This window comes from Caballeronia sp. BR00000012568055, assembly GCF_029439455.1.
Taxonomy (GTDB): domain Bacteria; phylum Pseudomonadota; class Gammaproteobacteria; order Burkholderiales; family Burkholderiaceae; genus Caballeronia.
The window spans coordinates 37,916-95,586 of record NZ_JAQFVG010000315.1 but is presented as its reverse complement, the minus strand read 5'-3'; the positions used below and the strand labels follow the sequence as shown (position 1 = coordinate 95,586).

Below are 57,671 nucleotides of genomic sequence, written 5' to 3'. Positions count from 1 at the left end.
CCGCCGTCGATGCGGCGGGCGAGTTCATCGGCCAGCAAATGGGCCTCGGTTTCGCGATGCTTTACGATCCGCGCGCGGGTGGCAATGCGGTGGTGGTATCGAGTTATCTGAACGCGTTGGCGACGCTCGCCTTTCTCGTGCTCGACGGGCATTTGCAGTTGATCAGCGCGTTGATCACCACGTTTCAGAGCGTGCCGATCAGCACGAACGTGGTGGCGGCGGCATCGCATGCGCAGGGGTGGAAGACGCTGGTCGGCTACGGCGCGAGCGTGTTTTCGACCGGTTTGCTGCTGTCGCTGCCGATTGTCGCGGCGCTTTTGATTACCAATATCGCGCTCGGTATTTTGAATCGCGCGGCACCGCAGATCGGTATTTTCCAGATCGGCTTTCCCGTCACGATGCTGGTCGGCATGTTGCTGCTGCAATTGATGATTCCCAATCTGATGCCATTTTTCCAGCGTACTTTCGATTCGGGGATTGCGCAGGTCGGGCGGGTTGCGGGGGCGATGTATTGAGTTGTGTTTGCTTGCCGTGATTGCTAAAAGTCAGCGAAACACGATATTGCGCCATGTACCACAATCATATTCTGACAGAAGTCATTATTCAAAATCACTCGCCACGAAAATTCCTAATTTTCAGTTTTTGATTAACGCGCACTTTCAATAAAAATCTAATTGAAATACTCTTAACTTGCATCGCATCATGTGATGCCCGATTAATTCGGCAAGCTAAATCTAAGTTGGAGTTAAAAATGCAAAACGCATCTGCAATCAAAGTTACGGCTCCCGACTTCGAAGTTGTTCATGTTGAAGGTTGTCTGAGCAGCAGTAACGCCTAAAGGAAAGGGCGGACCATTTGGTCCGCCCTTTTTTAATATGGTTTGATTCCGCTGAGTCTCGTTCAGTGAGGGTTTGCATTTATGCGTCCAATCATCGATCTGGATTTTCCGCTTTTTATCAAGTGGTACATCACGAGCCGATGCAATCTTCGATGCAGTCATTGTTATCTGAAGGACTATAAGCAAACCGCTGCTCTCGACAGGATCCTTCCCATAGTTGACTTTCTTGGGAATAACGGTGTGCAGGGCGTTGTGCTCATTGGCGGTGAGCCGCTGACGCGTCCCGATCTGGAACAGATCGTCGAACATCTGACGCATTACGGGATAAATGTAAAGATTGCCACAAATGCACTTCTCGCTACCCCTGAACGCGCGCAAACGCTGGTCAAAAGTGGCGCGACCCGCTTTCAAGTGAGTATCGAAGGCGCATCAGCCCAAGATAACGACCCGATTCGCGGCACGGGTACGTTTGTTCAGATACTCCAAGGCGCGCGCAATCTACAGGCTGCGGGGGCGAGTGTCGCGCTGGCTGTGACGGTGACAAGACAAAATTATCTCAGCATTCCAGATATTTTCCGAATGACAGATGAACTCGGCCTGAAGCGAATCAAGTTCAATGCTTTTATTCCCATTGGAACCGGCTCGTGCCTTGTTCAAGGGCATGCGTTGACGCCAGCGATCAGCGCGGAAGTGAGTCGAGTTATTGCTGCTGAAAGCAAGCGATTTAGCGATATCACGGTCGAAGCCGGCGCTTTTCATCAGATTATCGAATTCTCATCACCAAAAGAGAAGACGGGGCCCACGCTTGGGTGCGGCGCAGGGACATCGTCCTTGATTATTAACAGTGATTTCACCCTGTCCGCGTGCGACATGCTCGTGGAGCAAGATAGAACATCGAAGGAAGTCGAAAATCCGGCGGATATTGGCGTGTTTTGGAGAGAGCATCAACTCTTCAAGAAATGGAGAGGACAACTCCGCCCGGACGAGAGTCCTGATGCTGCTTCTTTCTCAGACGTTCATCAACACGGGTGTCACGTCGCTTATCGGGCTTACGGCAAGAACATTTTCAGATATGGATGCAAATAGAGATATTGAAAAATGGAAATGGCTCTCCTATCTGCAGTCGCTGTTTGCGTTGGAGACGTTCATCGCGCCTGTCCTGGTTATTTTCTACACGCAATACGCAGGCTTTACATTCGCCCAATATGCGATGCTGATGTCGTGCATCTTCGTTCTTTCATGGGCGTTTCAATTGCCGACCGGCGCGATTGCCGACAAATACGGCGCGAAGCGCGCATTGATCGCCGGGAATCTAATCTATATCTCTGCGATGTTGTCGCTGGTCGTTTTCGGCACGCGCACGCCCATGCTGCTTACCGCCACGATGTTTTCATTGGGCGGAGCGCTGTCGACCGGTGCTTTTCAGTCGATGATGTTTTCGGTCTTCGCGTCGGCCAACCGCGAACGTGAGTTCAACGCCGTCTGCGCACGAAGCAACGGCTTCGCCTTGCTCGGCGGCGCAGCGGGCGCGGCCCTCGGAGGCTGGTTTGCATCCGTCTCGCTAGCGCTGCCGATGATCGTCGACATAGTCGTACTTTCAGTAACCACGATCGCACTCGGCATCCTGATAAATGCGCCTACTGCCGAGCCGAACGTGCGGCAAGTCTCGCTTAATGCCATTGCACTAGACGCCTGCAAAGCCGCCTTTGAATCTCCCAAGCTGTTCGTTTCCATCCTCGTTTCTGCGGTGGCCTTTGCAGGCGTAAGAACAGGATTCAATCTTTATCAGCCGCTCCTCATGAGTGCCGGCCTGAGTTTGCGCGAACTAGGTCTAGTCTTTGGCGCGTTTTCTCTGCTTTCGGCCGTATTCGCGTACGCGTACAGCAAAGTGAGTTCGCGTGTCGACGGGCCCGTCGTGCTGGTAGTGATCGCACTGATTTTCGCAGCCTCTGCAGCGGTGCTTACGGAGTTCATGGCAGTACCGGGGATTATCTGCGCGATCTTGTGCCACCAACTCGTGCGCGCAGTGTACCCATCGCTTTCCGCCTACATGATCAACATGAATATCGCAGCGGGGAGCAAGTCCAGAACCACCATTCTTTCTCTTGCAGCCCTGCTTCGGTCGATGACCGCCGCGCTTTTTTCATACGGCCTGGCTCAGGCCTCCGGTTTTACTTCCGACAAGGCCATGTTTGGTGTCGTCAGTCTGGTCTCGGCAGTGTTGATTTTGGCTCTTGGACTTTGGAGCGTTTATGCAGCTCGTTCAAAAGATTCGGCCCCGGCTTCCTCAGGCGGTTAATCTGTACATCACGTATCGGTGCCGGAGCCGGTGCGCGCACTGCTTTCTCGTACAGAGCGATTTGCTCAATCGTCACGAGTTGAGCAAGGAAACCGCTTTTTCAATCATCGATCAGCTGAGCGAACAGCGGGTGTACCTGCTCATCATCTCGGGCGGTGAGCCGCTATTGCATCCGCATTTTTTCGATATCGTGACTTACGCGGATCAGAAAAACATGCTGCCTCTGGTGGCCATCACGGGTACCCGCGTGTCGGACGATGAAGTGTCGAAATATGCGGCAGCCGGCATTCCCACGATTCAAATGAGTCTGGACGGTGCGACGGCCGAATCAAACGACACGATTCGCGGCCCTGGAAACTTCGACGATGTCATGTCTTCGATTCGTCGCTTTCAAGCGGTCGGCGTAAAGGTGAATCTGGCCATATGCCTTCATCGGGACAACTGGGTCGATCTCCCCCGCTTTTTGACGCTGTGTCGGGAGGTCGGCATTTTTCGGGTGAAGCTGGCTTTCTACCGGGCGTTCGAAAGCAGCGCGACGCTGCGCGCGTTGACTCAATCGGAAATCGAACGGGCGCTTACAGAGGCGCGGGATTTCATCGACTCACACGGCCTCGAGCGCGACTGGATCGCTAGTCCCACGATCGACTTGTGGACCGGGCAGAAGATTCTCCCGCGCGCTGGAATGCCGCCACTCACTATCGGCGCAGATGGCGTGCTCGCGGCCGGCGACGGCGGAGCATTGATCGGCAAGCTTGGCGCAGTGTCGATCGCAGAACAATACGCTACGTACGTGGATCAAAAGCTCCAGCACTTTTACGAGAAGGTGTTATGGGACGCATGCGCCGAATATGGCGTGGCCGAAGTTGTCGAGTCAGACTCTCTGGATGCCAATGCCTTGATCTTCAGGCGCGATGCCGAATACATCGCGTACATCGAAAACGGGCTGCCGCGTCCGATCAAGTTTTTCTCTTTGATGCACGAAATCGGTCATATCGCGACGGACACCCTGCACGCTTCTCCGCGCGCGTCTCACCTGGACGAACGCGAACGGGCAGCAAATCTATGGGCTCTGAATCGAATCAGAGCGTATCTGAAACCCGATAGTTATGCTCACTACGAGCAACTGACAACGCACTCGGAAGCGATGCTTTACCAAGCTCTCGCCGAGAGACTCGAAAACGACCTGACAGGATATTACTGATGGAACAGTTCTGTGTTGCAGCAGATTTGATCGTGCGTGAATCCGAACGCAGCTTCTTCGACAAGAAGCAATTTCGAATACTTCGCTTTAATCATTCCGGATTTGACATCCTGCACCAGAAGCTTGACAAGGCATTCAGTAACACTGAATTGGTCGATGCGTGCGAGCAAGCCGGCATCGCTTCAGACGACGCCCACGCATTTTGGCAAAAGTGCCTCGACAATGGCGTGATTGTTCCGGCTTGAGTTCGCAAAAAAACAGCGTCCGAGGACGCTGTTTTCTTTTCAGCACAACATGATCAACTCAAATAATTAAACAACGACATCTTCTGAATCTGCGAAAACGCCATCTGCGCGGCCTGTAACGAGTTCTGCGTCAGCTCATACGACGAGATCGACGAAACCAGATCGATGCTCGTCAGATTCGCCAGATCCGATTTGTTCTGGGTCTGGCTCGTCGTCAACGCGGTCTGCGCGGCCTGAACTTGCTGCTCGCGTCCGCCGACCGATGTCTGCATCGCCAGCACGTTGTTCAGCGAATTGCCGATCTGCGTGCCCGCCGTCGCCAGCGCGTTGCTGAGCGTGGCCTGCGCCGTGCTCGAACCTGTCAGCGGCTGCTTGAGCGCGGAAATCAGGTTATCGAGCGTGGTGAATACATCCGTATTGCCCGATGCCGCCGGCTGCACGTTGAAGCTGTCGCCATTGGCGGGCGCGCCGCTGATCTGCACCGACTGTCCGCCCAGCGTGATCTTCGATCCCGCCGTGAACGCCTGCGCCGCCGATGTCGTGCCCGGCGGCGTGGTCGTCACCGTGTACGTGGTCGCTCCGCCCGATACCGCGAAGTTGATCTTGAACGTGCTCGAATTGCTGGTGTTGGTCGAGTCGTTCATGCTCACGGCGCTGATCACGCCCGTGCCCGCATTGCCCGTCGTGGCGCTCGGCACCGAACTGCTTTCCGTCGCCGACACGCTCTGGAAAATGGATGCCGCCGTATCGCCGACAGAAACCGTGCGGCTCGAATTGATCTGCACGGTGCGCTGTCCGAGATCGCCGTCATAGCTCGCGCCGACGCCCGATGCGTTGTTCGTTAGCGCCGCGCTGCCGCCCTTCGTGCCCGAGAAAATGTAGTTGCCGTTGGTGTCCTGCGTGTTGCCGAGGTTCATCAACTGATCGCGGTAGCCTTGCAGCACCGTGGCAATCGAAGAACGGTCGGCGTCGGTCAGCGAACCGTCGCCTGCGTGGATGATCTGCGTCTGCACGCTCTGCATCACGTTGCTGACATCGCTCAACGTCGAATCTTCCTGCTGCAACGACGACAACGCCTGCGTCTGATTGGTGCCGTACTGCGAAAGCGCGCCGCTTTGCATGGTCAGCGTGACGGCCTGCGCCGCGCCGAGCGGATCGTCGGAAGCGCTGGAAATGCGCTTGCCCGACGAGATCTGCTGATACATCGTCGCGAGCGTGCTCTGCTGATCGCTCATCGACGAGACGTTCAGATTGAAATACTGGGAACTGGAAATTCGCATCGCTGGAAACCTCAGTTGAGCGCGCCGAGTATCGTCTGGAACAGCGTCGAGGCAATCTGGATCACCTTGCTGTTGGCCTGGTAAAGCTGCTGATACTGCATCAGATTCGCCGCTTCTTCGTTCAGGTTCACGCCCTGCACCGACTGCTGTGCGGAGGTCGCCTGAGTCAGCAGCGCAGTCTGCGACGTGCTCGTGGCTTTGAGCTGGTTGGTCTGGTTGCCGATATCGTTGACGTAGTTCGCGTACGCGCCCGTCAGCGTGTCGGTGTTACTGTTGAGTGACTTAGCCGTGACGAGGTTCGACATGGCGAGCGCGTTGCTGCCATCGCTCGTGCCGCCCTTGTTCGCGGCGACGTTGAACACGTCACCGTTCGATGGCTTGCCGCTGATCGTCGCGCTCACGCCGTTCGCGCTGACCGTGAGGCCGGTGGACGAGCTGTACGGAATCGTCGTGTTGGCGGGATACGTCGTGGTACCGACCGTCAACGCCACGTTCGATGTGAAACCGCCTGCGGTCGAGTTGTAGGTGAGCTTGATATCGGTCGGAATGCTGTAGCCCGATGTCACCGTCGCCGATGTAATCGCGCCCGTGCCCGTATTCGCCGTCGCCGCCGATGTGATCGCCGGTGAACCTGCTGCAATCGCTGACGGGCTGGTGGTGGCGAGCGAGAAGTTATCGAGCGATGAGCGCGTCGGTTGGATGGTGAAGGAATCGCCCTTCTGCATCGTGCCGGACACGGAGATGTTCATGCCCGCGACCGTGCTCGACGGCGGCGTGATCGTGCCCATCGACTTGCCGGTCGAATCGGTCAGGTTGTAGTTGGTGCCGTCGTACGAGAGCGTGTAGTCGCTGGTGGGCGGCGTCGTCGAGTTTGCGAGCGTGACCGAGACCGTGCCGCTGCCCTGATTGCGCGCGTTCGAATACACCGAAGGCGTGCCCGTGGAAAACAGCGCGCCGCCTGCCTGACCGTTCAGATCGACACCCAGCGCGTTCTGGCCGTTCAGTTGCGCGGCGAAGCTCGTGGCGATCGCGCCGAGCTTGGCCTGCGCGGGATCGAGCGTCTGCGTGCGGAAGTCGATCAAACCGCCGACCACGCCGCCCGACAGCGAGTCTTCGCTCAGGTATTGCGTGTTCGCGGCGGTCTGCGTGGTGCCGCTGGTGTTGGTGTACGCGAGCGTCATTTCGCTCGGATCGGACGGCGAATTGACCGTCTGCAAGGTGTAGTTCGTATTGCCGACGACCAGCGGCTGGCCATTGCCGACGAACACGTTGTAATTCCCGTTCGACTGCTGCACCACCGATACACCGACCAGCGAACTGAGGCTTGCGACAGCCTGATCGCGCTGATCCATCAACTGATTCGGCGACTGGCCGCCAGCGGTCTGCGCGCCGATCTGCTGATTGAGATCGGCAATCTGCTTGGTGTACGTGTTGATCTGCGTCGCGGCGTTGGTGAGCTGCGTGTTCACGCTCTGGCGCAACTGATCGTAGTTCTGGCCGGCGGTGTTGATCTGATCGGCGAGCGTCTGCGCGCTGCTGATGAGCGACTGACGCGCCGACGTGCTGCTCGGCGAATTCGCCACCGACTGCAAGCCGGAGAAGTAATTGCTGATGCCCGTCGCAATACCCGTGGTCGGATCGCCGACGAGATTGTTGAGCTGCGAGAGCATCGAATAGTTCGTGCTGGCGGCGCTGCTCGATGCGGTCGTGTTGTTGACCTGCGTAGTCAGATACTGGCTGTACTGGCGCGTGACGTTGGCCGTCTGCACGCCATTGCCGAGATATCCCGACGCGGTGTATTGGCCGGACGCTTCTGTGTACGTGACTTTTTCGAGCGTATAGCCCGGCGTCGCCGCGTTGCTGATGTTGTTGCCGGTCGTGGTCAGCCCCCACTGGGCCGCGTTCAGACCGGACAATCCGATGCTGAGGAGGTTGTTCGACATGCGTTTGGGTCCTGAATTTGGGCGGCGTGACGGCGGGCGTTTGACGCCTTACTTCACCTGTTATCGGCGGAAGTTTCGGAAAGTTGAGCAAACGTTTTTATCGGGCAAAAATCGGGCAGAACCGGCGGGCGGTTCTTGCCACGTTTGCATTATGTTTTCCTTTTTGCGCGGACCATCTGCGGAACTGGCGACGATTTACCGCTTATTTCCGGGCCTGAAATGCAAACGAGTCCCGAAGCGTTAAAAGCATTCGGGACTCGTTCGATAAAGCCGATTCGGAAACTTACTTCGCCAGCGAACGGCGCTTCATCTCGAGCTGCGTAATCAGACGTTGCAGCGTGTTTTCAGCCGATCCGGGCATCGACAGGAATTTGAAGCCGAGCGTAAAGCGACGATCGCCCTTCGCCGTAGTTGCTTCGCGATGCGAAACAAGTTTCAGGTCCAGCGTGACCTTGCCGGTGGTCGTGAAGTGCAACTCGGCGTCCTGAATTTCCAGACCGAGTTCGAGATCGGCGACGCGTTCATCGGAGGTGCGCAGCGCGACGCCACCGAGCGACAAATCATGCACTTCGAAGCGGAAGCGCTCGCCGTCCGGCAGCGAGCCGCTGCAAATATACGGATCGAGTACCGGCGCTTCGACGCGGAAATACTCGCGGCGCTGCATGTAGTAGAGCACCGGCGGAAAGTCCACTTCGAACGCGGGACGCCCTTCGAAGGTGGTTTCGCGCGCCGCGCCCGTGGTGAACTCCACGCGCACGCCATCCGGCGATGCGTGGAAAATCAGCTTCTGCGCCGCGAGAACGTGACGGTTCTGCTCAGACACGCCGCCCCAGTCGATAACGAAGGTGTTCTTCGTCGCATCGACATCGAGCACGCGTGTGACGATCTGCCCGTCGCCGTACTGCGCCGTGAGGAAGTCGCCGCGATTTCCCAGATTGCGCAGGGAAACACCGATTTCGAGCGGATTGCGCCGCCCGAAATCGACGATCGGGGCAATGTCGTCATCCTCAACGTCATGCATGTGATTGGTATTCATGGTGCTGGCCAGGTTCATTGTGCTCGCGCGCCGCTTTTTATCCAGAACATTGCTTTGCCGCCGGGACTTTCGCCAGCCCGGCGCTGTGGTGTTCGGAATAGCGGCAAACCTTATAAAAAGTTTAGGGTCGTCCGGGAAATATTTATGTGGTCCGCCGTCCCTTCCGGCGTAAAACGTTTGCAGATGCTTAAGGTCCGAACAATGTCGTCACCTTCTAAGGCATCGTTTCGAAATTTCCTGCCTTCTTGTTGTATGTCGGTATTTACGGGCGAATACTTGATCTTTTCACCGATATTTTTTGTCCGCGATTCGAATCGGTTGATTGTTCCGCTTTCAAATGCTCCATAAAGAAACAGCGGCCACGTGGCCGCTGTCGTATTTACTGCATCATTCTCGCATCGGTCGATCAGACGATCTGCCGCATGATCGAGATGAGTTTCTTTGCGTATTGCGGATCGGTTGCGTAACCCGCTTTCTGCATGCCGTGCGCGAAACCCGCCACATCACGCGATGCCCCCACGACCGGCGCGTAACGCGGATTGTTCTTGATGACGCTGGCGTAATCGGTGAGCGCGTCTTCGTACGAATCGTAGGCGCGGAATTTTTCGACCACTTTCTTCGGCGCGCCGTTGACGTATTCGGTCGTGACGGAATCGACAGTCTTGCCGGTCCAGTCCTTGGTCGCCTTGACGCCGAAAATATTGTGGCTGGTGGTGCCGTTCGCGTTCTTGATTTCGCGCTTGCCCCAGCCCGACTCCAGCGCCGCCTGTCCGATGATAAAGCGCGCCGGAATGCCCGTCGCCGCGCTCGCGGCTTGCGCGGGCACGGCGAGTCTATCGACGAATGCGTTGACCTTGTCGGATCCGCTGCCGCGCGCGGGCGCTTCGAGCGCGTCCGCCGCCGTGTAGCCGCGTCCGTTACCCAGATTCGCCGATGCGCCGTTCTTGTTCGCCTGCGCCGCCGCGTAGGCTTTCGCCATCGCGTTCATCGCGGCGATATTGCCCGCGTTCGAATCGAGGTCGCCGCCGCCTGCCTTGTTGACCATGCCGGACAGCGTGTTCATCGCGCTGTTGCCGTTGGCGGCGTCGGTTTTTGCGCCGGAGTTGCGCATCAACTGCTTCAGCATCATGTCCGCCACGCCGATGCCCTTCGATGACATCTGCTGCGACAACTGCTGATCCAGCATGCCGGTGAAGGACTTCGAATCGTTCGAATCGAACGGGCTCTCGGAGGGCGTCGCGTCGCGCATGCTCTTGAGCATCATCTGCGTGAACACGACGTCGAATTGTTTGGCCGCTTCTTTCAGGCCGGCTTGCGGGTTGCTGCCGGCTTGCGCACGCAGCGCGTCGAAGCCCTGCGTGTCGAGTGCAAAACGGTTGGACAGCTTGGAGAATCCATCGCTCGTATCGGTCGATGCCAACGCGGAGTTGGCGATACCGCTCGTCGTATTCGAGTTCATGAGCCTGGGTCCTTAGATGATTTCGAGGTCGGCGCGAAGTGCACCTGCCGCCTTCATCGACTGAAGGATCGAGATCAGATCGGCAGGCGTTGCGCCGAGCGCATTGAGCGCCTTGACGACATCCGCGAGATTCGCGCCTGCGCTCAGCATCTTGAGCGCGCCGCTATCCTGCTTCAACTGAATATTCGATTGCGGCGCGGCGACTGTCTGGCCATTCGAGAACGCGCCCGGCTGACTCACCGCCGTTTTCGTATTGATCACGACGGACAAGTTGCCATGTGCGACCGCGCAGTTCTGCAACGTGACCATCTGATTCATCACGATCGAACCTGTGCGCGCGTTGAGAATGACCTTCGCCGCAGCCTGCGCCGGACGCACGTCGATATTCTGCAACTGCGCCATGAAGGACACTTGCTCGCCGGCATCGGCGGGGGCGCGAAGCTGGATGGTGCGGCCATCGAGTGCGAGCGCGGTGCCCATACCGAACTGATTGTTCACCGCCGCCACGATGCGCTGCGTGGTGTCGAAATCCATTTCGCGCAGTTCCATCTGCATGGTGCCGCCGGGTTGCGTAACCGCATTCGGCACCGCGCGTTCGACGATCGCGCCACCGGAAATGCGGCCGACCGCAAGTTGATTCACCTGTACCTTGCTGCCGTTCGCGCTTGCGCCTGCACCGCCGACCACGAGATTGCCCTGCGCCATCGCGTAGACCGCGCCGTCCGCGCCTTTGAGCGGCGACATCAGCAGCGTGCCGCCACGCAGACTCTTCGCATTACCGAGCGATGAAACCGTCACGTCGATCGCCTCGCCCGGACGCGCAAACGGCGGCAGCGTGGCCGTAACCATCACGGCGGCGACGTTCTTCAACTGCATGTTCGATGTCGTCGCCGAGTTCACCGTGATACCCAGATTGCCGAGCATGTTGGTGAGCGACTGCGTGGTGAACGGCGTCTGCATCGTCTGGTCGCCGGTGCCGTCGAGACCGACCACGAGACCGTAACCGATCAGCGGATTGTCCCGCACACCCTGAAACGAGACGAGATCCTTGAGACGCTCGGCGTGCGCGCGCGGCGGATGCGTGACCACCATGACGGCGGCCGCGAGCGAAAACAGGAAGAGGCGTTTGATTCTGCGATTCATGATGGTCAGAACGGCGCGACGTTGAGGAAGAAGCGTTGGAGCCAGCCCATGTTTTCCGCTTCGTCGATATAACCCTTCGCCGAATATTCGATCTTCGCGTCGGCGATCTGCGTGGAGTACACGGTGTTGCTGCCCGAGATCGTCACCGGATTGACGACGCCCGAGAAGCGCACGAATTCGTTGCCCTGGTTGATGAGCATTTGCTTCTCGCCGCTCACCATCAGATTGCCGTTCGGCAGCACTTCAGTGACGGTCACCGTCAGCGTGCCGCTGAAGGTGTTGGCCGCGCTCGCGCCGCCTGCCGCCGTGAACTTGTTCGCGCCGGTCGCGGACAGATTCGTGTTGTTGAACAGCCCGCCGAAGATGCCCGGCGTGGTCGGCACCGAGAACGATCCCGTGCCGCCCCGATTCGTATTCGCCGCCGACGACTTGGTCGCGTTGACGTTTTCCGAAATCACGATGGTCAGGATGTCACCGACATTACGCGGACGCTGATCTTCGAACAGCGGACGGCCTGCATAGCCCGCGTTGTAGATCGCGCCGGGCGTAAGGCCACCGACGGCCGGCTGCGGCGGACGCGCGGTCATCGGCTGCTGGATGATCGGCTCTCTCGGCACGAGACCGCAGGCGGCCATCGCGGCTGTGAGAGCCGCGACCGAAGCCACGCGCGTGATGATTTGAAGTGACGACATCGTGATAACTCGAGTGAAGCTGGATTAGGCGTAAGTGTGCCGCGATCCTTTCCGTTTCTATCGGTGGAATAGAGGGTTAAACCTGCATCTGCGAGAGCGTTTGAAGCATCTGGTCGGACGTGGTCACGGCCTTGCTGTTGATTTCGTAGGCGCGCTGGGTCTGGATCATGTTGACCAGTTCCTGCACCACGTTCACGTTCGATGCTTCCACGTAGCCCTGTTGCAGCGTGCCCGCGCCGTTCAGACCCGGCTGCGAGACGTTCGGCGCGCCCGAGCTGCCCGTTTCGGAGAACAGGTTTTCGCCGCGTGCATCGAGACCGGCCGGGTTGATGAAGGTTGCAATCGTGATCTGGCCGACCGTCGTGCTGGTCGTCGCGTTCGCCTGCGTGACCGACACCGTGCCGTCCGAACCGACCGTAATCGCCGTCGCGTTCTGCGGAATGGTGATCGCCGGATTCAGTTGATAGCCGCTCGACGTGACGAGCTGGCCTTGCGCGTTGGTCTGGAACGAACCGTCGCGCGTGTAAGCGGTGCTGCCATCGGGCATCGTGACCTGAAAAAAGCCCTGGCCGTTGATGGCGATGTCCTTCGAGTTGCCCGTCTGCTGCAAATTGCCCTGCGTGTACAGACGTTCCGTTGCAACCTGCTGCACACCGGTGCCGAGCTGATTGCCCGAGGCAAGTTCGGTTTGCTGCGTCGAATTCGCGCCCGGCTGGCGGGTCGTTTGATACAGCAAGTCTTCGAACACGGCGCGCGAGCCCTTGAAGCCGTTGGTGCTCACGTTGGCCAGGTTGTTCGAAATGACGTCCATCTGCGCTTGCTGCGCATTCATGCCGGTCGCGGCGATATAGAGAGAGCGATTCATGTTGTCTGTGTCCTGTGTGTCGTATGCCGCGACGCTTTACGAGAAGCTCAGCAGCTTGTTGGCCGATTGATCGTTTTGGTCCGCGGATTCCATCAGCTTGGTCTGCATCTGGAACTGGCGCGCGTTGGCGATCATCGAGACCATCGCGGAGACTGCGTTCACGTTGCTGCCTTCGAGTGCGCCGCCGGCAACGACCACGTTCGGATCCGCTTCGGCGGGATCGCCGTCTGCGGTGCGGAACAGGCCGTCGTCGCCGCGCGTAAGCGTCGCGGGATCCGGATTCACGAGCTTGAGCTGATCTACCGTTGCGATGGCCGTCGGCGGGTCGCCGGGGACCAGCGCGGAGATCGTGCCGTCCTTTCCGATCGATACCTGCGCGCCCGGCGGAATCGACAGCGGTCCGCTGTTGCCCAACACCGGCAGGTTATTCGCGGTGACGAGCTGGCCGTTGGCATCGACATGCAGGTTGCCGGCGCGCGTGTACGCCTCGCCGCCATCCTGCGTCTGCACCGAGAGCCAGCCCGGACCTTGAATGGCGACATCGGTCGGGTTGCCGGTCTGCGTGATCGGGCCGGCCGAGTAATCCGCGGTCGGCGTGGACGACAGCACGAAGGTGCGCGTCGTGCCATCGGCGGACTGGTCCTCGAACGACATCGGCACCTGACGGAACGCCGAAAGCTGGGCCTTGAAACCCGTAGTCGATGCGTTCGCCAGGTTGTTCGCCACGGTGGCTTGCTGCTCCAACGCCTGGCTTGCGCCGGTCATCGCGGTGTAGATCAGACGGTCCATGAATCGCTTCCCTTCGTGCTGCTATTACAGGTTGATGATGGTCTGATCGACCGCCTGCTGCGTCTTGACCGTCTGCGCGTTCGCCTGATAGTTGCGCTGCGCCGTGATCAGATTCACCAGTTCGCTGGTCAGATCGACGTTCGAGTCTTCCACCGCGCCGCCTTGCAGCGTGCCGTGGTTGGTCGAGCCGGGCACCGATACCTGCGGCGCGCCCGATGCCGCCGTCTGGCCGTACACGTTGCCGCCCAGATCCTGCAAACCGTTCTGGTTATTGAAGTTGGCGAGCACGATCTGGCCGAGCGAACGCGTGTTGCCGTTCGAGTAGTTGCCGGTGAGCGTACCGTCGCTGCCGACCGTGAAGCCGGTCAGTTCGCCCGTCGTATTGCCGTCCTGAACGATATTCGTGACGCCGTCTTTCGCGCCGTACTGCGTGGTGCCGTTCAGGTTGATGGTCAGCGCCTGCTTGGTTGCGCCGCCGTCCGCGCCGTTCGGAATCGAGAAGCTGAACTGGCCCGATGCCGGCGACGAAGACGTGGTCGAACCGGTCGGCGCGGTGGTCGATGTCAGCGTGCCCGACGAGTTGAACGTCATGGCGCCGAGGTTGATCGGGGAGCTGGCCGGATTGCCGTAAGTTGCATACGCTTCCCACTGGTTCGCCGTGCTGCTCTTGGCGAAATACACCGAAACCTGCTGCGTGCCGCCGAGCGAGTCGTACACATTCACCGAAGTCGATGTGTTGAACGTGGTCGAATCGCTCGGATTGAACGGCGTGGCCGTCGGTGCGGTGTCTTGCGAATTCAGGTTGAACGACGCGGTGATGTTCTTGGTGGCGATCGGCGCGACGTTCGATGTCGGCACCGTCAGCGGCACCGTGCTGGCGCTGTTGACCACGCCGTTCGAGTTCGCGGCATAGCCCATCAGTTGCAGACCCGACGAATTGACGATGCGGCCTTGGTTGTCGAGGTGGAACACGCCGTTACGCGAGTACACCGTCGAGCCGTTGTTCGACAACTGATAGAACCCGTTGCCGTTGATGGCCACGTCCAGCGCCTGATTGGTCGTGGTGATCGTGCCTTGCGAGAACTGCTGCTGCACTTCCGCCAGACGCGTACCGATACCGACCTGGTTGTTCACGGCGGTGGACATCGAATTCGCGTACATATCGGCGAATTGCGCCTGACCCGACTTGAAGCCGACCGTGTTCGAGTTGGCGATGTTGTTGCCGATCACGTCGAGATCGCTCGATGCAGCGCCCAGACCGCTCAGTGCTTGTTGATAACTCATGTGTTGCTCCGGTGCGGGACGCCGCCCGCGTCAAAAAAGTGTTAGAGGACGGACGCCACGCCGGTCAGCGCGACTGTCTTGCCATTGGCGAGCTTGAGACCCGGCGTGCCATCGGTCATCTGCACCACGCTCTGCACCTGCGATGCCGCCAGCGTGGTCGCCGTGGCTTGCTGGCCATTGATCGTGCCCTGCGCGGTGATGGTGTATGTGCCGTCGGCGGGCGTCTTGCCGCTCGAATCCGTCGGTGTCCAGCCCGATACCGGCACCACGCCCGCGCTCTGTGCGCCGAGGTCGAGCGTGTTGACGATCTGACCGGCCGAGTTCTTCACCAGCACTTGCAGATCGCTCACGGCGTTGTCCAGCTTCACGCCGAACGCCGATGCTGCGCCGCTGGAAACCGTCACGTTGCTGCCCGCAGCCAGCACGTTCGAGCCGATCAACAACGCCGCCTGCGACGTCTGGCCCGCAGCCAGTTGCGTCGCCAGCGAACTGAGCGACGTGTTCAGATTCGAGATGCCCTGCACCGTATTGATCTGCGCAAGCTGCGAAGTCATCTGCGAGCTATCGGCGGGATTGGTCGGGTCCTGGTTCTTCAGCTGCGTGACGAGCAGCGTCAGAAACGTGTTCTGCAGATCCGATGCGGACGTCGTGCCGCTGGAACTGGACGAACCGGACGCGCTCGACGTCCCGTTCATGGTGTCGAGCAGGGTTTGCGAGACGGTTGTCCCGCTGCTGCCGATGGTGGTGCCGGAGGCGCTCATGTGTCGTGTTTCCTTTACGTTCTCTGTCAGGTGCCGATGGTCAGGGTCTTGAGCATCAAAGTCTTGGCGGTATTGAGCGTCTCGACGTTCGCCTGATAGGAACGGGACGCGGAAATCATGTTGACCATCTCCTGCACGGGATCGACGTTCGGAAGCGTCACGTAGCCGTCCGAATTCGCGGCCGGATTGCTCGGGTCGTAGCTGGTTTTCATCGGGCTCGGGTCATCGACCACGCTGGTCACCTGCACGCCGCCGACCTGCTGGCCGGAGCCGCTGCGCGCGCCGCCCAGCGGATCGACGGCGAACACGACCTGCTTGGCCTTGTACGGCTGGCCGTCCGGGCCGGTGGTGCTGTCCGCGTTGGCGAGATTCGATGCAGTGACGTTCAGGCGCTGCGCCTGAGCGGACATCGCCGAGCCGGCGACGTTGAAAATGTTCATCAGGTTGGACATGGCCGTTCTTCCTTTAGCCGTTCGACGTAATGGCGGACAACATCGATTTGATCTGCGACGACAACACCGTCATGCCCGCTTCCATATGCACGGTGTTATCGGCGAACTGCACGCGCTCGGCGTCGAGATCGACCGTGTTGCCGTCGAGCGATGGCTGGCTCGGATTGCGATACGCCAGCTTGCCGTAGTCCTCGCTCGAACCGCCCGATGCCGCGAGCGTCGAGGTGCCGGACATATGACCTTGCGCCGCCACCGCCATGCCGCCGCTGAAACTCACGCTCACCGTCTGCGCCATCTTCAGCGTGCTGGTGTTGGATGCGGTGGCCGCGCCGCCCTGCTGCTTGAGCGCACCGGCCAGCGCGCTCGAAAAATCGACGTCGCGTGCTTTGTAGCCGGGCGTATCCGCATTGGCGATATTCGACGACAGCAATTCCTGCCGATACGCGCGTACATCGAGCGCTTCTCGGCCGAACGCGAATTCCTTATCGAGTTTGTCCAGCATTCCGGTTTCTCCTTGACTCTGGCGACTTCGGGCAACGCCGTGGCATCGCCAAGGCCTTTTTGCATGACACGCATCTTAGGATCGCCATGCAATAACTAATCCGACGAATAACCGGGGAACTCAGCTTCTATTCGACGCTTGGCTACGGCGGCCAATATCTAGAATCTGGTTCAGTCGCCGGTCTCTCAATTCCTTTCGTGGATGAGCCGGCAAAGTCGAATCAGGTGCGATGCCGCTTTCTAACGAACGCGGTTCGCGAGGGAGAGCAGTGATGAGCAGGTCCGCCAGACGTCCGTTTCAACGCACGAAGCGCATCGAACCGCGCGGTTTCGGTGCGACGGCGTCGTTCGTGCGCCGCTCGCTTGCTTACTCGATTGGCGCGGCGTTGATGTTCGGCGTCGCGATGCACGCTACACACGCAGCGGCGCAGGAAGACGGGCCGATCGCGATTGCGGGGAATGCGGAGACGAATCCGGCTGCTGTTGCTGAGATGGCCCAGCGTCTTGCGGCTCCGTCCAAGGCATCGGCTCCCGTTGCTCAGCCTGCCGTTCAATACACCCCGCCCAGCGGTTATCGCGCCGCCACGCAAGCCGCCGATGCCGCCATGCGTAACGCCGCGCGCGCACTCGAAGCCCGCGCCGAAGCCGCCGACCAGTCAATGGACGCGGCAGATGACGCGAGCGGGATGATCGTGATTCCGGGTCCGGGGCAGCAGCAGCCGAAGCCTGCTATTGCGGCGGCTCCGGTTGTTCGTCCGCAGCCTGTCGCGTCGGGAATGATGAAGACGTCGTTTTCCCCGGCTGCATCGCGCGATGTGGTGCCGGTTGTTATCACACGTGACTCTGGCGCGACAGCCGCCACTAAGCCGATTGCCGCAGCCGCTGCTAACCCGGTCGTCAATCGCGCAGTCGTGGCCCAACCGCAACCTCAGTCCGGCGCGTTTCAAGACGGCGAATCGATCCGCGCCACTGCGCTTGCCTTCCTCCAGCAGCAAGCCGCCGGCTTGCCCGGCAAAGTCGATATCACCGTGACGCAGGTTTTCCCGCGCGGCCTCGCGCCCTGCTCATCGCTCGATCCGTTTATGCCGACCGGCGCGCGCCTGTGGGGCCGCGTGACCGTCGGCGTACGATGCGTCGGCGAGAAGCCGTGGACGATGTACGTGCAGGCGCGCGTATCGATCAACGCCACTTACTACCTGGCCGCCCGCGCGCTCGCCCCCGGCGATGTGCTGACGAACGCCGATCTCGTCGCCCACGACGGCGATCTGACGATGATGCCGCAAGCCGTTATCACCGATCCGTCGCAGGCCGTGGGCGCGACCGCGCTTGGTCGCGTCGCTGCTGGTTTGCCGCTGCGTTCGGACATGCTGCGCGCATCGAGCGCCGTGTCGGTCGGGCAAGCCGTGCATGTGGTCGCGGACGGCACGGGCTTCGCCATCTCCGCCGAAGGCAGCGTGATGAACAACGCATCGCCCGGTCAGCAAGTGCGCGTGAAAACGGCGGGGGGACAGATCATTACCGGCATCGTGCGCGATAGTCAGACGGTAGAAATCCGCATGTAAAACCGTTGTGTGCGGAAGCCCACACTTTGTTTCAATTTGTTGCAAATGGGCTTGAGGCCCGCCAGATAAGGCTTTGAGGGTGATGGACCGGTCCGGCGTGAAAGTGGGTTCGGGTGGCAGGGTAAAGTTTTCAAACCCCGTCGCCGTTAAAGGACTCAACACGTCAGGGAAGGGCCATCATGAAGATCGATTCCAGCAACAACAACGCTTTGGCAGGCCTGCAAGGTCTGCAACGCGCATCGAACAGTACCGATGCGAAGAGTGCCGGCAGCGCGCAGCAATCCAGCGCCAACGGCACAAAGAACTCGACGGTGAGCCTGTCGGCTTTGTCGTCGGATTTGCGCACGTCGGACGGCTCGGACATCGATACGGCGAAAGTCGATTCGATCAAGGCCGCGCTGCGTGACGGCAGCTACACGATCGATTCGAGCAAGATCGCCGATGGTCTGCTCAGCAACGCTCGCGATTTGCTGCAATCGAGAACCGCGCCGGCTGGCGTCTGAATGCTGTAACCCTGCGCTTTGGCTTACGCCAATTGCGCGATGGCGGAAGGCATCGGGCTCCGGACGGCTTTGTAAAACCCATGTTTTAAGCGAGCCGCCATGCGAGACGCCCTGCTTGCCACTGTCATCGAAGAAGTCACTGCCGTAACGGACTTCGAAACGCTCCTCGAACAAGAGGAAAAAGCGCTGATCGCCGCGCAGCCGCTGGACGCGCTGCCTGGAATCATCGAGCACAAGACCGCGTTGACCGAGCGCATCGCCGCACTCGAAAAGCAGCGCGATGTGCAATTGGAAGCGCTGGGCCTGCCTGTCGGCGCAGTCGGCATGGACGCCGCCTCCGATGGCGATGCGGCTATCGCCGAGCAATGGTCCTTGCTGCGCGCCGCTGCCCGCCGCGCGAAGCAGAACAATAACAACAACGGCGTGCTGATCCGCACCCGTATGGAATTCAATCGAAAAGCGCTGCTCGCCTTGCAGATTCCGCCCGCGAAATCCGGCTTTTATGGTCCGGACGGACGCGTTCCGGGCACCTGAAATACTTGCCGGGGAGCCGTCGCGCTCCCCTTTGCATTGCGCGTCATTGCTCGCTCATTGCCCGAATAACCCCCTTTTCTCCAGCTTTATCCGCCGATGGTGGCTTGCCGCCTTCCGCAATAATCGTTTGCATCAGAAAGCGGCTTTTCCAGCCGTTTTGCACACCGATCAGCGGTAGGTCATGGCAGAAGAAAGCGATCTCGAAAAAACCGAATCAGCCACTCCCAAGCGCCTGGAAAAGGCGCGGGAGGAAGGCCAGGTTGCGCGCTCACGCGAACTTGCATCGTTCGCGCTGGTGGCGGCGGGATTTTTCGGCGTCTGGGGCTTGTCGGGATCGATCAACGCGCATTTGCAATCGATTTTGCGCGGCGCGTTCACCTTCGACCACGCGATGGTCCTCGATTCCCATCAGATGATGATCGGCGCAGCCAATGCCAGCAAGGAAGGCATGCTGACCATTTTCCCGGTTCTGGCGATGACCGCGTTCGCCGCGCTCGCCGCGCCGATGGCGCTCGGCGGCTGGCTCCTGACCACGAAAACGCTCGCGCCGAAGTTCGATCGCCTGAATCCGATGACCGGCCTCGGCCGCATCTTCTCGTCGCAAGGTCCGATACAGCTCGGCATGTCGCTGCTGAAGACCATCGTTGTGGGCGGCATGGCGGGCTGGACGATCTGGAGTCACAAGGCCGACGTGCTAGGCCTGCTGACCAAGCCGATCGAACTCGCACTCGCCGATGCAATGCACTTGCTCGCCGTGACCTGCGGCATGGCGATCGGCGGACTGTTTCTGGTCGCCGCCGCCGATGTGCCGTATCAAATGTGGTCGCATGCGAAGAAGCTGCGCATGAGCAAGGAAGAAGTGAAGCGCGAACACAAGGAAAGCGAAGGCGATCCGCATATCAAGGGCAAGATCCGCCAGCAGCAGCGTGCCGCCGCGCGTCGCCGAATGATGCAGCAAGTGCCGACCGCCGACGTGATCGTGACCAACCCGACGCACTTTGCCGTCGCGCTGAAATACACCGATGGCGAGATGCGCGCGCCGAAGGTCGTCGCCAAGGGCGTCGATCTGGTTGCGGCGCGTATCCGCGAACTCGGCCGCGAAGCCAACGTACCGATGCTCGAAGCGCCGCCGCTGGCGCGTGCGCTGTATCACAACGTCGATCTGAACCGTGAGATTCCGGGCGCGCTGTACGGCGCGGTCGCGCAGGTGCTGGCGTGGGTCTACCAGCTCAAGCGCTACAAGGAAGACGGCGGCGACAAGCCGGACGATCCGACCGATCTCGACGTACCCAAGGAACTGGACAAAGGCATGGTGTCCGATGCCGACGCAGATCAGGAAGCCGCCGATACCCTGACCGGCGATGACAACAGCAACACTTCGAATGGAGCCGCAGCATGAACGCGCGCGCTGGATTTTTCGCCAAACGCCCCGACGCGCTGGGCACGCAGAATTTGCGCGCCTTAGCCGGCCCGATTCTGATCTGCATGATCTTGGGCATGATGGTTCTGCCCTTGCCGGCGTTCCTGCTGGACTTGCTGTTCACCTTCAATATCGCGCTGGCGGTGATGGTGCTGCTCGTCAGCATGTACACGCAAAAGCCGCTCGATTTCGCGGCCTTCCCGAGCGTGCTGCTGTTCTCCACGCTGCTGCGCCTGTCGCTGAACGTGGCGTCGACGCGGATCGTGCTGCTGCAAGGCCACACGGGACCGGACGCGGCGGGGCAGGTGATCGAATCGTTCGGGCACTTCCTGGTTGGCGGGAACTTCGCGGTCGGTATCGTCGTGTTCGTGATCCTGATGATCATCAACTTCATGGTGATTACGAAGGGCGCGGGACGGATTGCGGAAGTGGGCGCGCGCTTCACGTTGGACGCGATGCCCGGCAAGCAGATGGCCATCGACGCCGATTTGAACGCCGGCCTCATCAATGAGGAAACCGCCAAGAAGCGCCGTCAGGCGGTGGCGCAGGAATCCGAGTTTTACGGTTCGATGGACGGTGCGTCGAAGTTCGTGCGCGGCGATGCGATTGCGGGCTTGCTGATCATGGTGATCAACATCGTCGGCGGGCTGATCGTCGGGATGCTTCAGCACGACATGGACTTCGCGCACGCGGCGACCAACTACACGCTGCTGACCATCGGTGATGGACTCGTTGCGCAGATTCCGTCGCTGATCATTTCGACGGCAGCGGGCGTGATCGTCTCGCGCGTGGCCACCGATGAAGACATCGGCACGCAGCTGACGGGCCAGTTGTTCCAGAACCCGCGCGTGTTAATGATTACGGGCGTGATTATCGGCATCATGGGTTTGATTCCGGGCATGCCGCACTTCGCGTTTCTGCTGCTCGGCGGCGGCCTGATCTACGGCGCGCGCACGATGAACAAGCGCGCCGAAGCGAAAAAGAAAGAAGGCACCGTCACCGATGTCACGCCGGTCGTCACCGCGCCCGCCGAAAACACCGAAGCAAGCTGGGACGATGTCGCACTGATCGATCCGCTCGGGCTGGAAGTAGGTTATCGCCTGATTCCGCTCGTCGATCGCAACGCGGATGGCGAACTGCTCAAGCGTATCAAGGGCATCCGCAAGAAGTTCGCGCAGGAAATCGGCTTTTTGCCGCCGGTCATTCATATTCGCGACAATCTGGAACTGCGGCCGAATGGGTATCGGATTGCGTTGAAGGGTGTGGAAGTGGGCGTGGGCGAAGCGTTTCCGGGACAATGGCTCGCGATCAATCCGGGTCAGGTTTCGGCGACGCTGCCGGGTCCGCAGACGCAAGATCCGGCGTTCGGCCTGCCTGCCGTGTGGATCGATACGAACATGCGCGAACAGGCGCAGGTCTACGGTTACACCGTGGTCGATGCCGGCACGGTCGTGGCGACACATTTGAACCACCTCGTCGTCACGCACGCGGCGGAACTGCTCGGCCGACAGGAAGTGCAGGCCTTGTTGGAGCGTATCGGCAAGGACACGCCTTCGCTGACGGACGATCTCGTGCCGAAGACGATTGCGCTCACAACGCTGCAAAAGGTGCTGCAAAACCTGCTCGACGAAAGCGTGCCGATCCGCGATATGCGCACGATTCTCGACGCGATTCAGGAGCACGCCCCGCGCATTTCCGATGCGTACGAACTCACCGCCGCCGTGCGTCTCGCACTGGGCCGCGCGATCACGCAGCAGTGGTATCCGGGCAGCGACGATTTGCAGGTGATGGGCCTCGATCCGACGCTGGAGCGCGTGCTCTCGCAGGCGCTTTCGACGGGATCGAATCCCGGCCTGGAACCGGGGCTCGCGCAGACGCTGATGAACTCGACGCAGAACGCGATCATGCGTCAACAGAATCTCGGCTTGCCGCCGGTGCTGCTCGTACAACATGCGCTGCGCGCGATGCTCGCGCGGTTCTTGCGCCGGAGCCTGCCGCAGTTGAAGGTGCTGTCGTATGCGGAAGTGCCGGATACGCGGAATGTGCGGGTGGTGAATCTGATTGGCGGTTAATCAGTTTATGGTCACGCGAACTCCGGTGCGTGTTCCGATGTGTCGGAGATATAGAGCTTGATCGGCTGGCCATCCGCGTCCAGTTCCGCCTTGGCGAGAAAGCGCAACGGAAACGCCGATGCCATCGCGCCGACATAGATGTTGTTGGGGCGATTGAAGATGGGATCGAGCACGAGCGCAGGCGTGCGCAGCGCGTCGCCTTCCAGCGTGACCATGCAGGTGCCCGAGGTCATGTCGAACTCCGAAATGACGCCGGTGAAGGGCGTGAGGTGATCGGAAACGATGGCGTCGGCATCGGCGAATGCGCGCTTGTGGGCGGTGGTGATCGAGATGAACCGCTCGCCGTTCGCGTGAAGGTCGATGCGGTCGCATGAGCGGTCGATGGGCGTGAGTGCTTGCCGGGCTGCGGGGCGCAAAGCGTGAGCGAGCTTGTCGATTGCGCTCAGCACTTTTTCTACCGCTCCCGAAAGTTGCCTTACATCTATTTGATGCTGGCGTTCCTGCGCGAGCAGCGCTGCCTGAACGGCCATGCCCTCCTTGAGCTCTTCCGCCATTCGAATAGTTTCTTTGAGATATCTCATATCGTCCTGATCCCTTCGAGACAACACATACTGAACGACGGCCGCGAGCACTGCACCGAACGCGCCCGACCACAACTCCTTGCTCGTCGCCATGCTCTTCACCATCGCTATAACTTCAAAACAGTGATGTTCTTCAACGGGCATCGACACCACGTGAACATCGAGCTGCGTGCTCAATCTGCCCGTCAACAGCAGATTCGCGGATGAAGCGAAAATGCGCGCGAAACCCTGCATCGATTGACCAAGCTGGTTCAAATCGATTTGATGCGATGCGGCGTCTCTGCCCTCATAGCGCACGCTGAAGACGCAGAGACAGTTTGCTTGTGCAGTTTCGATGATTTCTTCCATTGCCCGTTCCGGTGAATGACTTTGTCGTCATCCTAAGCAATGGAATGATGGATGAAAATCTATCGGATGGCTAACTTGCGGCGGAAGAATTTGAATGCTATACGCGCCCTCAACACTCCACAATATTCACCGCCAACCCACCGCGCGACGTCTCTTTATATTTAGTCTTCATATCCGCACCAGTCTCGCGCATCGTCTTGATCACGGAGTCCAGCGAAACATAATGCGATCCATCTCCGCGCATCGCCATACGCGCGGCGTTGACGGCCTTCACCGATCCCATCGCATTACGTTCGATACACGGAATCTGCACCATCCCGCCGACGGGATCGCAGGTCAATCCAAGGTTATGCTCCATGCCGATTTCCGCAGCATTCTCGACCTGCGCAGGCGTCCCACCCAAAACTGCAGCCAACGCACCCGCCGCCATCGAACACGCCACGCCGACTTCGCCCTGACATCCCACTTCCGCGCCCGAGATGGAAGCGTTCATCTTGTACAGAATGCCAATTGCCGCCGCCGTCAGCAGAAAGTCGATCACACCTTGCGCATTCGATCCCGGCACGAACCGATCGTAGTAATGCAGCACCGCCGGAATGATGCCCGCCGCGCCGTTGGTCGGCGCGGTCACCACACGCCCGCCGATCGCGTTCTCTTCGTTCACGGCGATCGCGTAGAGATTGATCCAGTCGATCATCGACAAGGGATCGCGCAGCGCCTGCTCCGGCTTGCTCGCCAGCGCGCGATACAACTGCGGCGCACGCCGCTTCACCTGAAACGGCCCCGGCAAGCACCCTTCCGCCTCCGGATTGCCGATACCGCAGCCCCGCGCGACACAATCCTGCATCACGTCCCAGATGCGCAGCAGGCCCGCGCGAATCTCATCGTCGCTGCGCCAGACGCGCTCGTTGTCCCACATCAATTGCGCGATGGACTTGCCCGACTCCGCGCACATCTTCATCAGTTCATCGCCGGTCTGGAACGGATACGGCAACTGCTCATGCGCCGTCAGCACCGCCGTGTTCGCCGCGCCCGCCGTCACCACGAAACCACCGCCGACGGACAAATAAGTCGCTTCGCGCAGCACCGCGCCGTTGGCGTCGAAGGCAAAAAGCTTCATGCCGTTCGGATGCTCCGGCAGCGCCTGCCGATAGAACGCGATGTTCTCTTTGATCGTGAACGGCAGCTCGTGCGTGCCGAGCAGCGCCAGCGTCTTAGATGTCCGCACCGCTTCCAAGCGCGGCACGATGGTCGATGCATCGACGGTATCCGGCGCGTCGCCCATCAGACCGAGCATGACGCCGCGATCCGTGCCGTGGCCCTTGCCGGTCGCGCCGAGCGATCCGTACAGCTCGCATTTCACCGATGCCGTCGCCTCCAGCAGTCCATCGCGTTCGATGCCTTGCGCGAACATCAACGCGGCGCGCATCGGGCCGACGGTGTGTGAGCTGGAAGGTCCGATGCCGATTTTGAAGAGATCGAATACGCTGACTGCCATGACATCATCCAGTAAGAATTAACGCGCCGGCAGCGGCAAACACACCGCGAGCCACGCAGGCGGCGTGGACGCGAGGCGCAGCGCTACCGGCGCGTAGCGGCCGTCGAGACGGGCCGCGAGGTGAAAGAGTTCCGACGCGTTCTTCGGATCCCACTGACCCGAAAAACCCGGCAGTCCGGCTTCGCGACGCTTGGCATCGAAAGGCACGGTGGAGTGCACGAATTCATCGTGCGTCTTGGTGCCGAGCGCGTACGGCGTGAGCCAGTTCAACGCGGCGGCGAGCGTCGCGCCCGACTGCGCGCGCTCCGGCAGCCAGTTGCGGTTATGCCGACGCGCGGCCAGCGCTGCCGTCACCAATGGCTGAAGGTCATAGGTGACGTAATGCAAGGCATCGCGTTCGGCGAAATCCACGGTCGATCCATCCGGCGCGATGTTGTCGCCGATATGCTCGACGAACAGCCGCTGCGCCGCGTTGATCATCTTGCGATCGTCGATGGTGAACGCGCCCATCGCCACCAACTTGATGCGGTGACTCTGCCAGTTGTTCCGATACGTGCCCGTCAGCGGACGCGGCTGCTTGTCGATATCGGCGATATATCCATCGACCATTTTGGTGATGAACGCGTTTGCTGCGTTGCGCGTCTTCACCGGCAGCGCGCTCGCGGTCAGATCGTAGGCAAGAATCAGCGATTCGAAATTCGTCTCGTCGATCGGGTTGAAGCTCGGTTGATACGTCGTCGTCCACGCGAACAGGAAACGGTCCACCAGACGCAGATAGCGCTCGTCGCCGGTGGCGCGCCAGGCAAGCGCGGCGTCGCGCATCAGGCCGAGATCCTTTTCGGCTTCGATGCTCTGGTCGCGGATGCCTTCGTGCGGCAGCGTGCCTTCGGTATGCAGACGCGCCTGCGCTTTCGGCTGATCGTTGACGTGCGATTGCACCATTTTCACCAGCGCCTTCACGCCCGGATCGGCGTTGGTGCGCTCGCTGGTCTGCATCGCGGGCGCGGCGCAGAAGTTCATCGCCGCGTGCGCGGTCAGCGACCATGCGCAAAGCATGGCCAGCGCCGTGAGCCGGGTTTGTCGTTTCATCTCTCGCACCTTCCGCGCCATGCGAACTCCTTGATTGGCTTTGGTCCGGGGAGAGATGTTAGCCGGTCTGCAGGGCGTCGCGAAGACGCCCGACAAGGCTTTACGATTTGCGCCGCTTTACGCTGCTTACTCAGCGTATTCCGAGATCGGCACGCACGAGCACATCAGGTTGCGGTCGCCATAAGCATTGTCCGCGCGGCCAACCGGCGACCAGTACTTGCGCGTCACCAGCGACTTCAGCGGATACGCCGCCGACTCGCGCGTGTACTTGTGTTCCCAGTTATCCGATGTGACGACCGCCGCCGTATGCGGCGCATGCTTCAGCACATTGTCTTCACGATCCGCACGGCCTTCTTCCACCGCGCGGATTTCTTCGCGAATGGCGATCATCGCGTCGATAAAGCGGTCGAGTTCTTCCTTCGACTCGGATTCGGTCGGCTCGACCATCAGCGTGCCGGGAACCGGGAAGCTCATAGTCGGCGCGTGGAAGCCGTAGTCGATCAGGCGCTTTGCCACATCTTCCACCGAAATGCCGCTCGATTCCTTGATCGGACGCACGTCGAGAATACATTCGTGCGCGACCAGTCCGCCCGCGCCGCTGTACAGCACCGGATAGTGCGGCGCGAGTCGCTTGGCGACGTAGTTCGCGTTGAGAATCGCGTTTTCGGTGGCGTCGGTAAGGCCTTGAGCGCCCATCATCGCGATATACATCCACGAAATCGGCAGAATCGCCGCCGAGCCGTACGGTGCCGATGAAACCGCGCCAATTCCGGCGTCATCGCGCTTGTAACCGGTAGAAGTCTGATTCGGCAGGAACTTCGCCAGATGCGCGCCGACCGCGACCGGACCCACGCCCGGTCCGCCGCCGCCGTGCGGAATGCAGAACGTCTTGTGCAAATTCAGATGCGACACGTCGCCGCCGAACTGACCCGGCGCGCAGAGGCCGACCATCGCGTTCATGTTCGCGCCATCGACATACACTTGCCCGCCGTGCTGATGCACGATGTCGCAAATCTCGCGCACGTTGACTTCGAACACGCCGTGCGTGGACGGATACGTGATCATGATCGCCGCGAGATTCGCCGAATGCTTGTCGGCCTTCGCTTTCAGATCGTCGATATCGACGTTGCCGTTCGAATCGCACGCCACGACCACGACCTGCATGCCCGCCATCTGCGCCGACGCCGGATTCGTACCGTGCGCGGACGCCGGAATCAGACACACATTCCGATGCCCTTCGCCACGCGACTCGTGATACGCGTGAATGATCAGCAAGCCCGCGTACTCGCCCTGCGATCCGGCATTCGGCTGCAGCGAAACCGCCGCGTAACCCGTGCACGCAACCAGCATTTGCTCGAGCTGATCGATCATCGTGCGATAGCCGACCGTCTGTTCAGCGGGCGCGAACGGGTGAATCTGCGCGAACTCGGGCCACGTCACCGGCAGCATTTCGGAGGTCGCGTTCAGCTTCATCGTGCAGGAACCGAGCGGGATCATCGTGCGATCGAGCGCGAGGTCCTTGTCGGCGAGGCTGCGCAAATAACGCAGCATTTCCGTTTCCGAATGATGGCGATTGAAGACCGGGTGCGTGAGGTAATCGCTGGTGCGCTTTTGCGCGGCAGGAATGGAATCTTGCGCGGCGGAGTCGAGTGCGTCGATATCGAAAGTTTCGGTCTTGCCTGCGACTTCCGCGAACAGCGCAAAGAGCTTGAGCAGGTCGTCGCGCGTGACGGTTTCATCGACGGAAACGCTGACTTGCGTGGCGTTCACATGACGCAAATTGATATGCGCCGCGTACGCCGCCTGATGCAGCGCGTTCGTGTTCGCGCCGCTTTCCACGGTGATCGTGTCGAAGAAGGTTTCATTGGCGAGCGTGTAACCGAGCTTCTTCAAACCTGCCGCCAGAATCGACGCCACGCGATTCACGCGCAACGCGATCTTCTTCAAACCCTGCGGCCCGTGATAGACCGCGTACATGCTGGCCATGATCGCGAGCAGCGCTTGCGCCGTGCAGACATTCGATGTCGCTTTTTCACGGCGAATATGTTGTTCGCGCGTTTGCAGCGCGAGGCGCAGCGCGGAGTTTCCTTGCGCATCGACGGTCACGCCGACGAGACGGCCCGGCATCTGGCGCTTGAATTCATCGCGCACAGCCATGTATGCCGCGTGCGGGCCGCCGAAGCCGATCGGCACGCCGAAACGTTGCGTATTGCCGATGGCCACGTCCGCGCCCCATTCACCCGGCGGCGTGATCAAAGTCAGCGCCAGCAGGTCGGCGGCCGCGACCACATGGCCGCCCGCCGCGTGAATCTTCTCCGCGAGCTCGCGATAGTCGCGCACATCGCCATTTGCGCCGGGATATTGCAGCAGCACGCCGAACGCGTTCGCGCTTGCGGCATCCGCAGCCGGACCCACTTTCACTTCGATACCCGCAGGCACCGCGCGCGTCTTCACCACTTCGATGGTCTGCGGCAGCACGTCGTCGGCCACATAGAACACGTTCGATTTCGGCTTGCCGACGCGTTGCAGCAGCGTCATGGCTTCGGCCGCCGCAGTCGCCTCATCGAGCAGCGATGCGTTCGACATCGCAAGGCCCGTCAGATCCATCACCATCTGCTGGAAGTTCAGCAGCGCTTCCAGACGCCCTTGCGAAATCTCCGGCTGATACGGCGTGTAAGCCGTGTACCACGCCGGATTTTCGAGCACATTGCGCAGAATTACGGCAGGCGTGTGCGTGCCGTAATAACCCTGTCCGATAAACGTCCGAAACACCAGATTCTCGTCCGCCAGCTTGCGCAGCGACGCGAGCGCTTCCGCTTCGCTTTTCGGCTGCGTGAACGCGCCAAGCGGCAAGGTCTCCTTGCGGCGGATCGATTCAGGAATCACCGCGTCGATAAAGGCCGCGCGCGAGGCGAAACCGAGCGCGTCGAGCAAGGCGCGCTGGTCGGCATCGTCGGGACCGATGTGCCGTTCGGCGAATGCATCGTGGCATTCGAGCGCGGCGAGTGACAGAGAAGTGCGGTTCATCAGGCGATCCGGGTGTTCGAGCTTCATTTGAATTCCTGCGAACGGCGGTTCTCTCTCGGTTCGTAAAGAGAACCGCCATCGACTAAAAGAGATTTATTCGCCGATCGACTTGCCGTAACCGGCGGCATCGAGCAGCTTTTCCATACCGTCGTTCGACGACGGCTTGATCTTGAACAGCCAGCTTTCGTACGGCGAGCCGTTGACCTGATCCGGCGCGGACGTCAGATCATCGTTCGATGCGACGATTTCGCCCGAAACCGGTGCGTAGATATCGGACGCGGCCTTCACCGATTCGATAACGGCGATCGCATCGCCCGCCGTGACGGCCTTGCCGGCTGCGGGCAGTTCGACGAAGACGATATCGCCGAGCGCTTCCTGCGCATGATCGGTAATGCCGACGGTCAGCGTGCCGTCGCTTTCAGTGCGGACCCATTCGTGCGATTCGGTGTATTTCAAATCGGCCGGGATGCTCATTGGATGCTCCTTGCGTGGTTCTTTGGTGTTTGCTTGATTGGAGGAAACGGGCGCGACGGCTTTAGGGAAGCTCGACCAACACCTTGCCATTGCGCACGAACGGCAGTTTTACCACGCGCGCGGGAAGCTGTTTGTCGCGGATGACGACGTTCACGGAATCGCCTTCTTTCACCGCCGTAGGTACGCGCGCAAACGCGATCGACTCCTGCATCGATGGGGAAAAGGTGCCGCTGGTGATTTCGCCATCGCCATGTTCGGTCACGACTTTCTGATGCGCGCGGAGCACGCCGCCCGCCTTGCCGTTTTCCTTGATCAGGACTAGCCCGACGAAATTCGCCTGCGATCCGTTCGCCTCCAGCGCGGACCGTCCGACGAACGCGCGCGGCGTTTTCAGATCGACGGTCCAGGCGAGGCCGGCGTCGAGCGGCGACACGGTTTCGTCCATGTCCTGACCGTAGAGATTCATGCCGGCTTCGAGACGCAGCGTGTCGCGTGCGCCGAGACCGGCGGGCTTCACGCCTGCTTGAATGAGCGCGTTCCACAGCGCTTCGATTTGCGTCGCCGGAACGACGACTTCGAAACCGTCTTCGCCCGTGTAGCCCGTGCGCGCGAGCATGACTTCGCCATACGACGTGTCCGGGAACACGACGGCGTTGAACGGCTTGATGTCTTGCGTTTGTTCGCGCGTGTCCGGCAGCACTTGCCAGACTTTCTCACGCGCATTCGGCCCCTGCACCGCGACGATGCCGAGATCGCCGCGCGGCGTGATCGACAGATTGAAGCCGCCTTCGGCATTCAACTGCCCGAACCACGCAATATCCTTGTCCGCCGTGCTCGCATTCACGACCACGCGGAAACTGGTTTCCGAGAAGTAATAGACGATCAGATCGTCGATGACACCGCCGTCGCTCTTGAGCAGGCAGGAATAGAGCGCCTTGCCGGGGGTTTTGAGCTTATCAACGTTATTGGCGATCGCGCGCTCAAAAAATCGGCGCACTGCTTCGCCTTCGAAATCGACCACGCGCATATGCGATACGTCGAACATGCCGGCGTCCGTACGCACCGCGCGATGTTCGTCGATCTGCGAACCGTAGTTGACGGGCATGTCCCAGCCGCCAAAATCGACCATGCGCGCGTTGAGCGCGAGGTGAGCGGCATGCAGGGGCGTGTGTTGAAGTTCAGTCATCGGGGCCTCGGTTCGCAAACAAAAAAGGCCACGCAGCGCGTTCTACGCCTGACGAATGCGCTTTTGCGTGCCGAAACTTCCAGCGCGCAAAACACATACCGACTAGCGGATACGATGCGTGACCCCTCTGTCCTCGGTACCTGAGAGATTGCGCGAACCTCAGCATGGCTGTGGTTCATCGCGCGCCCCTTCGGTGGGCTGCCGGTTTTATCCCTCAGTTTCACTTAGGGTTGAAAAAACCGCCGCCGCTCTCCAGAGTGCGAGGAAACGTGTTCCCCGACGCAGCCAGTCCTTTTGCCTGAGAGTTTGTGGGTGTGCCCCTTCGGCGGCGCAGCTTGCACGATGCGATGACGCAACGAAAGCCACGCGCTCTCCCGACCGCGTTGGGCGAATTTACGCGACCGAAATGGGGTTGTCAAACGGATTCGGACCGCGCCGGTTGCGCCTGCTTGCGGGATGTGATGGGGCGGGTTGCACCGGAGCGTTCGCGAGAATGACGAGATTTTGCTGCGCGAGTCGATACGCAACCACTTCGCACCCACAGGATTCGGCAGATTCAAGATCACTCACTCCCAACATTCGATCGCAGTTCGAACGAATGCTAGCAACCCCGCCGCGCGCGCGTAACTTCCCTTTTCATCACAATTTGATGCGCTTGCCGCGAGGCAACCAGGCGACGTCACTGCCGCACAAACTCCACGCGTCGCCCTTCCTGTTCACTCTGCTGCGCCAGTTCGATGATCGTCATCACATCCACTGCGTCCTGCGTCGAAACCGGGAATGGTTTGCCATCCTGAATCGATGCCGCCAGCGCACGATAAAACTCGATATACGCGCCATCGCGCGTGGCGAATTCGTGACGCAGATCTTCTTCGCGCAGTAAGCCCGGCGGGTTCTTCGCGAATTCCGGATTGCCCGGCCGCATGCCCGCACGCAACTGATCTTCCTGCGTATCGAGTCCATTTTTCACGTAACTGCCGCGCGTGCCGTGAATCGAAAAGCGCGGCGGCTCAAGCGCAGCAAGCGCCGTCGCGTGAAGCACGACCTCCTTGTCCTCGTAACCTAGCACGATATGCACATAATCCGGCGCACTCGCATGATCGCGATGCGCCTTTACGAACGCCGTCACCGTCTGCGGCGGGCCGAACAGCGTCAGCGCCTGATCGATCAGATGCGGCCCGAGGTCGAACAACAGACCGCCGCCGCGCGATGCCTCTTCCCGCCAGCGCACCGGCACCTTCGGACGAAAGCGATCAAAGTGCGATTCGTAATGCGTGATGCGCCCGAGCCGCCCGCTTTCGATCAGCGCGCGCACGGTCATGAAGTCGCCATCCCATCGGCGATTGTGGAATGGCGCGAACAGCAGGCCTTTTTGCTGCGCGAGATCGGCGAGCGTGCGCGCATCGGCGGCGCTGAGCGTGACGGGTTTATCGACGACGACGTCCTTTCCCGCCGACAGCGCCCGATGCGCCAGATTGAAGTGCGTGTCGTTCGGCGTGGCGATGACGATCGCATCCAATTCGCCGATACCAAGCAGCGCATCGAAGTCCGCGACGATCTGCGCGTTCGGATAATCCGCCTGCGCGCGCTCGGCCTGACTGGTCGCGATGGCCGTCACTTCCGCGCGGCCGCAATATTCGATGACAGGTGCGTGAAACGTCGCGCCGGCGAGGCCGTAGCCCATCACGCCGACTTTCAGAGGTGTGCTCATGCGGGCATCGTCCTGTGGTGACTCAGTTCGTGGAATCGATCGCTCATTGTGGCACGAACGAGGGCCGGAACCGTGGCGCGCGCATCGTGTTAACATCGCGCTCTCCTCCATGCGCCGGCTGTATCGAACGCGCGCACCAACTCCAAATTCAACACGATGTCCGCTGGTCTGAACGCCGCGCAAAGCGAAGCCGTGCGCTATCTCGATGGTCCCTGTCTCGTGCTCGCCGGTGCGGGCAGCGGCAAGACGCGCGTGATCACACAGAAGATCGCGCATCTGATCGAAGGACGCGGCTTCGAGCCGAAGCATATCGCCGCGCTCACCTTCACCAACAAGGCCGCGCTCGAAATGCGCGAGCGCACGGGCAAGCTGCTCGAAGGCAAGACGCTGACCACGCCCGGCAAGGAAGGCCGCAAGATTCCGGTGAATCAGCTCACCATCTCCACGTTCCACTCGCTCGGCGTGCAGATCATGCGGCAGGAAGCGGAGCATTGCGGGCTGAAGCCGCAGTTCTCCATCATGGATTCCGACGATTGCTTCGGCATGGTTCAGGAGCAGCTCGGCACCACGGACAAGGGTTTGATCCGCAAGATTCAGTCGATCATCTCGCTGTGGAAGAACGCGATGGTATCGCCCGATCAGGCGTCCGTGCTCGCGAGCAACGAGGACGAGCATCAGGCGGCGATTGTTTATCGCAGTTACGCGGCGACGCTGCACGCGTATCAGGCGCTGGATTTCGACGATCTGATTCTGCGGCCCGCGCAGCTTTTCGCGGAGAACGAACAGGTGCGCGACAAGTGGCAGAACCGCTTGCGTTACTTGTTGATCGATGAATATCAGGACACGAACGCGTGCCAGTACGAACTGGTGAAGCTGCTCGCCGGTCCGCGCGCCGCGTTCACGGCGGTTGGCGACGACGATCAGGCGATCTACGGCTGGCGCGGCGCGACCATCGAAAATCTTGCGCAGTTGGGCAAGGATTTCCCGAAGCTGCACGTGATCAAGCTGGAGCAGAACTATCGATCGACGGTGCGGATTTTGACGGCGGCGAACAATGTCATCGCCAATAATCCGAAGCTGTTCGAGAAGAAGCTCTGGTCCGAACACGGCATGGGCGACACCATCACCGTGACCGGCTGCAATGACGAGGAGCACGAGGCCGAATCCGTCGTGTTCCGGCTCTCGGCGCACAAGTTCGAGCGACGCACGCAGTTCCGCGATTACGCCATTTTGTATCGCGGGAATTTTCAGGCGCGGATTTTCGAGCAGGTTTTGCGGCGCGAGCGCATTCCCTATGTGCTGTCGGGCGGGCAGTCGTTTTTCGATCGCGCGGAGATCAAGGATTTGTGCGCGTATCTGCGTCTGATCGCCAATCCCGACGATGATCCCGCGTTCATTCGCGCGATCACCACGCCCCGACGCGGTGTTGGCAATACGACGCTCGAAGCGCTCGGCGCGTTTGCGGGCGCGGCGAAAGTGTCGCTGTTCGAGGCGGTGTTCATGGGCGGCATCGAAGCGCGACTGTCCGTGCGTCAGGTCGAGCCGCTGCGCACGTTTTGCGAGTGGATGCGCCGTCTCTCCGATCGCGCCGCACGCGATCCCGCGACCGAAGTCATCGACGACATGATGGAAGCCATCCACTACGAAGCCTATCTCTACGATGCCTTCGACGAGCGCCAGGCGCAATCGAAGTGGCAGAACGTGCTGGAGTTTCTCGAATGGCTCAAGCGCAAGGGCACGAAGCCTGAACCTGATGCGAGCGTCGAGCAAACCGGCTACGACACCGCCGATGGTTTCGCCGACGACGGCAAGAATCTGCTCGGCCTGATTCAAACCGTTGCGCTGATGTCGATGCTCGAAGGCCGCGACGAAGATCCGGATGCGGTGCGCTTATCGACGGTGCATGCGTCGAAAGGGCTGGAATATCCGCACGTGTTTCTTGTGGGCGTCGAGGAGGGCATCATGCCGCATCGCGGGAATACGGACGATGACGCGCCGGTGGACGATGGGCGTATCGAAGAAGAGCGGCGGTTGATGTATGTGGCGATCACGCGGGCGCAGCGCAGTCTGCATCTGAACTGGTGCAAGAAGCGCAAGCGCGCGCGGGAGACGGTGGTGTGCGAGCCGTCGCGGTTCATCCCCGAAATGCTGCTCGACGATGCCCCGCCGCCGACCGCGGAAGAAGCGCCTTTGTCGCCGAAAGACCGGATGGCGATGTTGAAGGCGCTTCTGCAGAAAGGCTGACTTATTTCGAAGCGTTCACCATGTAATCGACTGCGGCTTTCACGTCAGCATCCGGCGCGTTCGATCCACCTTTCGGCGGCATCGCGCCCTTGCCCTTGAGCGCGTAGTTGTAGACGGTGTCCATCGAATCTTTCAGGCGCGGCGCCCAGGCTTCCTTGTCGCCGAACTTCGGCGCGCCGAGCACGCCTGCCGCGTGACACGCCTGACACACTTGCTCGTAGAGCGCTTTGCCTGCCTGCGAGTTATCGGCGCTCTGTGCGCCTGCGGCGGGCGCTGCGGCTTGCGGCACCGAAGCCAGCGCGGCGACTGCGGCCGCTGCCTGCGCATTGTCATTCGATGCAGCCGGTGCGGATGCAGCCGCTGCCGCTGTCGCCGCGCCCGGCGCGGGCTGTGCGGGTTCGGGGAATTTCGCCCCGCCATCGTTCGCCATGTAGACGACCGCACGCGCGATTTCGAAGTCGGAGTAATCGTCGGGACTGGTGCCGCCGCGCGCGGGCATCGCGCCCTTGCCGTTGAGCGCGTTATGCAGAAGCGCGTCGTAACCTTCGCTGATGCGCGGCGCCCAGGCGGCTGCATCGCCGAATTTGGGTGCGCCTGCGGTGCCGTTGGCGTGACACGCGGAGCAGACAGCCTTGAAGACTTCCTCGCCGGTTTTATAGACGCGCGGCGCGTTGGCATCGCGCACATCGACCTGCGCGGCCGGCGCGATCCGCTCATTCACTGATTGTTCGATATCGGTGCCGGCACCCGTTCGCGTCGAGTTATTCACATAGACCGCAAGCAGGATGATGATGGCAATCGGAACGCCGAACCCCGCGATAATCGCCGCGATAAGTTGGCCGGGCGTTTTGATCGGGGCTCCGTGGGGTGCTTCGCTCATGCTTGTCTCGTCTCCCGTTTTTAGTTTGGGTCGGTTCAGTGACAGCTTTGCGGATGCCCTTCGTTTAAATCATTGGATTCTCAGGGCACGGTCGATTATAGACGGAACGCTTAACGGCAGGCGCGGGGCGGCAGGCATGATGCGACGGGCGTTTACCCGAATCATGTGACGCATTCCGTGCCCACGCCCCGGCCTCGCGCGATGGACGTTTTCACGGAAAGCAGGTATCCTCTCGGATTCGCATGGCCCTTGCGGGCGCGCTTTTTGCAGCGTGTCTATCTTGCAAGTGCCTGTCAGATATAGATGCAGATGCGCCCGTAGCTCAATGGATAGAGTACTGCCCTCCGAAGGCAGGGGTTGCTGGTTCGATCCCAGCCGGGCGCGCCATACGGTGGACCAATCGGTAATCCCCTAGCCACCGTTCAGCGTCGTTCCATACTCAAATCCCATTTCCGCAAGCCACCTCCGGTACGCCAACGACATCCGGTCACTTCGCTGATGCAGTTCCGCATCGATCGCCAGCGGCAACTCCTTCGGCCACTGCGACTCCACGATCGGCGTGTCCTGCAGCAAGATCTCCATGTTGAAGTCGTAAAGCGCCTGATCGGAGTGAACAACGTCGTCCTCGTGGATGGAGACGAGCCACGCGCGCGTTTCCGTTCGCGTCACCGGCGATGCCACGAGCATGATATGCAACGCACCTTCGCCACCTGATGCCACTTTCGTCAACGTAGCGATCAACGGCCGTTTCACGCGATACACATACTCGATCATCGCACCGCCCTGACCCGGCATGCCGTTCGGCTGCCAATAGAAACACTGGCGCGCTTCGGGACCACCATCGGCGGAGGGCGAGACTTCGTAATCCGGTACTTCTGCGTGATCGCGCTCGCCCAGAATCCCGACATGCACGAACGAAAAGTGCGCCATATCCAGAAAATTCTCGACAACACGCGGCGCGGACGAGCGCACCGTCTGCGGCGCCAGATTGATGCGGCGTCCGCCTTCGATTGATGCCTCGGGGAAAAAATCGAGCGAATAGGCAGGCTGGCCGAAACTCATCCAGATCACGCCGTAGCGCTCCTCGGCCACGTAAGTGACGGCGCATGCGCGCTTCGGCGGCCTGAGCGCCGGGTTCGATGGAATATGCAGACACTGTCCTTCGATGTCGTACATCCAGCCGTGATACGGGCAGACGATCTGATCGCGCATCACGTGACCGAGCGACAACTGCGCGCCGCGATGCGGACAGTAATCGCGCCACACATGCGCCGTGCCGATACTGTCGCGCCACACGACGATGCGCGCATCCGCAACCATAAAGCCGCGCGCCTCGCTGTCGGGCACGTCGATGCTGTTGCAAACCGGCAGCCATTCGCCTGCAAGTGCATGGTGATCTGTCATGTGATCAAGCTCTTAAACATTTCGGTAAAAACGCCGTTATCTCGTTCGATAACCGTTCATACCCGAAAACCAGCGTTATCTCAAAAAGTAGCAAAATACCCACTCGCTCACGAAAACGAACCAGCGCGACGGGGCCAGCCGTATCAAGCGCACGAGAGCGGATAACAACAGCAGCAGTCACTGCGCAGGGGATGTCAGCAATGGAGCAGGCGCATCAACCGGTTCGCAGGCCGTCGGGCCTGGCGTGGGCCGGGCAAGGTAATCCCGAGCGGGAGCAGGCCGCGCTGCGCGTTTGGATGGGCGCAGCGGTTTTGCTGGCCTATGGCGCGTACGCGTGGCGCTTTCCGTCGCATGAAGCGATGCTCGTTACGCGCGTGATCGCCATGTACGTGTGCTACGGCGCGGGGACCTTGCTGCTCGTGAATCGCGTATCGTCGGCGTCGGGCAAGCGGCTGACGATGACGACCATCGTCGATCAAAGCTTTGTCGGGCTGCTGCTTGCCGTCGGCGGCGCGGCCGCGTTGCCGCTGCTCTGGGCGATGTTCTGGTTTCTTATCGGCGCGGGTTGTCGCTATGGCAAGCGCACGCTGGCGCTGTCTTGTGCGACGGCGCTTCTCGTCGTGATCGGGCTGGCGTGCTGGCAGCCGTGGTGGATCGTGAATCGGCCGATTGCGTTCGGGCTTGGGCTGAGCGTGCTCGCGGCATCGGTGTATCTGAGCGTGCTGGTCGATCGGCTCGGCAACGCCAATCGCGATCTCGCGCGGCAGGCATCGACCGATCCGCTTACCGGTTTGTCGAATCGATACGCGCTGGAACGCATCATCGATCAAAGCGGCAATGACAGCGCCGCGCTTCTGCTGATCGATCTCGACGGCTTCAAGGAAGTGAACGATACCTACGGCCACGCCGTCGGCGACATGTTGCTTCAATCGTTCGCGCAACTGCTCAAGCGCAAGACGCGCAATTCGGATTCCGTCGCGCGCCTGGGCGGCGATGAGTTCGTCGTGCTCGCGCGCAACGTACGCGATCGCGGCGCAGTGCTCGCCGTCACCGACGATATCCATTCCATGCTCGCGTCCATCACCACGGTGCAGGAACGTTCGGTGAACGTATCGGCGAGTATTGGCGCGTGCTTGCTGTCGAGCGCGGCTGAAGCGCATCAGCCCGGCATGAGCGCCGTGCTGCGCGCAGCCGACCGGGCGATGTATCGCGCGAAAAGTCTGGGCGTCGGCAAGACGGTGTTTGCGGAAACGCGGGACTTTGAACTGCATTGAAACTGCATTGAAAAACGCGCGGCATGTTTCCATGCCGCGCGCTCTTTTTAACAACCACTCACGCTTCGATACTAGTCCACGACTGCTCACGCAACTTCGTACGCAGACGCGCGACCGCCTGGCTATGCAACTGGCACACGCGCGATTCGCTGACTTCCATCACCGCGCCGATTTCGCGCAGATTCAACCCCTTCTCGTAGTACAGCGACATCAGCAGCTTTTCGCGTTCCGGCAACTTGTCGATGGCTTCGATCAGCGCACCGCGCAGGCTGTCGTCCAGCAGCGCCGACAGCGGGTCCGAACGATCGACGCAGTAGCGGTCGAGGAACGGCTCGTCGTCCGCCGAGCGATCGAAGTCTTCGTAGTAGATCAACTGGCTGCCGTGCAGGTCTTGCAGCATCGACTGATATTCGTCGAGCGGCAGATTCATATGCTCGGCGATTTCCTGCTCGCTCGCGCTGCGGCCAAGGTTCTGCTCCACCTTGTGTACCGCCGATTCCACTTCGCGCGAAGTCTTGCGCATGCTGCGCGGGAGCCAGTCGTTGGCACGCAGCTCGTCGAGCATCGCGCCGCGAATCCGCTGGCTGGCGTACGTTTCGAACTGTGCGCCTTGATCTTCCTTGTAGCGGCTCGCCGCATCCATCAAACCGATCATGCCGGCCTGGATCAGATCGTCCAGATCGACGCTCGCCGGCATCTTGGCAACGAGCTGAAGTCCCAGTCGGCGAACGAGCGGCGCGTAGCGCGTCAGCACTTCAGACTGTGAGAGCTTTCCTTGGGCGTTATACATCTTGGTCACCTTAACTTAGTCACATCGACGCCGTGCTGCTCAATGCATCGCCGGAAACGGGAGCGCGTAGTGCGCTGCCGCCCGGCTGCTTTCGTCAGACTCGCCAACCGAATATCGCGCGTCATTCTGGTCTTGCGCTTCGCCGCGAACATACGGCGCGGGACGCATCGGCCAAAACAGAAGCTCGGCTGCAATGCGGCGGTAGTCGCGTGCCGCGGCCGTAGCCGGGAACGCATCGACCGCGCAGCGGGAGAGCTCTTTCGCCCGAGCGACGCGCGCATCCTCGGACACATACCCTGCCTGCACGAGCGATACAGCCAGATACCGGCTTGCCACGCCCGACAGGTTCTCGAAGGCGATCGCTGCATCGGCCGGGTCCTGCACGTGATTGATCAACACGCGGAACTGGCCGATCGCGTGGGCGTAGTGCAAGCGCTTCATGCACGCGTACGCCTCGGTGATCGCCGACGCGGCTACCCGCGTCACCATCAGAAAATCATGCGCCTGTGCGCCCAGCGACGAGAGCGCGCCGTTGCGATCGAGTTGCGCATCGATCAGCACGATATCGGCGGCGCCGTCGAGCAGCGCGCGGCATTGCGCGGCGTCGTGGCTGATGCGCTCATCGCGCGGGGCCGAAATCAGCGAAAAACCCAGCGACGTGCGCGTGATCGATTCCGTCAGCGTGCGGCGGCCCGACATCACCGCGGCGAACGCGCCCGAATCCTGCACATGCGTCAGCTCGCTCACCGAACCTGCGGGCTGCTGCTCGTCGATCACCAGCACGTCCTTGCCATGCGCGGCCAGCGCCGCTGCGAGATTCACCACCGCCGACGTGCATCCGATGCCCGTCGGTCCACCGACAACCGCCACCACGCGCGATCCCGAACGCGTCAGCAGCCTGCGAAGGCCTTCCGCCTGATCGAGCACGTACTTATCCAAAGTGCACTCCGTCGAGTTCGGTCGTGGCACGCGCGGACAATGCGGAGAGCAGTGCCGGCACTTCGTCGTCCTGCGGCACGAACGGCGAACCGTCGCGCGGAATGCAGAACGCACTCTTGATGAGGAATCGCCGGGTGGCGACGTACAAGTTCTCCGGCACCTTCTGTCCGGTCGATACGTAATGCACCGGCAGCTTGTAGCGAATCACCGTATCGAGCACGCCGCCCAGGTTGGTGGCTTCGTCGAGCTTGGTCAGAATCACGCCAGCGAGATTCGGCTGATCCGGCGAGCTTTGGTAGGCCTGAACGACTTCGTTGAGCGTGTCGCCGTGGCTGGTTGCGTTGAGCAGCAGAATGCGTTGCACCGGCTGGCCCGCGCCGCACAGCATCGCGATCTGGTCGGAAACCATGCGGTCGCGCTGGCTCATGCCGATCGTATCGATCAGCACGATATGTTTGTTGCGCAACTCAGTCAGCGCGAGTTGCAGATCGGCGGCGTCCTTCACCGCATGGACCGATACACCGAGAATCTTGCCGAAGATGCGCAGTTGTTCGTGTGCGCCGATCCGGTAGCTGTCCGTCGTCAGCAGCGCGACCTTGCTGGCGCCGGAGCGCATCACGCAGCGCGCGGCGAGCTTGGCCGTCGTAGTGGTCTTGCCGACGCCCGTCGGGCCCATCAGCGCGAACACACCGCCGCGTTCCATCAGCGCGTCTTCGCTGTCCATCACCGGCAGGTTCGATTCGATCACTTGCTGGACCCACTCGAACGCTGCTTCGAAATTCGCCATTTCCGGCATGTTGTCCACGATCATGCGCACCATCTGCGCCGAGAAACCGGCGGAGAACAGACGCTTCGTGAGTTGACCGTTGATCGGGCTGCGGCGTTGGCGCTCGCCCCATATCAAACCGGAGAAGTGCTCTTCCATCATGTCGCGCATGGAGGAGAGTTCGCCCATCACGGTTTCGTTGACGAGCTGTTCCATGCGCGTGCGGATCGCGTCCGTCACGGCGGCGGCGGCGTTCGCGGGCAGACCTTCGAGGCCGGCGGGTGCTTTCTGCGCGGCCGGTTGCGGCTGGCCTTCGCTGGCGTTGATCTTGGCGGCAGCGCGGCGTGCGGCGACTTGCGCGGCTTCGCGCGCCCATTCCGGGGTTTCGACTTTTTGCGGTGCTTGTTGCTGAACCGGCTTTTGTGCGCGCGGTGCGTGTTGTTGCGGCTGTTGCTGTTGAACGGCTTCCTGCTTTTCGATGATCGGCGCAGGCGCAATCGGGAGTTCCGACGGCGTGACCGGCACGCCCATGCCGCGAGCGATCGCAGCCGAAGGCGTCAGCGGACGATTCGACGGCAGTCCGCCGTTCGCCTGCTGCGCGATGCGCTTCGCATGCTCGATCAGCCACGGATTCGAATCGGCCATCGTGCGCGGGGCTTCTTCGTCGATGTCGTCATCGGCGTCGCTGTTATTGCCGAACACCGACGAGAACACATCGCCGCTGGCGTACGGATTGGCGGGCGTCTGCTTTGCGGCGGCGGCAGCGGCGGCCGCTGCGGCTTGCGCCAGCGCGGCGCGCGGCGTCGTGCTCGGGAACACGGCGGGCGGCTCGCTCGGAGCCATCGGCGCGGGGGAAATCGTGGCGAGATCGCTTTCTGCTACGGCGACGATTTCGACGGAGCCATCATCGAGCGTACGGTTGGAGAGGACAGCGGCATCGGGGCCGAGCGCTTCACGAACCTGGCGCAGTGCGTCACGGCTGTTCGCGCCGATGAATTTACGAATGTTCAAACTGGGCCCCCGATGAGGTAAGAGCGATCGTTGCGAGGCGGGTGGTACTGCTTTATTTCCGTACCCGCTTTTCAGTGAAGCCATTATTGCGAAGAACCCCGATGGTCTATCGCTGGATAAAGGAGGGGAAAAAGGGGTATTTCGGCTGATGGAAGCCGTGCGGAAACTTTGACGCGGGCGTTCTTTCCGATTTTCATCGGCAAAAGATTCCGCCTTTGAATCAATGGGTGCGCGTACGATTAAGGCCCTACGCCTATACCAAAGGAGATGTCTGCGCATGTCGTCCGCTGATCAAACCACCGGTGCGCGCCTCGTCGTCGATGCGCTCGTTCATCACGGCGTCGAACGCGTGTTCTGCGTGCCCGGCGAGAGCTTTCTCGCGGTGCTCGATTCTCTGCACGATGAAACCGACCAGATTCAGACCATCGTTTGCCGGCACGAGGCGGGCGCGGCGAACATGGCGGAAGCCGTCGGCAAATTGACGGGGCGGCCGGGCGTGGCGGTCGTCACGCGCGGTCCGGGCGCGACGCACGCGTCCATCGGCGTACATACGGCCTTTCAGGATTCCACGCCGATGATCCTGCTGATCGGCCAATGCGCGCGCGATCATATGGATCGCGAGGCGTTTCAGGAGATCGACTATCGGCGCATGTTCGGGCAGATGGTGAAGTGGGTCGCGCAAATCGACGATCCGCGCCGCGTGCCTGAATATATGAGTCACGCGTTTCATGTCGCGACCGCCGGGCGGCCTGGTCCGGTCGTGCTCGCGCTGCCGGAAGATATGCTCACCGAATTAGTCGATGCCGCCGCGCCCGCGCCCGCGTATCAGCGCGTGGCGGCGTCGCCGTCTTCAGCGCAGATGGAGCGTTTAGGCGAGTTGCTTTCCAGCGCGAAGAAACCGCTCGTCATTGCAGGCGGAAGCGGCTGGACGTCGGACGCGACGCAGGACTTCGCGCGCTTCATCGAACGATGGAAACTGCCGGTCGGCTGCGCGTTCCGCTATCAGGACACGCTGAACAACGAGCATCCGAACTATGCGGGCGATGTCGGCCTCGGCATCAATCCGGCGCTCGCCGCGCGCATCCGCGATGCCGATGTGCTCTTCGTGCTCGGCCCGCGCATGGGCGAATCGACGACAGGCGGTTACACGCTGCTCGAGATCCCGAAGACAAAGCAGACGCTGATCCACGTGCATCAGGGTGCCGAGGAACTCGGCCGCGTGTACAGCGCGGATTTGCCGATCGTCTCGGGTATGCCGGAAATCGCGTCCTTGCTGGCCGAGTTGGAACCGCCCGCGCAGATCGCGTGGGAAGGCAGCGCCGAAACCGCGCACGCGGCTTATATCGAATGGCGCAAACCGCGTCCCATGCTCGGCGATGTCCAGCTCGGCGAGATCATGCGTCAACTCGCCGAAAAGATTCCCGCCGATTCAATTCTTACCAACGGCGCGGGCAATTACGCGACGTGGCTGCATCGGCACTATTCGTATCGACAGTTCCGCTCGCAGGTTGCGCCGACCAGTGGCGCGATGGGTTACGGCGTGCCCGCGGCAATTGCGGCGAAGTCGCTTTATCCGGATCGCACGGTGATCGCGTTTGCTGGCGATGGCTGCTTCATGATGTCCAGCCACGAAATCGCCACGGCGATGCAGTATGAATTGGCGGTGATTTTTATCGTCGTGAACAACGCGCAGTTCGGCACGATCCGCATGCATCAGGAGCGGCATTACCCGAATCGCGTGCATGGAACGGGGCTGACCAATCCGGACTTCGTCGCGTATGCGAAGTCGTTCGGCGCGCATGGCGAACGCGTCGAGACGACGGATGCATTCATGCCTGCGTTCGATCGCGCGGTGGCTTCGGGTTTGCCTGCTGTGATCGAAATTCGGATTCCGCAGGATCAAAGCACGCCCGCCGCGACGCTCGAACAAATTCGCCAGCAAGGCAAGCGATAACGGATAAGCTTTCGTTTTGCTTGCGATCCATTCCCGGTGCCAGTAGAGTAGTCAGCTCGAAACCACCGGGAGTTAGCGATGCTTAAGATTTTGGCTTTGTCGTTGGCAGTGAGTTTTTCGGGCGCGGCGTTCGCGAAGGCGGATTGCACGGCGCATCCGAAAAGCGAGTGGATGAAGGAATCGGATGCCAAGGCGCAGCTTGAATCGCAGGGCTACAAGATTCGCAAGTTCAAGGTCGATGGCAACTGCTACGAAATCTACGGGCACGACAAGGATGGCAAGAAAGTCGAGATTTACTACGACACCAAGACGCTTGCCGTCGTGAAATCGGAAGTGGAATGACGCGCGTGAAGGTCTGGGACGCGTGGGTGCGGCTCACGCACTGGACCGTCGCGGGCATCGTTTTGTGGAATCTGTTCGGGCCGACGGATTCGGTGCATCGGCTGCTGGGATATGCGGCGGCTTTTTTGGTCGCGGCGCGCTTGGTCTGGGGCTTTATCGGTTCGCAGTACGCGCGGTTTTCGGCTTGGTGGCCAACGGGTTCGCATCTGCGTGAATACGTGCGGTCTCTCGTCGATGGCACGCCTTTGCATCATGTTTCGCACAATCCGCTCGGCGCGCTGATGGCGCTTTTATTGTGGCTGTTGATAATCGCGCTCGGCGTGTCCGGCTGGATCATGCGGCTCGATGCGTTCTGGGGCGAAGACTGGCCGCAAGAAATTCACACATGGCTTTCCATCGCGCTCGAGGTTTGCGTGTGCGTGCATATCGCGGCGGCGGTGTTGATGAGTGTGTGGACGCGGGAGAATCTGATTAAGGCGATGGTGACCGGATATAAGCGCATCGGAAAAATGTCACGTTAGTTTGCCGTTTGGCAACTTCAATTCAGCATCCTGCACTATTAATTCAGTGCGGTCGTTTTGGATAATCGAATTCGACTCTCCGAATCACGAGAGCTGATTCGACATATCAGGAGCGACAGGACGATGCCCCACACAGTCAGGCAATTGACCAAGATCGGCGTTTTCTACGACGGCAATTATTTCGCCACCGTTAGCCGGTTCTACAAATATCAGCACGACGCGCAGGCGTGGATTTCCATTCGCGGATTGCATGAGTTCATTCGCTGCCGCGTGGCAAAGGCAGAACGGCTCGACTATCACAATTGCCAGATCATCGACGCCCATTACTTTCGCGGCCGCTTTTCCGCGCAGCAATGCGTAGAGAAAGGCGAAAACCTGCTTTATCACGAGCGCGTGCTGGACGACATTCTCATGCGCGCCAATGTCACCGCGCACCATCTGCCGATGAACGCGATGGGCAAGGAGAAAGGCATCGACGTATGGCTGGCGCTGGAAGCGTTCGAGCTATCCATCTACAAGCATTTCGATGTCGTGGTGCTCGTCGCGGGCGACAGCGACTACATTCCGCTTGCGCGCAAACTCAAGACGCTCGGCATCCGCGTCATGGTGCTGGGATGGTCGATTTCCTATGAGATCAACGGCGAACCGAGAGGCACCACGCCGAGCCAGATGCTGCTCAAGGAAGTCAGTTATCCGATACTGATGTCCGACGTGATCGACGGAATAGACACGGCGGACAGCGACGACGAGAAGGAAGCCGTACGCGGGCTTTTCCCGCCGCGCCCCGATCAGCCGCAGCGCGCGGACGAAGAGCCATCGTGGAAATCCGGCGCTATCGTGAAATTGAAGAAGGGCTTCGGCTTTATCAATCCGGGCAATCTGTTCTTCTTTTACGGCGCACTCATCGATGCCGACTTCGACGATCTGCACGAAGGCATGCCGGTAACGTTCCAGGCGGGCATCGGCAGCAAAGGGCAACCGGCTGCGCTGAAGGTCAAAACGGAACCCGACGTGCCGCCGCAGTAATAAAAACGGCCCGGATGCTTTCGCATGCCGGGCCGTTTTACGCAGTCAGCAGAACTGGCGCTTACTTTCCGCCCACGCTCTGCAACGTCGTCCACTTACCGCCAACGACCTTATATAGCGTGATGCCGCCGTTCTTCAGATCGCCCTTCGAGTCATACGCGAGATGCTTGGCGGTCACGCCCTGCATATCCGTCTTCGCCAGGAACGGCAGATACTTCGCCGGATCGGTCGAGTTGGCGGCCTTCATCGCATTGAACATGGCCATCGCGCCGTCATAGGCGTACGGCGAGTACGTTTCGACGTCTTCGTTGAAGCGCTTCTTGTACTTCGCCTGATAGTCCGCGCCACCCGGCATTTCGTTCATCGGCAAGCCAGCCAGCGATGCCACCGTGCCATCCGCCGCGTCGCCCGCGATCTTGATGAACGTGTCGGTCTTGACCATTTCGCCTGCCATCAGCGGCGCGCGGAAGCCGAGCGACTTCATTTGCTTGGCCATCGGGCCGGCTTGCGAATCGGCGCCGCCGTAGTACACGAGGTCCGGATTCGTTGCCTTGATCTTGGTGAGAATCGCCTTGAAATCGACGGCCTTGTCATTCGTGAATTCGCGATCGACGATATTGCCGCCCGCAGCCTTCGCGGCCTTCTCGAACTGGTCGGCGAGACCCTGGCCGTATGCCGTGCGGTCATCGACGATAGCGATCTTCTTCACCTTCAGGTTCTTCACCGCGAATTCGCCCGCGACCGAACCTTGCTGCGTGTCCGAGGTCATCATGCGGAACGCGGTCTTGAAGCCCTGCGTGGTGTATTCCGGAGCCGTCGCCATTGCGATTTCCGGGATGCCCGCGTTCGCGTAAATGCGCGATGCCGGGATCGTGGTGCCCGAGTTGAAGTGGCCGAGCATGCCCTTGATGCCGTCATCGACCAGACGTTGCGCTACGGTCGTGCCCGTGCGCGGGTCGGCCTGATCGTCCGCCGAATCCAGCACGATACGCACCGGCTTGCCGCCGATCACCGGCTTGGTCGCGTTGAAATCTTCGATCGCGAGCGTGATGCCGTTCTGCATATCCTTGCCGTAGTGCGCCTGCGCGCCCGTCAGCGGCGCGGCAAAACCCACCTTCACGTCTTCGGCCGACTGGGCGAATGCGGTCCCCGCGAACGACAGGCCGGCAATGGTCATCGCTGCTGCCAGCTTGGTCATCGTGTGCTTCATAGCTTCTCCTGGTACACCAACATGAATGGCAGCTTCGCCGTGCGTGCCGCCGTCTGATTTATCTGATCCGAGCGCCGGAGTGTGTGCTTCAACCGATCGTCATCAAATTCGCATTGCCGCCTGCCGCCGCCGTGTTCACGCTCACCGAGCGTTCCGTCAGCAGACGTTCGAGCGCGTAGTCTTCGCCGTCATGATCGGCGTCGGCGAATGCGCCCGCCGCCACGCCCTGCACCGATACGATCGGTCCCGGACGCTTGGCGACTTCCTTTACGAGTGACAGCAGTTCGTCGCTGTCACCTTCGAACAGCACGGCATCGAAGTCTTCGCCGGCTTTCCGAACACTTGCGTACGGTTTGAGCGATGCAGGCAACACTGCCGCCAACTGTTCGCCCGCCGATCCGCTGAACAACGCGCGGTTGCCGGTCGCGAGCACCGCCGCGAACTGGGCGCGCGCGCCGCTTTCCGTCGATGCCACGCACAACACCGTGCCGCGTGCGCCGAGCGTGTAGGTGTTGCGCTCGCCGGTCGGGCCGTTGAGCACGGCGGTCGCGCCGGCCAGAACGTGCTGCAAGTAACCATCGCAGCGTGCGGCGGTGTGCGGGTCGCGCTCGCCGATCGACCAGTCGCGGAACGCGGTCAACGCCGTTGCCGGTGCGTCTTTCGATGCCGCCTGATCCACGATCAGCGTGCTCGCCAGCGACTTCGGCAAACCGGTCGGGCGCTTGGCCAGCAGGCGTTGCAGATACAGCGCGCCACCCGCCTTCGGACCTGTGCCCGACAAACCTTCGCCGCCGAACGGCTGCACGCCGACCACCGCGCCGATCACGTTCCGATTCACATAAATATTGCCCACATGCGCGCGCGAAATCACATGCGCGATGGTTTCATCGATTCGTGTATGGATGCCGAGCGTCAGGCCATAACCCGTCGCCCGAATTTGGTCGAGGAGTTTATCAAGATTGGATCGGCGATAACGGATCACGTGGAGCACGGGACCGAACACTTCACGCTTCAATTCGTCGATGCTGTCGAGTTCGATCAGCGTCGGCGGCACAAAGGTGCCTTGCGCGCACGCGTCCGGCGCATCGAGTTGCGTGACCTTGCGGCCCTTGTCGCGCATCGACGCGACGTGCGCTTCGATACCGGTTTTCGCTTCGGCATCGATCACCGGGCCGACGTCGGTCGAGAGGCGATCCGGGTTGCCGACCGCGAGTTGCTGCATCGCGCCGGTCAGCATTTCGAGCGTGCGGTCGGCGACGTCGTCTTGCAGGCAGAGCACGCGCAGCGCCGAGCAACGCTGACCAGCCGAATCGAACGATGACTGCATCACGTCCGCGACGACTTGTTCAGCGAGCGCCGACGAATCGACAATCATCGCGTTCTGGCCGCCGGTTTCGGCGATCAGCGGAATCGGGCGGCCGTCGGCGTCCAGCCGTTCAGACAGCGTCTTGTTGATGAGGCGCGCGACTTCGGTCGATCCGGTGAACATCACGGCGCGCGTGCGAGCATCGGCAACCAGCGCCGCGCCGACGGTTTCGCCATCGCCCGGCAGCAACTGGACCGCGCCTGCGGGCACGCCGGCTTCGCGCAGAATACGCACGGCCTGCGCGGCGATCAGCGGCGTTTGTTCGGCGGGCTTGGCAAGCACGGGATTACCGGCAGCGAGCGCGGCAGCAACCTGACCCATGAAAATCGCCAGCGGGAAATTCCACGGGCTGATACAGACCACCGGACCGAGCGGGCGATGCGTATCGTTCGAGAATTCGCCGCGAATTTGCGCCGCGTAGTAGCGCAGGAAATCGACGGCTTCGCGGATTTCGGCAATCGCATTCGCCAGCGATTTGCCCGCTTCGCGCACGACGAGACCCATCAGCGTGTGCATTTGCGCTTCGAGCAGATCGGCGGCGCGCGCGAGGCAATCGGCGCGGTCATCGACGGGCGTGGCTTGCCAGATCGGCGCGGCGGCAACTGCATTGGCAAGCGCCGCACTCACTTGTTCCGATGATGCCTCCACCACCACGCCGACCAGATCGCGCAGATCGGCCGGATTGCGGATATCGCGCGCAGGCTTGCCGTTTTCGATGATCGTGCCGCCTTCCAGCATCGGCTCCGCGCGCCACGGATGATTCGTACTCGCCAGCAATGCCGACGACAACGACGCCAGCCGATGCTCGTTCGAGAGATCGAGGCCCATCGAATTGAGACGCTCATCGCCATACAACTGACGCGGCAGCGCGATCTTCGCGTGCGGCGCGCCCAGCGGCGTGATCTTCTGCGCTTCGTCGATCGGATCTTCGACGAGATCCTTCACGGGGATGGTTTCATCGGCGATTCGGTTTACGAACGATGTGTTCGCGCCGTTTTCCAGCAGACGCCGCACGAGATACGCGAGCAGCGTTTCGTGCGTGCCGACCGGCGCATACACGCGACACGGCCGGTTCAGCTTGTCGCGGCCCGTGACTTCCTCGTACAGCGGCTCGCCCATGCCGTGCAGACACTGGAACTCGTACTGGCCGGGATAGTAGTTCTGACCCGCGAGGTGATAAATGGCCGACAGCGTGAACGCGTTGTGCGTGGCAAATTGCGGATAAACCGCATCCGGCGCGCCGAGCAGTTTCTTCGCGCAGGCGAGGTACGAAATGTCCGTGTAGATCTTGCGCGTGTAGACCGGATAGCCTTCGAGACCATCGACCTGAGCGCGCTTGATTTCGCTGTCCCAATACGCGCCCTTCACAAGGCGAATCATCAAACGATGACGGCTGCGGCGCGCGAGATCGATCAGGTAGTCGATCACGAACGGGCAGCGCTTCTGATACGCCTGAATCACAAAGCCGATACCGTTCCAGCCCGCGAGTTCGGCATCGAAACACAGCGCTTCGAGCAAATCGAGCGAAATTTCCAGCCGATCCGCCTCTTCCGCGTCGATATTCAGACCGATGTCGTAGCGACGCGCAAGCAACGCCAGCGCACGCACACGCGGCAGCAGTTCGTTCATCGTGCGTTCTTGTTGCGAACGCGAGTATCGCGGATGCAGCGCGGACAGCTTGATGGAAATGCCCGGACCTTCGTAGATGCCGCGCCCGCCCGCTGCCTTGCCGATCGCGTGAATCGCCTGTTCGTACGATGCGTAGTAGCGCTGCGCGTCTTCTTCGGTCGTGGCCGCTTCGCCGAGCATGTCGTACGAGTAGCGGAAGCCGCGCGCTTCGAACTTGCGGCTGTTGGCCAGCGCTTCGGAAATGTTTTCGCCGGTGACGAACTGCTCGCCCATCAGGCGCATCGCCATATCGACGCCCTTGCGGATCAGCGGTTCGCCGCCGCGTCCGATCAATCGCGTCAGCGCCGACGACAAACCGGCTTCGCTGTTCGTCGTGACGAGCTTGCCGGTAATCATCAAGCCCCACGTCGCCGCGTTCACGAACAGCGACGGCGCCTGGCCCATATGCGATTTCCAGTCGCCCTTGCTGATCTTGTCGCGGATCAGCGCATCGCGCGTGGCGCGGTCGGGAATGCGCAGCAGCGCTTCGGCGAGACACATCAGCGCGACGCCTTCCTGACTCGACAGCGAGAATTCGTGGATCAAGCCTTCGACGCCGCCGCCCTTGCTCTTCGCACGCAACGCTTCGACGAGCTTGGTCGCGAGCTTTTCGGTTTCCGCGCTGACAGTCGCGGGCAAGCGCGCCTGACCGATCAGAAACGGCACGCACCCCGGCTCCGGCCGCCGATACGCCGCCGTGATCGCCGCGCGCAACACCGACTGCGGCTGCACGTTCTGCGCGAATTCGAGGAAGGGCGTGGGCGCGCCTTCTTCGTAGGAATCGGCGGGCGTGGTATCGCTCATTTCGGACGAGCCGTTCGCGCCCGACAGCTCGGGCGGCAACTGACCATGCTCGATGCGCTCGAGGTAGGCAAAAATCGCCTGTTTGATCAGCCAGTGCGGGGTGCGCTCGAGTCGCGTGGCCGCGTCTTTCAGACGGGAACGCAGCAGATCATCGACTTTCACGCCAAGGGTTGTGCTCGCCATATTTCCTTCGTTTGCCGGTCGTCGATACCCGGCGGATGACCGAAAAGTTGGCGAATCCTACTCCGCTGCAAAAAAAGGTGCAACCGAGAATTTCTCTAGGGTTGCACCATCTTGAAACCCTTGCCCCACAAGGTTTTGCCCGGTGCACCACGGGCTGGCGAATGGCGTTTGTCGCCTAGTAGATTCCCTAATCTAAATATTTTTGGGACAACGCCCTAAGTAAGCACTCGTGTGCCGCCGATATAAACGCAGGTGAGCGCCAATCAACGCGCGACATTCCGCGGATGGACCACCGCGGCATATTTATAACGAGGGCACGATCATGAACACTTGGATGGTAATCGCCAGCATTTGGGTGCTGTTCGCTTTCTGCGTGGTGCTGTTCGTACGCGGCGCGTCATCGCGCGTCGAGCGCAAGGAAGAAGCGCGTGATGCAGCACCGCGCGGCGCGGATGTATCGCGCGTGAAGGTCTGATCTCAAACGTCGAGCGGATCGACTTCCACGTTCCACCGCAGCACGCCCCTGAGCGTGCGAAGAACCGGCTGCCAGGCGCGCAGCGCGGTTTGCAACGCGGCTCTTGAGCCGCTCTCCAGCAGTAGCTGGGCGCGATGCACGTTAAATACCTTGACGATCGTCAGCGGCACCGCGTCGTACACGGTCACTCGGTCCGCGCCGGGCAACGACGCAAACGTTTCCGCAGCCTCTCCCAGAAACTTCAACGCAGCTTCGAGCGTGCGGCCTTCGGCTCGCAACATCGCCTGATAGACGAATGGCGGCAGGCGCGCATCGCGGCGCTCACTCAAGGTCGAATTAGCAAATCCCACGTAATCCTGACGCGATAACGCCTGATAAAGCGCGTGCCGCGGATAGCGCGTCTGGATCATCACTTCGCCGGGCAATCCTGCGCGGCCGGCGCGACCGCTGACCTGAATCAGTTGCGCGAAAAGCCGTTCGCTGGCGCGAAAGTCGTGGGAGAACAGCGCGGTGTCGGCGTTGAGCACGCCGACCAGCGTGACGCGGCGGAAATCGTGCCCTTTCGCGATCATCTGCGTGCCGACGAGGATATCGACTTCGCCCGCGTGGACGTCAGAGAACAACGCCTGCGCGCTGCCTTTGCGACGCGTGCTGTCGGCATCGATACGCAATACGCGCGCGCCCGGCACCACGCTCGCGAGCGTTTCTTCGACGCGTTGCGTGCCGCGTCCCATCGGCGCGATATCGATGTTGCCGCAGTCCGGGCACGACTTCGGTATGCGCGATTCCCAGCCGCAGTGATGGCATCGCAGCGCGCGTTCGGGCTTATGCAGAACGGCGTAGGCGCTGCATCGCGGACAGCCGGCGACCCAGCCGCAGGCATCGCATGAAAGAATGGGCGCGTAGCCGCGTCGATTCAGGAAAACGAGGCTTTGCTCGCCGCGTTCCAGACGCGATTTCAACGCGGCGATCAGCGGTCCTGACAAGCCATCGACCGATGCGCGTCCGCGCTGGCGTTCCTGCTCCAGATCGATCAGGCGCACTTCCGGCAACACCGCATCCGCGACGGCGCGGCGCGTGAGCGTCAGACGGGTGTATCGGCCCTGCTCCGCCTGCCACCAGCTTTCCAGCGACGGCGTCGCCGATCCGAGCACGACCGGAATGCCCAACTGCTTCGCACGATAGATGGCCAGATCGCGCGCGGAATAGCGCAGACCTTCCTGCTGCTTGTAGGCGGGATCGTGTTCCTCATCGACGACGATCGCGGCGAGATTCGGCATCGACGAAAGAATGGCGAGGCGCGTGCCGAGCACGATCCGCGCGCTGCCGGTATGCGCCGCCAGCCAGTTGCGCGCGCGTTCGCCTTCGGCCAATCCGCTGTGCATCGTGACGATGGAACCGGCCGCGAGCGCCGAAAATCGCGCGCGAAACGCGGCTTCGAACTGCGGCGTGAGGTTGATTTCGGGCACGAGGACGAGCGCCTGCGCGTCGGGTTTCACGGCCAGCAAGGCGGCGAGCGCGTGCAGATAAACCTCGGTTTTGCCGCTGCCCGTCACGCCGTGAAGCAGAAACGGCGCGAAACCCCGCGAATGGGCAATCGAATCGACGGCGTCGCGCTGTTCGTCGGTGAGAACGGGAAGCGTGACCGCGCATTCGAGCGATTCCGGCGCAGCATCGTCCGGCGGCGCGAGTTCGATCCAGCCGCGCGTCAGCCATTCATCGAACGTAGCGGCGGCTTTAGGATGAAGCGCGCGCGCATCGGACAAACCCAGCGAACGTTCCGATGCGAGCGCGTCAGCCAATCTTCGCAACGCACTTGCCCGCGCGGGCAAACTTTCGGGTAGACTCTCGCGCCCTGTAGCCAACAGGCGATATCGCGGCTCGACGGCAAGCAGGCGATTCCACCGCGAGGCATCGCGGAGCGCTTGCGGGAGCGCGGGGAGCGCGACTTCGCCCAAGCCGCGCTGATAGTACTCGGCGGCGAACGCGGCGAGCGTGATCCAGTCGGCGGAAAGCGGAGTCAGGGCATCGCAGAGTGCGGCGACGGCGCGGATTTTGTCGGCGGGGACATCGGTGGATAACGTGACTTCGCAGATCAGCCCGACGACTTCGCGCCGGCCAAACGGGACGAGCACGAGTTGGCCGACGGCGGGCGGCGCACTCAGCGCGTACCGATAGTCGAACAGCGCGGGCATAGGCTGATCGACGGCAACCCGTACGAATAGCTCGGTCATTGCGCGCGGCCCGCCGGCAAGGCGTTCGACAATGACGAAAGACTTAGCGCGACGAAGTTAAAGTAAAACATCAGAATCGCCGGTAAACCGCAGATTATTTTTAAGTTTCCGTTGCTTTCCACAGGCCTGTGGATAACTTTGTTGAGAAGTGCGTCCGCCATCGCCGCAAACAATGACACGATTCGTTTATGCGGCTTAGCCCACACTTCGGGCAACGTTCATAAAATCAGTTGAAAATCAGGTACTTAGTGGACGCATAGCAGAGATTTATTAGCTGCTTTCGGCCATACGTCTGATGGCGCGCCGCAGCGAACAAAATGTGCATAAGTCCGTCTTGACTTCCGGCGACACCGCGAACAGCGGGCGATTCCGGCGCTGACAGGCAGCGCGGATGCGTCGCTATTGGGACGCTGACGGGACGCACGCGCTGCGCTGCGCTGCGCTGCAACATCAAATTGTCAGGATGTTTTCGATGCGCGGATCGCGCGGCTATGCGAATGCACTTCATCGACCAGTTCGGCGACGTGTTCAGGCGGCGTGAACTGCGAAATGCCGTGGCCCAGATTGAAAACGTGGCCCGGATGATTCCCGAAACTGTCCAGCACGTTGCGCGCTTGTTCGCGAATCGCGGCGGGCGGGGCGAACAGCACAGTCGGATCGATATTGCCTTGTAGTGCGACGCGCGCGCCGACCTTCTCACGCGCGATGCCGAGATTCATCGTCCAGTCGAGTCCGACAGCATCGACGCCCGTATCGGCGATTTGTTCCAGCCACAGGCCGCCGCCCTTCGTAAAGGTGATGACCGGTACGCGCGCGCCGTCGTGCTCGCGCTTCAGCCCCGCGACCACCTTGGCGATGTAATCCAGCGAGAAACGTTGATACGCGCCGTCCGCGAGTGCGCCGCCCCACGTGTCGAAGATCATCACGGCTTGCGCGCCCGCTTCGATCTGCGCGTTGAGATATGCAGTCACGGCCTGCGCGTTGATATCGAGAATGCGGTGCATCAGGTCTGGACGCGAATAAGCCATCGACTTGACCGTGCGGTGATCGTCCGAACCGCCGCCTTCGACCATGTAGCACGCGAGCGTCCACGGACTGCCCGAAAAGCCGATCAGCGGCACGCGCTGTCGGCCTTGCGCGTCGGTGAGCGCGCGGCGAATCTCGCTCACCGCGTCCGTCACGTACGACAGCGTTTCGCCGATATCCGGCACCGCGAGGCGCTTCACATCGTCTTCAGTACGCACGGTGCGCTCGAAACGCGGGCCTTCGCCCTGCACGAAATTCAGACCGAGGCCCATCGCGTCGGGCACGGTGAGGATGTCGGAGAAGAGAATCGCGGCATCGAGCGGATAGCGGTCGAGCGGCTGAAGCGTCACTTCCGTCGCGTAGTCCGGGTTCTTCGCCAAGCCGAGAAAGCTGCCCGCGCGGGCGCGCGTGGCGTTGTACTCCGGCAGATAGCGGCCCGCCTGACGCATCAGCCAGATCGGCGTGTAGTCGGTGGGCTGGCGCAGCAGCGCGCGAAGAAAGGTGTCGTTCAGGAGAGTGTGGGCCACGTCGCTCGGTGCTTTGCTTGAAGGCGGAATCATTCATTCTACCGGAGCGAGTTCGTAAACTTCGACGGTTTTGCCTATGCCATTTGACCGAGTGGGCAGCGGCGCGCGGCATCGATATGATCGGCAGGTCGTCACAACTAAAACCGGAGAATCGATGAAACGCTCGTGCCTTGCCGCTTTGTTGATGTTGCTGTGCGCTGCTTTCGATGTAAACGCGCAGACGGTCGAGACCGGTTCGGTTTCCGCCGCCAAGACGGTGCCGGCGAGCGTGCCCGCTACGCCGCCTCCGGCACCCGTCGCGCCGCAATCGCATCTCGATCAAGTGCTCGTGAGTCTGCGCCTGCGCGTCTGCACGACCGGCGACTACAAGCCGTATTCCTTTCTGCGACCGGACGGGCAGTTCGAGGGCATCGATATCGACATGGCGGAGAGTCTTGCCAAATCGCTCGGCGTGAAAGCCGAATACGTGAAAACGTCGTGGTCGAATCTGATGAATGATTTCATCGCTAAGTGCGATATCGCGGTCGGCGGGGTATCGACCACGCTCGAGCGGCAGAAGCGCGCGTTCTTCACCGCGCCATATATGGAAGACGGCAAGACGCCGATCGTCCGCTGCGACGACAAGGACAAATATCAGACCGTCGAGCAGATCGACCAGCCGAACGTGCGGACCATCGTCAATCCGGGCGGCACGAACGAACGCTTCGCGAAGCAATTCTTCCCGCACTCGCATTTGATTGAATATCCCGACAACGTGACCATCTTCAAGCAGATTCTCGACGGCAACGCCGATGTCATGGTCACCGACGCGTCGGAAACGCTGTTGCAGCAGAAGCTGAATCCCGGTCTGTGTTCGGTGCATCCGGACAAGCCGTTTCAGTTCGGCGAGAAGGCGTACTTGCTGCCGCGCGGCGATGTCGCGTGGCAGCAGTACGTCGATCAATGGCTGCATCTCTCCCGATCGACGGGCGAGTTTCAGGGTGTTGTGGATAAGTGGTTGAAGTAGCGCAGGCTTTTCTTCAGCCGCGCATGAGTTCGCCCGCTCGCACCGCGATCTTGTGCAGCCAGCCCGCGGCGGCCTCGGATTGCGGATGCATGCGACCGAAGCCGTGCGTCATATCGTGCGCGTCGATCAGTTCGGCGCGACCGCCGTTCGCTTCAAGGAAGCGCTTGAGTTCGTAGGCGTCGTCGTAGAGCGGATCGAATGCAGCAGCGACGATCAGTGCGGGCGCTGGGGCGCGTTCGTACGGTTCGGCCAATGGGAATGCGCGGGTATCGTGGGCGTCGGGCTTGGCGGCATCGAGAAATTGCGCCCAGTACCAGTCCATTTCTTCGTTGGTGAGGCCGGGACCGTTCGCGTTTGCAATGCAACTCGGGCTTTCGAACTGCCGACGCATCACCGGATAAAGCAGCAATTGCAGTCCGACGAGGCCCGCCACGCGCTCATTCGCCCCGCGCGCCGCGACGACCGAAAGATGCGCGCCCGCACTGTCGCCGCCCACCGCGATCCTATCCGTCGCAAAACCGAGCCGCGATCGATGCTCCGCGAACCACATCAACGCGTCGAGGGCATCGTCGCACGGCGCGGGGAACGGATGTTCGGGCGCGAGGCGATAATCGACGCTGGCAATCGCGCACTGCGATTCGCGTGCAAGGCGAGCGATCAGCGCGTCGTGCGTGTCCAGGTCACCGACAACCCAGCCGCCGCCATGAAAATAGACCATCAGCGGCAATGGTCCGGTTGCGGCTTTCGGGCGATAGATCCGCGCGGCGAGTGTGCGGCCATCGAGCGGAACGTCGATACTATCGACGGCGATGGCATTGTCCCTTTCGGGCGCGTAAGCGCGGGCGACATCGCTGAATCGCTGCCTTACGGCCTGAGCATCGGCATTTCGCGCGAGCAGGGGAAATGCTTCCGCAACATTCCGATAGTATCTGAGCAGAGATTCGTCGATGGTCATGCGATTCTCCAGAGGTTTTAATCGGCGAGAATGACTTTCGGCAGGTGTTTGCGGGACGATTTCATACGTCCGCGCGTTCTATTTTCCGGACAAATAAGAATAAGCGCATTGATCCGAAAAACGGCAAATTTTCGTTCGTCATACTCGATCGAATGAACGACGGAAATAACAAACAACTTATGCACGTAAAAGAGCCGATTCGCGCGAGAAAATTTATCGGAAGCCTTATGGGACGGGGGTTACAACCTGAAACACTTTGTTACGGCGACGCCG

The 57,671-nt window shown here is 60.9% G+C and carries 47 protein-coding genes, 1 tRNA gene and 2 riboswitches (1 of these 50 cut by a window edge); of the genes, 19 read left to right on the top strand and 29 right to left on the bottom strand.

What is annotated here, in order from left to right; genetic code table 11:
• The 5 genes from fliR to P7F28_RS24935 form a co-directional block, all read left to right on the top strand.
• Positions 1-515, top strand: partial view of a flagellar biosynthetic protein FliR gene (gene fliR, locus P7F28_RS24955; RefSeq protein ID WP_277187446.1) — the 3' portion only. The gene continues 280 nt to the left of window position 1, outside the view; 515 of the gene's 795 nt are visible here — the last part of the coding sequence; its start codon lies beyond the left edge, outside the window; its stop codon occupies positions 513-515.
• A 404-nt stretch (positions 516-919) separates the two neighbouring features.
• Positions 920-1,924, top strand: coding sequence for a radical SAM protein (locus P7F28_RS24950; protein WP_277187445.1), 1,005 nt, complete (start codon positions 920-922; stop codon positions 1,922-1,924).
• Complete coding sequence (locus tag P7F28_RS24945; protein WP_277187444.1) at positions 1,833-3,137, top strand: MFS transporter; 1,305 nt, start codon at positions 1,833-1,835, stop codon at positions 3,135-3,137. Before P7F28_RS24950 ends, P7F28_RS24945 begins: the two co-directional genes overlap by 92 nt.
• Positions 3,091-4,338: a radical SAM protein gene (locus tag P7F28_RS24940; protein WP_277187443.1), complete on the top strand. Its 1,248-nt coding sequence runs from the start codon at positions 3,091-3,093 to the stop codon at positions 4,336-4,338. Before P7F28_RS24945 ends, P7F28_RS24940 begins: the two co-directional genes overlap by 47 nt.
• Positions 4,338-4,583, top strand: coding sequence for a hypothetical protein (locus P7F28_RS24935; RefSeq protein ID WP_277187442.1), 246 nt, complete (start codon positions 4,338-4,340; stop codon positions 4,581-4,583). Before P7F28_RS24940 ends, P7F28_RS24935 begins: the two co-directional genes overlap by 1 nt.
• Before the next feature lie 53 nt (positions 4,584-4,636).
• Here the strand turns inward: P7F28_RS24935 and flgL are convergent, their stop codons facing one another.
• From flgL to flgB, 12 genes are all read right to left on the bottom strand, one after another.
• Positions 4,637-5,863, bottom strand: coding sequence for a flagellar hook-associated protein FlgL (gene flgL, locus P7F28_RS24930; RefSeq protein ID WP_277187441.1), 1,227 nt, complete (start codon positions 5,861-5,863; stop codon positions 4,637-4,639).
• A gap of 11 nt (positions 5,864-5,874) precedes the next feature.
• A complete protein-coding gene (gene flgK / locus P7F28_RS24925; RefSeq protein ID WP_277187440.1) occupies positions 5,875-7,806 on the bottom strand; it encodes a flagellar hook-associated protein FlgK in 1,932 nt (643 codons plus the stop codon).
• Between the two features lie 283 nt (positions 7,807-8,089).
• Entirely contained in the window at positions 8,090-8,842 is a 753-nt protein-coding gene (locus tag P7F28_RS24920; RefSeq protein WP_277187439.1) for a flagellar brake protein, read from the bottom strand.
• A 406-nt stretch (positions 8,843-9,248) separates the two neighbouring features.
• Complete coding sequence (gene flgJ, locus P7F28_RS24915) at positions 9,249-10,301, bottom strand: flagellar assembly peptidoglycan hydrolase FlgJ (protein WP_277187438.1); 1,053 nt, start codon at positions 10,299-10,301, stop codon at positions 9,249-9,251.
• A 12-nt stretch (positions 10,302-10,313) separates the two neighbouring features.
• Positions 10,314-11,393: a flagellar basal body P-ring protein FlgI gene (locus P7F28_RS24910; protein WP_277187457.1), complete on the bottom strand. Its 1,080-nt coding sequence runs from the start codon at positions 11,391-11,393 to the stop codon at positions 10,314-10,316.
• Between the two features lie 56 nt (positions 11,394-11,449).
• Positions 11,450-12,079, bottom strand: a complete 630-nt coding sequence (locus P7F28_RS24905) for a flagellar basal body L-ring protein FlgH (protein WP_370467400.1) — start codon at positions 12,077-12,079, stop codon at positions 11,450-11,452.
• 133 nt (positions 12,080-12,212) lie between these two features.
• The gene (gene flgG, locus P7F28_RS24900; RefSeq protein WP_277187436.1) at positions 12,213-13,001 is read right to left on the bottom strand and encodes a flagellar basal-body rod protein FlgG; all 789 of its coding nucleotides are present in this window, start codon (positions 12,999-13,001) and stop codon (positions 12,213-12,215) included.
• Positions 13,002-13,037: 36 nt separating this feature from the next.
• A complete protein-coding gene (gene flgF / locus P7F28_RS24895) occupies positions 13,038-13,790 on the bottom strand; it encodes a flagellar basal-body rod protein FlgF (RefSeq protein WP_277187435.1) in 753 nt (250 codons plus the stop codon).
• Between the two features lie 24 nt (positions 13,791-13,814).
• Positions 13,815-15,074 (bottom strand): flagellar hook protein FlgE, encoded by a 1,260-nt coding sequence (gene flgE, locus P7F28_RS24890; protein WP_277187434.1) that lies wholly within the window; start codon positions 15,072-15,074, stop codon positions 13,815-13,817.
• A gap of 41 nt (positions 15,075-15,115) precedes the next feature.
• A complete protein-coding gene (locus P7F28_RS24885; protein WP_277187433.1) occupies positions 15,116-15,835 on the bottom strand; it encodes a flagellar hook assembly protein FlgD in 720 nt (239 codons plus the stop codon).
• A 26-nt stretch (positions 15,836-15,861) separates the two neighbouring features.
• Entirely contained in the window at positions 15,862-16,287 is a 426-nt protein-coding gene (flgC, locus tag P7F28_RS24880; protein WP_277187432.1) for a flagellar basal body rod protein FlgC, read from the bottom strand.
• Positions 16,288-16,300: 13 nt separating this feature from the next.
• Positions 16,301-16,789 (bottom strand): flagellar basal body rod protein FlgB, encoded by a 489-nt coding sequence (gene flgB / locus P7F28_RS24875; RefSeq protein WP_277187431.1) that lies wholly within the window; start codon positions 16,787-16,789, stop codon positions 16,301-16,303.
• A gap of 271 nt (positions 16,790-17,060) precedes the next feature.
• Here flgB and flgA point away from each other — a divergent pair, with 271 nt between their 5' ends.
• The 5 genes from flgA to flhA all read left to right on the top strand — a co-directional run bounded on the left by flgA (position 17,061) and on the right by flhA (position 22,879).
• Positions 17,061-18,350 carry a flagellar basal body P-ring formation chaperone FlgA gene (gene flgA, locus P7F28_RS24870; RefSeq protein ID WP_277187430.1) on the top strand — a complete coding sequence of 430 codons (1,290 nt, stop codon included), beginning with the start codon at positions 17,061-17,063 and terminating at the stop codon, positions 18,348-18,350.
• 179 nt (positions 18,351-18,529) lie between these two features.
• Positions 18,530-18,853, top strand: a complete 324-nt coding sequence (gene flgM, locus P7F28_RS24865) for a flagellar biosynthesis anti-sigma factor FlgM (protein ID WP_277187429.1) — start codon at positions 18,530-18,532, stop codon at positions 18,851-18,853.
• 99 nt (positions 18,854-18,952) lie between these two features.
• Complete coding sequence (locus P7F28_RS24860; RefSeq protein WP_277187428.1) at positions 18,953-19,387, top strand: flagella synthesis protein FlgN; 435 nt, start codon at positions 18,953-18,955, stop codon at positions 19,385-19,387.
• Positions 19,388-19,568: 181 nt separating this feature from the next.
• Complete coding sequence (gene flhB / locus P7F28_RS24855) at positions 19,569-20,786, top strand: flagellar biosynthesis protein FlhB (RefSeq protein ID WP_277187427.1); 1,218 nt, start codon at positions 19,569-19,571, stop codon at positions 20,784-20,786.
• Positions 20,783-22,879, top strand: coding sequence for a flagellar biosynthesis protein FlhA (gene flhA, locus P7F28_RS24850; RefSeq protein WP_277187426.1), 2,097 nt, complete (start codon positions 20,783-20,785; stop codon positions 22,877-22,879). The genes flhB and flhA overlap by 4 nt, the downstream gene beginning before the upstream one ends.
• Before the next feature lie 11 nt (positions 22,880-22,890).
• Here the strand turns inward: flhA and P7F28_RS24845 are convergent, their stop codons facing one another.
• From P7F28_RS24845 to P7F28_RS24815, 7 genes are all read right to left on the bottom strand, one after another.
• Entirely contained in the window at positions 22,891-23,808 is a 918-nt protein-coding gene (locus P7F28_RS24845; RefSeq protein WP_277187425.1) for a hypothetical protein, read from the bottom strand.
• 109 nt (positions 23,809-23,917) lie between these two features.
• Positions 23,918-25,306, bottom strand: coding sequence for an L-serine ammonia-lyase (locus P7F28_RS24840; protein ID WP_277187424.1), 1,389 nt, complete (start codon positions 25,304-25,306; stop codon positions 23,918-23,920).
• An 18-nt stretch (positions 25,307-25,324) separates the two neighbouring features.
• A complete protein-coding gene (locus P7F28_RS24835; RefSeq protein ID WP_370467397.1) occupies positions 25,325-26,416 on the bottom strand; it encodes an alginate lyase family protein in 1,092 nt (363 codons plus the stop codon).
• Positions 26,417-26,521: 105 nt separating this feature from the next.
• Complete coding sequence (gene gcvP, locus P7F28_RS24830) at positions 26,522-29,449, bottom strand: aminomethyl-transferring glycine dehydrogenase (protein WP_277187423.1); 2,928 nt, start codon at positions 29,447-29,449, stop codon at positions 26,522-26,524.
• Between the two features lie 66 nt (positions 29,450-29,515).
• Positions 29,516-29,896, bottom strand: a complete 381-nt coding sequence (gene gcvH, locus P7F28_RS24825) for a glycine cleavage system protein GcvH (protein ID WP_277187422.1) — start codon at positions 29,894-29,896, stop codon at positions 29,516-29,518.
• 61 nt (positions 29,897-29,957) lie between these two features.
• Positions 29,958-31,082, bottom strand: coding sequence for a glycine cleavage system aminomethyltransferase GcvT (gcvT, locus tag P7F28_RS24820; protein WP_277187421.1), 1,125 nt, complete (start codon positions 31,080-31,082; stop codon positions 29,958-29,960).
• Positions 31,083-31,199: 117 nt separating this feature from the next.
• A riboswitch (glycine riboswitch) is annotated at positions 31,200-31,348 on the bottom strand.
• A gap of 10 nt (positions 31,349-31,358) precedes the next feature.
• A riboswitch (glycine riboswitch) is annotated at positions 31,359-31,469 on the bottom strand.
• A gap of 292 nt (positions 31,470-31,761) precedes the next feature.
• Positions 31,762-32,793, bottom strand: coding sequence for an oxidoreductase (locus P7F28_RS24815; RefSeq protein ID WP_277187420.1), 1,032 nt, complete (start codon positions 32,791-32,793; stop codon positions 31,762-31,764).
• Between the two features lie 156 nt (positions 32,794-32,949).
• Here P7F28_RS24815 and P7F28_RS24810 point away from each other — a divergent pair, with 156 nt between their 5' ends.
• Entirely contained in the window at positions 32,950-35,037 is a 2,088-nt protein-coding gene (locus P7F28_RS24810) for a UvrD-helicase domain-containing protein (RefSeq protein WP_277187419.1), read from the top strand.
• Between the two features lies 1 nt (position 35,038).
• Here P7F28_RS24810 and P7F28_RS24805 read toward each other — a convergent pair whose 3' ends face one another.
• Positions 35,039-35,917, bottom strand: a complete 879-nt coding sequence (locus P7F28_RS24805) for a cytochrome c5 family protein (RefSeq protein ID WP_277187418.1) — start codon at positions 35,915-35,917, stop codon at positions 35,039-35,041.
• Between the two features lie 311 nt (positions 35,918-36,228).
• Between P7F28_RS24805 and P7F28_RS24800 the strand changes: the two genes are divergently transcribed.
• Positions 36,229-36,304, top strand: a tRNA-Arg gene (locus tag P7F28_RS24800).
• Positions 36,305-36,328: 24 nt separating this feature from the next.
• On the opposite strand, the gene P7F28_RS24795 is transcribed toward P7F28_RS24800, so the two are convergent.
• Positions 36,329-37,321 carry an aromatic ring-hydroxylating dioxygenase subunit alpha gene (locus P7F28_RS24795; protein WP_277187417.1) on the bottom strand — a complete coding sequence of 331 codons (993 nt, stop codon included), beginning with the start codon at positions 37,319-37,321 and terminating at the stop codon, positions 36,329-36,331.
• Between the two features lie 191 nt (positions 37,322-37,512).
• Between P7F28_RS24795 and P7F28_RS24790 the strand changes: the two genes are divergently transcribed.
• A complete protein-coding gene (locus P7F28_RS24790) occupies positions 37,513-38,595 on the top strand; it encodes a diguanylate cyclase (RefSeq protein ID WP_277187416.1) in 1,083 nt (360 codons plus the stop codon).
• A 58-nt stretch (positions 38,596-38,653) separates the two neighbouring features.
• Here P7F28_RS24790 and P7F28_RS24785 read toward each other — a convergent pair whose 3' ends face one another.
• Genes P7F28_RS24785 through flhF form a run of 3 tightly spaced genes read right to left on the bottom strand, consistent with a single transcriptional unit; the run spans position 38,654 to position 42,101 of the window.
• Positions 38,654-39,385: an RNA polymerase sigma factor FliA gene (locus P7F28_RS24785; protein ID WP_277187415.1), complete on the bottom strand. Its 732-nt coding sequence runs from the start codon at positions 39,383-39,385 to the stop codon at positions 38,654-38,656.
• 39 nt (positions 39,386-39,424) lie between these two features.
• Positions 39,425-40,324: a MinD/ParA family protein gene (locus tag P7F28_RS24780; RefSeq protein WP_277187414.1), complete on the bottom strand. Its 900-nt coding sequence runs from the start codon at positions 40,322-40,324 to the stop codon at positions 39,425-39,427.
• Positions 40,317-42,101 carry a flagellar biosynthesis protein FlhF gene (gene flhF, locus P7F28_RS24775; protein ID WP_277187413.1) on the bottom strand — a complete coding sequence of 595 codons (1,785 nt, stop codon included), beginning with the start codon at positions 42,099-42,101 and terminating at the stop codon, positions 40,317-40,319. The genes P7F28_RS24780 and flhF overlap by 8 nt, the downstream gene beginning before the upstream one ends.
• A 277-nt stretch (positions 42,102-42,378) precedes the next feature.
• Between flhF and P7F28_RS24770 the strand changes: the two genes are divergently transcribed.
• From P7F28_RS24770 to P7F28_RS24755, 4 genes are all read left to right on the top strand, one after another.
• Positions 42,379-44,055 carry a thiamine pyrophosphate-binding protein gene (locus P7F28_RS24770; RefSeq protein ID WP_277187412.1) on the top strand — a complete coding sequence of 559 codons (1,677 nt, stop codon included), beginning with the start codon at positions 42,379-42,381 and terminating at the stop codon, positions 44,053-44,055.
• A gap of 78 nt (positions 44,056-44,133) precedes the next feature.
• Complete coding sequence (locus tag P7F28_RS24765; protein WP_277187411.1) at positions 44,134-44,397, top strand: PepSY domain-containing protein; 264 nt, start codon at positions 44,134-44,136, stop codon at positions 44,395-44,397.
• On the top strand, positions 44,394-44,918 hold the full coding sequence (locus tag P7F28_RS24760) for a cytochrome b/b6 domain-containing protein (protein ID WP_277187410.1): 525 nt from the start codon (positions 44,394-44,396) through the stop codon (positions 44,916-44,918). The genes P7F28_RS24765 and P7F28_RS24760 overlap by 4 nt, the downstream gene beginning before the upstream one ends.
• Positions 44,919-45,041: 123 nt before the next feature.
• A complete protein-coding gene (locus P7F28_RS24755) occupies positions 45,042-45,944 on the top strand; it encodes an NYN domain-containing protein (protein WP_277187409.1) in 903 nt (300 codons plus the stop codon).
• 61 nt (positions 45,945-46,005) lie between these two features.
• Here P7F28_RS24755 and P7F28_RS24750 read toward each other — a convergent pair whose 3' ends face one another.
• Positions 46,006-47,154, bottom strand: coding sequence for a branched-chain amino acid ABC transporter substrate-binding protein (locus P7F28_RS24750; RefSeq protein ID WP_277187408.1), 1,149 nt, complete (start codon positions 47,152-47,154; stop codon positions 46,006-46,008).
• A gap of 88 nt (positions 47,155-47,242) precedes the next feature.
• Positions 47,243-51,175, bottom strand: coding sequence for a trifunctional transcriptional regulator/proline dehydrogenase/L-glutamate gamma-semialdehyde dehydrogenase (gene putA, locus P7F28_RS24745; protein WP_277187407.1), 3,933 nt, complete (start codon positions 51,173-51,175; stop codon positions 47,243-47,245).
• A 322-nt stretch (positions 51,176-51,497) separates the two neighbouring features.
• Between putA and P7F28_RS24740 the strand changes: the two genes are divergently transcribed.
• Positions 51,498-51,650, top strand: a complete 153-nt coding sequence (locus P7F28_RS24740; protein ID WP_277187406.1) for a hypothetical protein — start codon at positions 51,498-51,500, stop codon at positions 51,648-51,650.
• Positions 51,651-51,652: 2 nt separating this feature from the next.
• Here the strand turns inward: P7F28_RS24740 and P7F28_RS24735 are convergent, their stop codons facing one another.
• Both P7F28_RS24735 and hemE read right to left on the bottom strand, forming a co-directional pair.
• Complete coding sequence (locus P7F28_RS24735; protein WP_277187405.1) at positions 51,653-53,884, bottom strand: primosomal protein N'; 2,232 nt, start codon at positions 53,882-53,884, stop codon at positions 51,653-51,655.
• Between the two features lie 458 nt (positions 53,885-54,342).
• Positions 54,343-55,437: a uroporphyrinogen decarboxylase gene (gene hemE, locus P7F28_RS24730; protein ID WP_277187404.1), complete on the bottom strand. Its 1,095-nt coding sequence runs from the start codon at positions 55,435-55,437 to the stop codon at positions 54,343-54,345.
• A 154-nt stretch (positions 55,438-55,591) separates the two neighbouring features.
• On the opposite strand from hemE, the gene P7F28_RS24725 reads away from it, so the two are divergent.
• A complete protein-coding gene (locus P7F28_RS24725; RefSeq protein ID WP_277187403.1) occupies positions 55,592-56,443 on the top strand; it encodes a transporter substrate-binding domain-containing protein in 852 nt (283 codons plus the stop codon).
• Between the two features lie 13 nt (positions 56,444-56,456).
• Here P7F28_RS24725 and P7F28_RS24720 read toward each other — a convergent pair whose 3' ends face one another.
• On the bottom strand, positions 56,457-57,398 hold the full coding sequence (locus tag P7F28_RS24720; protein ID WP_277187402.1) for an alpha/beta hydrolase: 942 nt from the start codon (positions 57,396-57,398) through the stop codon (positions 56,457-56,459).
• Positions 57,399-57,671: the final 273 nt, after the last annotated feature.

Bases quoted from the DNA above. Each gene is read 5' to 3' on its own strand.
- P7F28_RS24935 (WP_277187442.1), top strand. From the start codon at position 4,338: ATGGAACAGTTCTGTGTTGCAGCAGATTTGATCGTGCGTGAATCCGAA.
- gcvH (WP_277187422.1), bottom strand. From the start codon at position 29,896: ATGAGCATCCCGGCCGATTTGAAATACACCGAATCGCACGAATGGGTC.
- flgK (WP_277187440.1), bottom strand. From the start codon at position 7,806: ATGTCGAACAACCTCCTCAGCATCGGATTGTCCGGTCTGAACGCGGCC.
- P7F28_RS24945 (WP_277187444.1), top strand. From the start codon at position 1,833: ATGCTGCTTCTTTCTCAGACGTTCATCAACACGGGTGTCACGTCGCTT.
- P7F28_RS24810 (WP_277187419.1), top strand. From the start codon at position 32,950: ATGTCCGCTGGTCTGAACGCCGCGCAAAGCGAAGCCGTGCGCTATCTC.
- P7F28_RS24905 (WP_370467400.1), bottom strand. From the start codon at position 12,079: ATGGCCGCCTGCGGTCTCGTGCCGAGAGAGCCGATCATCCAGCAGCCG.
- flhA (WP_277187426.1), top strand. From the start codon at position 20,783: ATGAACGCGCGCGCTGGATTTTTCGCCAAACGCCCCGACGCGCTGGGC.
- P7F28_RS24760 (WP_277187410.1), top strand. From the start codon at position 44,394: ATGACGCGCGTGAAGGTCTGGGACGCGTGGGTGCGGCTCACGCACTGG.
- P7F28_RS24770 (WP_277187412.1), top strand. From the start codon at position 42,379: ATGTCGTCCGCTGATCAAACCACCGGTGCGCGCCTCGTCGTCGATGCG.
- flgF (WP_277187435.1), bottom strand. From the start codon at position 13,790: ATGGACCGTCTGATCTACACCGCGATGACCGGCGCAAGCCAGGCGTTG.
- flgJ (WP_277187438.1), bottom strand. From the start codon at position 10,301: ATGAACTCGAATACGACGAGCGGTATCGCCAACTCCGCGTTGGCATCG.
- P7F28_RS24785 (WP_277187415.1), bottom strand. From the start codon at position 39,385: ATGTATAACGCCCAAGGAAAGCTCTCACAGTCTGAAGTGCTGACGCGC.
- P7F28_RS24805 (WP_277187418.1), bottom strand. From the start codon at position 35,917: ATGAGCGAAGCACCCCACGGAGCCCCGATCAAAACGCCCGGCCAACTT.
- P7F28_RS24845 (WP_277187425.1), bottom strand. From the start codon at position 23,808: ATGGAAGAAATCATCGAAACTGCACAAGCAAACTGTCTCTGCGTCTTC.
- putA (WP_277187407.1), bottom strand. From the start codon at position 51,175: ATGGCGAGCACAACCCTTGGCGTGAAAGTCGATGATCTGCTGCGTTCC.
- P7F28_RS24885 (WP_277187433.1), bottom strand. From the start codon at position 15,835: ATGAGCGCCTCCGGCACCACCATCGGCAGCAGCGGGACAACCGTCTCG.
- P7F28_RS24795 (WP_277187417.1), bottom strand. From the start codon at position 37,321: ATGACAGATCACCATGCACTTGCAGGCGAATGGCTGCCGGTTTGCAAC.
- P7F28_RS24790 (WP_277187416.1), top strand. From the start codon at position 37,513: ATGTCAGCAATGGAGCAGGCGCATCAACCGGTTCGCAGGCCGTCGGGC.
- flgC (WP_277187432.1), bottom strand. From the start codon at position 16,287: ATGTCCAACCTGATGAACATTTTCAACGTCGCCGGCTCGGCGATGTCC.
- P7F28_RS24910 (WP_277187457.1), bottom strand. From the start codon at position 11,393: ATGGTGGTCACGCATCCGCCGCGCGCGCACGCCGAGCGTCTCAAGGAT.
- P7F28_RS24920 (WP_277187439.1), bottom strand. From the start codon at position 8,842: ATGAATACCAATCACATGCATGACGTTGAGGATGACGACATTGCCCCG.
- P7F28_RS24950 (WP_277187445.1), top strand. From the start codon at position 920: ATGCGTCCAATCATCGATCTGGATTTTCCGCTTTTTATCAAGTGGTAC.
- P7F28_RS24815 (WP_277187420.1), bottom strand. From the start codon at position 32,793: ATGAGCACACCTCTGAAAGTCGGCGTGATGGGCTACGGCCTCGCCGGC.
- P7F28_RS24940 (WP_277187443.1), top strand. From the start codon at position 3,091: ATGCAGCTCGTTCAAAAGATTCGGCCCCGGCTTCCTCAGGCGGTTAAT.
- gcvP (WP_277187423.1), bottom strand. From the start codon at position 29,449: ATGAAGCTCGAACACCCGGATCGCCTGATGAACCGCACTTCTCTGTCA.
- flgL (WP_277187441.1), bottom strand. From the start codon at position 5,863: ATGCGAATTTCCAGTTCCCAGTATTTCAATCTGAACGTCTCGTCGATG.
- P7F28_RS24840 (WP_277187424.1), bottom strand. From the start codon at position 25,306: ATGGCAGTCAGCGTATTCGATCTCTTCAAAATCGGCATCGGACCTTCC.
- P7F28_RS24735 (WP_277187405.1), bottom strand. From the start codon at position 53,884: ATGACCGAGCTATTCGTACGGGTTGCCGTCGATCAGCCTATGCCCGCG.
- P7F28_RS24860 (WP_277187428.1), top strand. From the start codon at position 18,953: ATGCGAGACGCCCTGCTTGCCACTGTCATCGAAGAAGTCACTGCCGTA.
- flgA (WP_277187430.1), top strand. From the start codon at position 17,061: ATGAGCAGGTCCGCCAGACGTCCGTTTCAACGCACGAAGCGCATCGAA.
- flgE (WP_277187434.1), bottom strand. From the start codon at position 15,074: ATGAGTTATCAACAAGCACTGAGCGGTCTGGGCGCTGCATCGAGCGAT.
- flgM (WP_277187429.1), top strand. From the start codon at position 18,530: ATGAAGATCGATTCCAGCAACAACAACGCTTTGGCAGGCCTGCAAGGT.
- flhB (WP_277187427.1), top strand. From the start codon at position 19,569: ATGGCAGAAGAAAGCGATCTCGAAAAAACCGAATCAGCCACTCCCAAG.
- P7F28_RS24765 (WP_277187411.1), top strand. From the start codon at position 44,134: ATGCTTAAGATTTTGGCTTTGTCGTTGGCAGTGAGTTTTTCGGGCGCG.
- P7F28_RS24725 (WP_277187403.1), top strand. From the start codon at position 55,592: ATGAAACGCTCGTGCCTTGCCGCTTTGTTGATGTTGCTGTGCGCTGCT.
- P7F28_RS24835 (WP_370467397.1), bottom strand. From the start codon at position 26,416: ATGGCGCGGAAGGTGCGAGAGATGAAACGACAAACCCGGCTCACGGCG.
- P7F28_RS24740 (WP_277187406.1), top strand. From the start codon at position 51,498: ATGAACACTTGGATGGTAATCGCCAGCATTTGGGTGCTGTTCGCTTTC.
- P7F28_RS24720 (WP_277187402.1), bottom strand. From the start codon at position 57,398: ATGACCATCGACGAATCTCTGCTCAGATACTATCGGAATGTTGCGGAA.
- P7F28_RS24750 (WP_277187408.1), bottom strand. From the start codon at position 47,154: ATGAAGCACACGATGACCAAGCTGGCAGCAGCGATGACCATTGCCGGC.
- gcvT (WP_277187421.1), bottom strand. From the start codon at position 31,082: ATGACTGAACTTCAACACACGCCCCTGCATGCCGCTCACCTCGCGCTC.
- P7F28_RS24755 (WP_277187409.1), top strand. From the start codon at position 45,042: ATGCCCCACACAGTCAGGCAATTGACCAAGATCGGCGTTTTCTACGAC.
- flgB (WP_277187431.1), bottom strand. From the start codon at position 16,789: ATGCTGGACAAACTCGATAAGGAATTCGCGTTCGGCCGAGAAGCGCTC.
- flgG (WP_277187436.1), bottom strand. From the start codon at position 13,001: ATGAATCGCTCTCTCTATATCGCCGCGACCGGCATGAATGCGCAGCAA.